This window comes from Kitasatospora sp. NPDC057936 (assembly GCF_042887525.1).
Classification (GTDB): Bacteria; Actinomycetota; Actinomycetes; order Streptomycetales; family Streptomycetaceae; genus Kitasatospora.
This window is the reverse complement of the sequence record NZ_JBHVPD010000067.1, coordinates 1-57,175: the sequence shown is the minus strand read 5'-3', so window position 1 is coordinate 57,175 and position 57,175 is coordinate 1. Positions and strand designations below refer to the sequence as shown.

Sequence of the window (57,175 nt, the reverse complement as noted above, 5' to 3'; positions counted from 1 at the left end):
CGACGTCTTCGGCGTCGACCTGTCCCCCGCGCTCGTCGGGATCGCCCGCGAGACGTACCCGGGCATCCGGTTCGACGTCGGGCCGATGGACGCGCTGGAGGCGGCGGACGGGTCGCTGGCCGGGGCCGTCTCCTGGTACTCGCTGATCCACACACCTCCGGCGGACGTCCCCTCGTACCTGGGCGAGTTCAGGCGGGTGGTGGCCGCCGGCGGGCACGTCCTGCTCGGCTTCTTCGAAGCCGAGGGGGACCCGGTGACGCCGTTCGACCACAAGGTGACGACGGCCTACCGGTGGCCGATCGACGAACTCGCGCGGCTCGCGGGCGAGGCGGGGTTCACGGAGGTCGGCCGGATGCTGCGGGAGCCCGGCGAGAACGAGCGCTTCCGGCGCGGGCACCTGCTGCTGCGGGCCGTGTAGCGACTCACCCCTGCGCGGCCTCGACCTCGACCTCGACCTGGATCGGCGGGAGGGGCTGCGCGGGGCGGGGCTTCGGCTCGGACAGGGCGCCGGCGAGCAGGAGCCCGAACCCGACCAGTTGGAAGGGCAGGGTGAACAGCGGGACCAGGTTGGCCCCCAGGACCGGATCGGTGGCGCGGATCAGCGGTTCCAACCAGAGCGTCAGGGCGACGGTGGAGACGACCGGCGCGAGTGCCATGACCAGGCAACCGGCCATGGCGAGGCGGGCGTTGCGGCCCCTCTTGCGGATGTGGTTCGCGGCGACGACGGCGCCCACGAGGGGCGTCAGGACGTCGACGGCGATGACGCCCAGGCCGATGAGGCCGGCGGTGAGTTGATCGCTCAAGGGGTTCCGATCCGGGTGCGGGACGGGGGCGGCGCGAAGATATCGGGCCTGGGGTGGGGAGTACAGCGGTTATCGGGCCGGAGGGCGGAGCGCCGCCCCGGCAAACCGGTCGCGTGCCCGGTGCGGAACTTCGTAGGATCGCGGACAGCGGGACCGCGCAATCCCGCAGGATGCGGCCCGTGGCAGAGCGGCCCATTGCAATCGATGCACCGGAGGCCCCCCGTGCATCGATCCGCGGAGGAGGAGCGGCCCTGCTCCGAGTCTGCCCGTGGGTTCGAATCCCACCGGTTCCCGCATCCGCCCCGATCTTTCGACGGCGCAGGAAGTCGGCTGGATCGACTTCCTGCGCTTTTCCGTCGGCCTGGCCGGGGCGGGGCCACCGCCAGGCTCCGGACCCTCGTCCTCGGGGCCGAGGCCGGGGAGTTCGACCACCTGACCTGAGGCCCGCCCCTCGGTCCGCACAGCCGGGGGGTATCTTCCCGATCATGAACAGAGTCCGAGCCACCAGGCTCATCGGGTCGAGCTTCGGGCTCGTCTTCGTCCAGGCCAACGCCGGCGCCCTCCCCGAACCCGTCTCCGTCCCCCTCCGGGTCCTCGCGGTCGCGGCCTTCCTCTTCCTCGGTCTCTTCAACCGCCGACCCGCTCCCGAGGCGACCACCGCCCCCGCACCCCGGTTCGGTGGTCGCTACTGGCTCGTCGCCGCCGCCGAAGTGGTGGGCATAGCCGCCGGCCTCGCTGTCATCAACAAGGCCTTCCACACGCCCACCGCCACCGTCGGCTGGATCGCCTTCGTCGTTGGCGTCCACTTCTTCGGCCTCGCGACCGCCTGGAGCCGCCCCCAACTCCGCGTCCTCGGCGGCTCGATGGCAGCCTGCGGCGCCATCGGCATGACCCTGGCCTTCCTCGGCGCCCCCGCAGCCGCCGTCTCCACCGTCGCCGGCATCCTCCCCGGCGTGTTCCTCTTCGCCTCGGTCTGGTGGTCCAGCCGGCCTCAACCGAGCTAGGGACTCGCCCTCTTCTCCAAGAAGTGCCGAAGCCGAAGGCACTGGGTGTGAATCGCTCGGTCGGGGCGCAGGAGTCCCGCAGCTCCGGATGGACGGCGGACCGCTCGCACCGCTCATGCAGCCTGGCGGTCGCGGGTGGTGGCGAGCTCGCGGGCCGCGGCGGCGACGGCGCGGAAGTCCTTGCGGAGGATCTTGGAGTGGTTGCTCGGGACCTTGGCGCTGACCTCGATGTTCGGGTTGCGGGCGAGCACCGGTTCGAGGTTGGCGCGGAACTGCTCGATGTCCTTCTCCTTGGCACCGAGGTTGCCGCCGGTGGCGACCACGTAGCGGGTCGGTGCGGTCAGGCGGTCGAGGACCGGTTCGAGGGCGGTCGGCGCGCAGAGTTCGATGGCCTGGAAGTTGATGTCGGCGTGCTGGGCGGCGTTCATCCGGGCGGCCATGCCGAGCGGGCGGCAGATCGGGAAGAGCGGGCTCAGGCGGCGGAACAGCTTGCGGATCTTGGCCCGCGCCGCGTCGTCGAGCCAGCCGCTCGGGCTGGGCATGGCGCCGTCGACAGAGACCACGCCCGCCACGCGCCCGGGGTTGCGGGCGGCCCAGTTCACCGCGACCAGTGCGCCGTACGACCAGCCCACCAGGATCGGCCGTTCCACGCCCCGCGCCGCCAGCACCGCGTCGACGTCGCGCAGGCACGCCTCGAACGAGTAGTCCGCCGACCGCGCCGACTTGCCGCGGGCCCGCTCGTCGAAGGTGATGTGCCGGTAGCCGGGGCCGAGTTCGGCGATCACGCGCCGCCAGTGCGACTGGTCCGCGTAGGACCCGTTCAGGTAGACCACCGGAGTGCCGGACCCGCCGGTGTCGGTGACGGCCAGGGCGGTGTCCTCGACCTGCACCATGCCGGTCCAAGCAGCGTGGTTGATGCTCATGGTGTGCCTCGTTTCGGAAAGTTCGGACGTGGTCGGGACGGGCGGGGCGGTTCAGATGCTGCGGGCGGTGATGTCGCCGTAGGCGGTGGTCGCCCGGACGCGCAGGTCGGCGGTGCCCTCGGCGTTCCGGAGCGAGTTGTGGATCCGGCCGTAGGAGGTGCCGGCGTCCAGCGAGGCGGACACCCCACGGGCGGCACCGACCGAGATCTCCCCGGACTGCGTCTCCAGCACGACCTCGCCGCGCACCGCCTCGCCGATGCGGATGTCGCCCTGCTGGGCGGTGACCGTGGCCGGACCGTTCAGACGGCCGACGGTGATGTCGCCAGCCTGGACGGTGAGCCGGGCCTCGGCGACCTCGGCGAGCTCCACCGTGGCCCGAGCGCCCTCGAACGCGACCTCGCCGAGCCGTCCCACGCCGCGCAGTTCGGCGTCGGCCGCCTTCGCCTCGACGCGGGATCCGGACGGCAGGTGGACGGTGACCTCGACCGAGCCGGAGTTGCCGAGCATCCGGCTCTCCGCCTCCCGGGCCACGATCCGCAGGACACCGTCGGCGTACCCGACCTCGATCCGCTCGGCCGCCTTCACGTCACGGCCCTTGGCGGCGTCGGCCGGCCGGACCTCGACGGTGGTCTCGGCGCGGTCGGCCGCGATGAGACGGATGCGGCCCGCGGGGACGTCGAGGACGGCGGCGACCGGGGCGGGGGTGGCGAACGTCTGCATCGTCTTCTCCTTCGATCAGCGGCGGGGCCTGGTTACCCTCGCCGTTTCTGACGATGGAAAAGCTACGTTGCTTTCTAGTTAGCGGCAACACATTCGTTGCGAGAAACTGCCATCACAGCAGGTCAGAGCCAATAAATCGTTGCAGAGCCCCTGAAGAGTAATGCAACGAACAGGTCGGATCGTTGCAATGCGACGCAGGTGAACGCTACGCCCCGGGCGTCGGCGGCCGGCCGACAGCCGGGGCGCGGGACCTCACCGCAGGAGGTTCAGGGCGGCCTCCAGGGCATCCTCGGCCGGGACCTTCACGTCGGGCTCCACGCCGACGCCCTCCCAGTTCGTGCCCGTCACCGGGTTGATCGAGCGGGCCGTCGGGACCGTCACCATCACGTGCGGGGCCACCGGGATGCGGGCCGTGGGGTGGGCGCCTCCCCTGGTCGTCTCGCCGACCAGCGTGCCGCGCTTCAGTGTCTTCAGGTTGTAGGCCAGTTCCTCTCCGCCCGAGAACGTGAAGTCACTGGTCAGCACGACCACCCGGCGGTCCAGGTAGCGCGGCGCGGCGAGGTGGCCCAGCGTCCAGTACTGCCGGATGCTGTCCGTCTTCCGCTCGTAGATGTCGTTGAGGTGCACCTCGTCGTTCGCGAAGAGGTAGCTGCACCACAGCTGCACGCCCTCCGGCGCCCCGCCGGCGCACTCGCGCAGGTCGATGATCAACGCCTCGGTCGGCGCCAGCAGTTGCATCGCCGCCGCGAACGCCGGGCCGCCGAGCTCCGCCGGGGCGATCATCCGGAGGTCGAGGTAGCCGATGTTGCCGTCCAGCTGTTCCACGCGCCGCACGCCGTAGTTGTTCGCCCGCGCGTACTGGGCGAACCGCTCCCGGGCGACGCTCTCCGGCTCCTCGTCCATCGACTGCGGCTCCTCGCTCCACAGCAGCCGCAGGTGCTTGTCGGGACACACCGCTTGCAGGTCCCGCGTCACCTGCTCGCACAGCTCCTGCTCGGGCAGGCCCTCGTACGCGCCTTCGGCCAGCCGGCCGCGGATCGCCGCCTCGATCGCCGCCGTCTTCTCGGGGTACACGTAGCCGGCGGTGATGCGGGCGAGGGCGGCGTCGAGTATCGCTTCATGAGTGGTCATTCGCGCGATGGTAGGTCTCCGCCGACCGAACACCCAGCGGTTTTCACGCCCCCGGCGAGACCCCCAGCGACCGCACGGTGAGCGACTGCTGCGCGGAGCCCACCGGGCCGTGGACGTCGTGCAGGACCGTGCTGGTCAGGCCGTGCCCTGTCGGGCCGAAGGTGACGGTCGTGTCCATCCCCGTCCAGCGGCCCCCGGGCTGCCGGTGCAGGTGGATGGTGAGGTCCACGTTCGGGAACATCCACTCCGTGTGGTCCTGCCGCACCGCGATCCCGTTCGCCGTGTCCACCAGGGCGACGAACGACGCGAGCGGGCCGATCTCCTCGCCCGCCACCAGCCCGACCTCACTGCCGATCCAGGCCTGGGCCCGGCCCTGCGCCAGCTCCCGGCGCCGGACGTCGATCGACGCGATGTAGCCGCCGTCCCACAGCTCGCTCATCGGCCACGGCTCGAACTCCCCTGGCCCGGCGAGGGGTTCGACCGGGCTGCCGGCCACGGCCGACGTGTCGGAGGTCGCCAGGTACCAGGCGCGGGCGCGGATCACCGCCCGCTCCCCTATGACCAGGACCGCCTCCACCAGCTCGACCGTCCGCCCCGGCCGGATGGTCTCGACGGTGATCTCGCACTCGTCGACGGCGAGCCGGCCCAGGATGTCGAAGGCGATCCGCGACAGCGCCAGTCCGCCCGCCGCGCCCGTCTGCGCCCGGTGCCGCTCGATCGCGTGGACGACGAGGCCGCCCACCGGGCTGAAGTGCAGTTCGTCGTCGTTCCAGGCGCCGCCCGCGTGGACGGTGGGCTTGAAGCGACGCTCGCCGGTGCGCTCGAAGTAGCTGTCGTTCACGCTCGCGATCGTAGGCGCCCGAACATCCCCCCGGAACGGTGACGATCCCCACACCCCCCGCGCGACCCCCGCAGCTCAGCGCGCCGCGACCACCAGCTCCTCGAACGTGGCGGTGGTGGTGAATCCCAGCTGCTCGTAGAGGTGGATAGCCGGGGCGTTGTCCGTGCGCACGTTGAGGCCGATGTGTGCGGCCGTCCTCGCGAGGCGGCGGCACAGCGCGGTGACGCAGGCGCGGGCGAGGCCCCGCCCCCGGGCGTCCGGGCGGGTGGTCACGTTGCCGAGGACGGCGACGCCGTACGCGGCGGAGTGGACGTGCACGCCGGCCGTGGCCAGCAGCCGGCCGTCCGCACCACGGAGGCCGACGTAGCCGCCGCCGAGCACGAGCCGCTCGTCGAACCAGGACTCGGGGTAGGCCTCGGCGAGGAGCGTGCGGAGGTCGGGGACGTCGTCGCCGGTCAACAACGCGGACTCGAAGGCGGGTTCGGGGAGCGAAGGCCCGTCCGGGAGCATCATGCGAAGCAGCGTCGAACGGTGCTCGACACCGAAGTCCGGCGCCAGGGCGCGGTGAGCCCCCACCGGCAGCATCGCCGTGAAGCGGCGCGGCAGGAACGGGCGCAGCTCGCCCAGGAGCGCTTCGAGCGCCGGGACGTCGGCCGGGCGGGCAAAGGCGAGCAGGACCGGGATGCCGCCGCCCGTGTAGAGCAGGGCCACCGGGCCACCGGTCGTGTACCAGGTGGTGTTGGGCCACAGCGTGTCGTCGAGGTCGCCGAGTTCGAAGAGGTGGAGCGCCGGGTCGGCCAGGAAGCGGGCGGCGAGGGCGGACCGGTCGTGCAGGCTGATGAGGGGCACTCGGTGAGGATACGGACAACCGCCGCGCCCGCTCGGTCGGGTTCGCACGCGTCACGCCGGGAGGAAGCGCGCCCCCGGCCCCGGGGCCCGGTAGACCTCGCCGGACGGCAGGTGGGTGTGGCCGGCGGCGCATTCGAGGACGAGGGCGACCGGCTCGTCGCAGGGCTCCTCGTCGCCCGCGGCCGCGTGCCGGACGACGACGCCCGGGCCCTCCTCGTCGGCGAGGTACTTGTCGCCCCACTCCAGCAGCGCGAGCAGCGTGGGCCGCAGGTCCGTGCCCTTCGGTGTCAGCCGGTACTCGAAGCGCTGCCGGTCGCCGGGCGTCGCCGACGTCACCGAGGCGATCCTCGACGCGGAGGAGGGGGCCTGGCCGCGCGACCCCGGCCGGATCTGGGTGTTCCCCACCGAGGTCCCGGAAGGGCACTGGGGGACCGCCGGGCAGGTCAGGCCCCTCGCGGCGATCCTCGCCCGGCTCACCGGGGGCGACCGCGCGCGGGCCGGCGCACTCGCCGCGCAGCGGCTCGCGGCCAGCCGGGCCGAGCACGCCGCGCTGCCGTAGAGGTCCAACAACGCGGCGGGAGCGGGGTGTTCGGCACCCCGCTCCCCCGCACCGGGCCGTGTCCCGGTATGGTCGCCGGGCTGTCACGGCGTGGTCAAAAGGCCGTCAAAGCCGTGGTGCCCGTGCGCCGGCGTGCGCTATCAACGTTCACCGAGAGGACCGCCGACCGACGGTCCACGAGCACGGGGGAACGACACGTGAACAGCTCCGCCTCCAGTACGGGCATGCGCGCGCTCGCCGGCCTCGCCGTCGTCGGCGTGCTGACGCTCACCGCCTGCAACGACAACTCGTCGTCCGACACGGCGAAGACCGCCGCACCCGCCGCCCCGACGACCGCGGCCCCGGCGACCACCGCGGCCGCGCCGTCCGCCACCCCGAGCGCCGCCGCGCCGACGACCCCGGCCGCCGCGCCCACCGCCTCCGCGCCCGGGGGCGCCCCGGCCGCCGGCACCGGCAAGGACGCCGCAGCCGGGACCACCGCCAAGATCGGCGACACCGTCCAGGTGCCGTTCAGCTCCGGCAGCACCAAGGGCAGCATCGCCATGGCCGTCACCTCGATCGAGCAGGGCACCCAGGCCGACCTGGACAGCCTCAAGCTCGGCGACAAGGCCGCGGGCATGGTGCCGTACTACATCCACTACAAGTTCACCAACGTCGGCACCACCGACCTGTCCAACAGCACCCTGACCCACATCAGGGGACTCCAGCCGGACGGCTCCGGGGCGCAGGGCGTGGCGATCTTCACGTCCTTCCCGAAGTGCACGGCCAGCCCGATGCCCCCGGGCTTCACCAACGGCCAGTCCGCCGTCGGCTGCTTCGTGTCGCTCGCGCCGGCGGCCTCCAAGGTCGCGGGCGCCGAGTACTCGGCCGACCCGTACACCATCGGCAAGGGCGTCGTCTGGAAGTGACGCCCCCGGTCTACGGGGTGCCCGCGGGCACCCCGTAGACCTTCAGGAACGCGTCGACCCCGACGGCGGCGATCCGCCCGACCTCCTGCTCCGGCACCGGCAGCGCGCCCCAGAAGGAGCGGTCGGCCACGCCGTGGAAGGTCAGCAGCGTGAACTGCTCGGCGGCCAGGGCCGGATCGTCGACCGCCAGCAGCCCGCGGGCGGCCAGGGCCGTGAACCTCTCGGCGAGGTCGCGCAGCGAGGCGATCGGGCCCGCCTCCAGCCACGCCTCGAGGACGTCCGCCGGGATGTTGGCCACCTCGGCGCGGATCGCGCGGCCGAGCGCGCCGTGATCGCCCGCGGACAGGACGGCGTGCGCGCGGTCGACGGCGAAGTCGGTGAGGTCCTGCCGCAGGTCGACGATCTTCCCGAGGCGGCGGTCGGCCAACTCGCGGATCGTGCCGGCCAGTTCGGCGGAGCTCGTCAGGGCGACCGACAGGAAGAGCGTCTCCTTGTCGGCGAAGTGGTTGTACACCGTGCGCTTCGAGACGCCGGCCTCCGCCGCGATCGCGTCCATGCTCGCGCGGACGTACCCCTCGCGCCCGAACACCGCCGTCGCGGCCCGCGTGATGGCCACCCGCTTCTCCGGGCGCCCTGCTCCGCTCGTCACCGCCACGGCGACTCCTGTCCTGAGTGGGAAACTAGCCGGTGCAGTGTACAGCAGTGGGGCGAGGGCCGGGACGCGGCCGGCCGGGGAAGCCCTGCCGGGGGCGAGGGCCGGGCGGGGGCGGGGGCCGGACGAGGGCGAGGGCCGCGGCCGGAAGCCGGCCCGACGGGACCGGCCGCGCGGCGCGGCGGGGCCCCGGCCGGGCGGGGTGTGGCCGGGGCCGGCGGTGGGGCCACGGGTGCCGCCGGGCGGCAGGTGCGCCTGCGGCGGCGGGCTTCGGGCCGCTCCTCCCCCGTCATCCGACCGCCCGCGCCGCGTCCGTGCGGGCCGGGAAGCCCGGGGTCCACCGGGTGGCGCCGGTCGGCAGGACGGCGAGCGCCTCTATCCCCGGCTGGGCGGCCGCCCAGGCGAGGCCCCGGTCGGGACCCATCGCGAAGGCCGCCGTCGTCCACGCGTCGACGCGCGCCAGCCGTTCGCCGACCAGGGTCAGCGAGGCGAGGCCCTGCGCCGGTCTCCCCCGGTACGGGTCGACGATGTGGGCGCCGCGCTCGGCGGTGCCCGAGGTCGCCACCGCGACGTCGTTCCCGGTGACCACGGCGACCACCTCCCCCGGCCGCAGCGGGTCCGCGATGCCGACCCGCCAGGGCCCGCCCGCCGTCTGGACGTCGCCGCCGCCGCTCACGCAGTGCCGCCCGTAGCCGGCCTCCCGCAGGGCCCGCGAGGCCTCCTCGACCGCCCAGCCCTTGACCCAGCCGCTCGGGTCGAGCACCCCGCCGGGCCGCATGGTGAAGAAGCCGTCCGTCTGCGCCGCCACCTCGCGGCAGCGGGCCAGCACCTCCGCGACCTCGGGGTCGCACGCGCCGAGGGCGATCTCCCCGCGCTCGAACCGGTTGATGTCGCTGTCCTCCCGATAAGGGGAGAAGACCTCGTCGATCCGGTGCAGCCGCACGACGATCCGGGCGAGCAGGTCCTCCAGTTCCCGGCCGCCGCCGTGAACGGCGAAGGAGAAGACCGTCCCCATCACGTGCTCGGCGTGCCTGCGCACCCCCGCCGTCATGAGCCCGCCTTGTCGAGGGCGCTCTGCAGCGAGCGGGTGTAGCCGTCGCTGGTGTAGGTAGCGCCGGAGACGACGTCGATCGCGGCGCTCTGGGCCGAGATGGCCTCCTGGTTGAGCACCGGCAGGGCGTAGCTGTTGATGGACCGGTCCCGCCCGCTCTCGCTCGGGTACCTGACCACGTCGATCCTGGTGATCTTCTTGCCGGCGAGGGTCACCTTGACCTGGACCGGCCCGTACCGGGTGTCGACGGAGTCCCCGGTGATCGCGCGGGTGCCCGAGGTGTCCGAGGCTTGCGCGGGCGGCGCCGAGGAGGTGCCGGACGTACCACCGGAGCCGCCCGAGCCGCCCGAGCTGCCGGAGCTGCCGGAGCTGATCGGGGCGGCGGCGCTCGCGGCGCCCTGGTGCGGCTTGAGCGACAGCAGCAGGATCACGCCCGCGGCGGTGGCGCTGCCGACGACGACGGCTCTGCGCACGGTGGGTACTCCCCTTGCTCGTCGGGAACGGTCGGGAACGGTCAGGGACTTGGGGCTTCGGGGACTTCGGGGCAGGGACGGTCAGAAGCCGAAGGCCTCGTGGTGGATCCGGCGCACGCCGGCCGCGCGCAGGGCCCGGACGGCGTCCGCGGAGAACTCCTCCGGGCCGCAGAGGAACACCTCGTGCCGGGCGAGGTCCGGGACGAGCCGGCGCAGCACGGCCCCGAGGTCGCCGACCTCGGCGCGGGTGCCGACCACCGGGTGGACGGCGGCGCCGCGGCGGGCGGCGATCGCGGCGAGCTCGTCCTGGAACAGCAAGTCCTCCGAGCGGCGGGCCCGTTGGACCAGCGTCACCTGGCCCGGCAGCGTCTCGAACAGCGCCCGCAGCGGGGTGATGCCGACCCCGGCCGCCAGCAGCAGCACCTTGCGCCGCCGCTGTCGCCGCCCGGTGAACGCGCCGTACGGGCCCTCGGCCCGCACCGGGGTGCCGGGCTCCAGCTTCGCGACGGCGGCGCTGTGCTCGCCGAGGTCCTTGACGGTGAAGCGCAGGAAGGGCGGGCGCACCGGCGCGGACAGCGAGTACGGGTTGGCGGTCCAGCGCAGGCCGGGCGCCTTGAACTCCAGGCGGAAGAACTGCCCGGGTTCGGCCCGCAGCCGCTCCACCTGCTCACCGACGAGGAACACCGACACGACTCCGGGGCCCTCCGGCCGCACCTCGGCCACCCGCAGCCGGTGCCGCCGGTCGCGCAGGTAGGGCAGCGCCAGCCGGTACCAGCCGAGCACGGCGAGGGTGCCCAGGTAGAGGGCGTACCAGGCCGGGCGGGCGGGGCCGTCGCCGAGGTCGGCGCCGGTGGTGAGCTGGTGGCCGAAGGCGAGCGCGACGGCGAGGTAGGTGGCCAGGTGCAGGTAGTACCAGGCGTCGTAGCCGAGGCGGCGGCGGGCGATCCGGGCGGAGAGCGCGCCGGTGGCCAACAGCAGGAGCGTCCCGGCGGTGGCCTTGAGCATGTCGGGGTAGTGGAGGACGATGTCCACGCCCTCCCCCACCACCCCGCGCCCGTCGGTCAGCGCGTAGCCCCACACGATCGTGAGGACGTGCACGGTGACCAGGCCGACCAGGTAGCGGCCGCCGAAGCCGTGCCAGCGGGCGAGCCGGTCGGCGCCGACCTCCCGCTCCAGCAGCGGGATCCGGGCCATGAGGAGCAGCAGGACGGGCGCGGCGTACCCGGCGAGCAGGCCGGAGATCCGGCCGGCCCCGCTCAGCCAGCCCGCGGCGCCGGACACGAAGGCCGTGTCGCGCCACCACAGGGCGAGCACGCCGAGCGCGCCGAGGGCGACGGCGGCGAGCACCGCGCCGGGGACGAGCTCCTCCGGAGCCCGGTGCCAGACCGCCGCGGGCGGCGGTGTGACGGTGGCGGCCATTGCGCGCCCCTCCTCTCGCCTCCGGGTGCCTCTCGGGGAGCGCCATTGTGCTGGCGGGAATTCAACGAGGCCTGAGCCCGCCGTCCGCCGTGCCCGCGAACGCCCCCGAACGACCCGGAAAGCCCGGCATCACCGCAGGTCAGGAGCGTCTTTTCGGGAAGCGCTTTTCTCACCGCCTTCTCATCCGCGACAATCGGCGCCACGGCCGACGGCGCCCGGGCGGGGAAGTCGCCGGGAGACCGCGGAGAGCCCTCGGCCCGAAACCTGCGCCGAACAGGGGTGCTATATGCTGCGCTCGATCTCTACACCCGTGTAGAGGAAACCTGTACGCGAGCCTGCCCCCGACCGACAGCGGGAACCGGCCGGCCGAACGCCGACGTCCAGTCATCGACAGCGACCACGACGCCGTCCCGCCGAGGGACCGGGTGAGGCCGCCGCCGTGGCACACGGGCGCGGCAGACACCGGGGGTGAGTGCGTGGCTGGAAGACGAGGACGGACGTCCTCCGCCCAGGAACCGGAACGGCGGCCGGGACGGCCCGCGGCTCCCGAGCCGTCCGCGGCCCCCGGGCGCGGCGCGGCGGCCGGACGGTCCGCCGCGGCGGGCCGGAGCGCCGCACCGGCGCGGAGCCGCCGCCCCGGCGGCGCCCTGCTGCCCGCGGTGCTGGCCCTCGTCCTGCCCGCGCTCGGCGCGGCCGTCGACGAGCTCTCCGGCCCCGGCATGGGTTTCGCGTTCGCGGCCGGCGCCGTCCTCGGGACGGGCCTGGCGGCGGCGCTGAGCACCCGCAACGGCTGGTGGTGGGTGCTGTGCGCCTCGCCGCTGGTCGTCCTCGGCGTCACGGCCGCCGCCGAACTGGCGGCCGACGGCGACGCGTACAAGGGCAAGGCGCTGGCGACCGGCTCCGCGAAGTGGGTCGTCCACGGCTTTCCCGTGATGGCCGCGGCCGCAGGGGCGGCCGTGCTGGTGATCGTGGTCCGGGTGGTCCTGGACGGGAGGAAGCACCATGGCTGAGAACCCCGCCGGCGGCGAGGGCCGCGGCGCGGCCCGACGCGCCGCGCAGACCCCGAAGACACCGGCCGCGCGCCGGTCGCCGCTGCTCATCGCCGGCCGCACGGCGGCCGTCTCCACGGCGCTCGCGGTCTTCGTGTCCAGCGGCGTGGTCTGGTACGAGTACACGTCACTCACCGACGGCATGACGACGTCCAACGCCATCGCCGAGACGAAGAAGGACGCGCCCAAGCACCTGGACAACTCGGTCAACCTGCTGCTGATCGGCCTCGACAGCCGCAAGAACATGGACGGCACCGACCTGCCCCCGGAGTTCGTCCAGGACGAGCTGCACGCCGGCCACAGTTCCGACATCGGCGGTTACAACACCAACTCCCTGATCCTGCTGCACATACCGGCGGGCGGCGGCAAGGTCCAGGCCGTCTCCATCCCCCGCGACGACTACGTCATGACGTTCAAGGGCGACGGCACCCAGATGGGCATGGCCAAGATCAAGGAGGCCTACGGCAACGCCAAGGACAAGGCCACGCCCGCGCTCCAGGCCAAGGGCCTCAAGGGCGCGGACCTGGAGAAGGCCGGCCGCGACGCCGGGCGCGCGGCGACGATCCGCACCGTCCAGACCTTCCTGGACCAGCCGATCGACCACGTCGCCGAGGTCAACCTGATGGGCTTCTACGACATCGCCAAGGCGGTGCAGCCGATCGACGTGTGCCTCACCCACGACACCAAGGACCCGGCGATCGAGGGCCAGGGCTCCGGCGCCGACTTCCACAAGGGCATCAACCACCTCAACGCCTCCCAGGCGCTGTCCTTCGTCCGCCAGCGGCACAACCTGGACGGCCCGGACGGGAACTCCGGCGACTTCGCCCGCACCCACCGCCAGCAGGCCTTCATCTCGTCCGTCACGCACAAGCTCAAGCAGGACGGCATCATCAGCGACCTGGGCAAGCTCAAGGACCTCTTCGGCGTCGTGCAGAAGGACCTGGTCATCGACAACCAGTGGAACGTCCTCGACTTCGCCCAGCAGGCGCCGGCCCTGACCGGCGGCAACGTCGAGTTCAACACCCTCACCTTCGACGGCTTCGGCAAGAAGAACGGCCAGGACGTCAACCTCGTCACCCCGTCCAAGATCCAGAAGGTGGTCAAGCAGGTGTTCGGCTACGCCGACGCCTCCGCACCCGCGCCCGCACCCGGCGGCGGCCCGGGTGACTCGCCCACCACCGAGGCGGCCCAGCCCGCCCAGGCGCCGACGACGCCCGCCGCGGCCGAGGCCGCCACGGTGAACGTCTACGACGCCTCCCCCGTCAAGGGCGCCGGCGCGTCGGAGTCCAAGGCGCTCGTGGCGATGGGCTTCAAGGAGGGCAAGGTCCTCCAGGCGACGTCCAAGCCGAAGACCACCACCGTGGTCTACGGCAAGGGTGCCAAGGACGCCGCCGACCAGATCGCCGCCCGCTACGGCGTGACCGCCACCGAGTCGGCCTCCTCCTCGCCCGGCCACGTCACCGTCACCCTCGGCACCTCCTTCACGGGCGCGGCCGGCGACAAGCCCGCCGCCCCGGGCGCCGGCGCCTCGCAGGCTCCGGCCGACCCGGCCGCCGCCCTGCCGATGCAGGGCCCCGGCGTCGACGCCCAGTCCGACGGCGGCATCCCCTGCGTCTACTGACGCACCCCACCCACCGCGCCGAAGGCGGGGCTCCCACCCGGGAGTCCCGCCTTCGGGCGTTTGCGGCCGACCCCTCGACACTTTCTCTGTACTATGTATAGTGTACTGCGTACGGGATAACCGTGCGCCCTGTTCCGAGGAGAGGTCCACCGCCGTGCAGATCACCGACTCCGTCGTCTCCCTGACCGTCCCGGACGTCTCCGCGTCCGCCGCCTTCCTCCAGCGGCACTTCGCCTACACCGAGCTGATGTCCGCCGACGGCTTCGTCTCGCTCGGCCACCCGGGCGGGGGCGTCAACGTGGTGTTCCTCCGGCGCGGCATCGAGGTCCTGCCGGAGAGCTACCGCGACGACACCGCGGCCGGCGTGATCCTCGCGTTCACCGTCGCCGACGCCGCCGCCGAGCAGGAGCGCCTTCGCGGCGAGGGCGTGGGGATCACCATGGAACTGCGCCAGGAACCGTGGGGCGAGAAGCTGTTCCAGGTCACCGACCCGAACGGGGTCGTGATCGAGGTCGTGGAGTGGGTCCGGCAGTAACCGGCGGCGGGCACACGCGACGGCGCCCCCTCGACCGGCCGGGTCGAGGGGGCGCCGTCGCACGCGCGGAGGCCGTCAGTCGACCGTCCACGTGTCGTTGCCCGCCAGCAGCGTGGCGAGGTCGCCCGGGCCGCGGTGCGCCACCGCCGTCGCCAGCTGGTTCGCCATCAGCTCGTCGTACACCGGGCGCCGCACGTCCCGCAGCACCCCGATCGGGGTGTGGTGCAGCGTGTCCGCGTCCGCGATCCGCGACAGCGCGAACGCCGCCGTCGCACTCGCCGCGTGCGCGTCGTGCACCACCAGCGAACCCTCGTTGTCCGGCGTCACCGCCGCCGTGAACAGCTCGCCGTCCGGCCCCCGGAACACGCCCTGGCCGCCGTCCGCGCCGAAGCGCACCGGCGCGCCGTGCTCCAGCCGGATCAGCGCCTCGTCCCGGGTGCCCGGCTCCTTCAGCACCTCGAACGCGCCGTCGTTGAAGATGTTGCAGTTCTGGTAGATCTCCACCAGCGCCGTGCCCTCGTGCAGCGCCGCCGCCCGCAGCACCGACTGCAGGTGCTGGCGGTCGGAGTCGATCGTCCGCGCGACGAACGAGGCCTCCGCGCCGATCGCCAGCGACAGCGGGTTGAACGGGGCGTCCAGCGAACCCATCGGCGTCGACTTGGTGATCTTGCCGAGCTCGCTGGTCGGCGAGTACTGGCCCTTGGTCAGGCCGTAGATCCGGTTGTTGAACAGCAGGATCTTCAGATTGACGTTGCGGCGCAGCGCGTGGATCAGGTGGTTGCCGCCGATCGACAGCGCGTCGCCGTCACCCGTCACCACCCACACGCTCAAGTCCTGCCGCGACGAGGCCAGGCCCGTCGCGATCGCCGGCGCCCGACCGTGGATCGAGTGCACGCCGTAGGTGTTCATGTAGTAGGGGAAACGCGATGAACAGCCGATGCCGGAGACGAAGACGGTGTTCTCCCGTCTGATCCCCAGCTCCGGCATGAACGACTGCACGGCCGCCAGGATCGCGTAGTCCCCGCAGCCGGGGCACCAGCGCACCTCCTGGTCCGTCTTGAAGTCCTTCGCGGTCTGCCGCTCCTCGGTCTTCGGCACCAGGCGCAACGAGGGGAACTGCTGCTCGCTCATGCGCCCACCTCGCTGCGCTCGGCGGTCGCTTCGCGAAACACGCACCCCTTGATCGTTCGCTCGCTGCGCTCGCTCATCGGTGGTCCTCCTCGTCCAGGGTGCCGATCGCCGCCCACAGCACGTCCGCCAGCTGCGCCGCCTTGAACGGCAGACCGCGCACCTGGTTGTAGGACTCCGCGTCCACCAGGTACTTGGCGCGCAGCAGCAGCGCCAGCTGGCCGAGGTTCATCTCGGGGACGATGACCTTGTCGTAACTCCGCAGCACCGTGCCCAGGTTGGCCGGGAACGGGTTCAGGTGGCGCAGGTGCGCCTGGGCGATCTCGCCGCCGTCGGCCCGCACCCGGCGCACCGCCGCCGTGATCGGCCCGTACGTCGACCCCCAGCCGAGGACCAGCACCCGGGCCTCGCCGCTCGGATCGTCCACCTCGACCGGCGGCACCGCGATGCCGTCCACCTTGGCCTGCCGGGTGCGGACCATGAAGTCGTGGTTGGCCGGGTCGTAGGAGATGTTGCCGGTGCCGTCCTGCTTCTCGATGCCGCCGATGCGGTGCTCCAGGCCGGGGGTGCCGGGCAGCGCCCACGGGCGGGCGAGCGTCTTCGGATCCCGCTGGTAGGGCCAGAAGGCGCCGTCCTCGCGATTCGGACCGGTCGCGAAGTCCGGCTCGATCACCGGGAGTTCGTCCACCTCGGGGATCCGCCACGGCTCCGAGCCGTTGGCCAGGTAGCCGTCCGAGAGCAGGAACACCGGGGTGCGGTAGGTGACCGCGATCCGGGCCGCCTCCAGCGCCGCCGCGAAGCACTCGGCCGGCGTCGCCGGGGCGACGATCGGCACCGGCGCCTCGCCGTTGCGCCCGAACATCGCCTGGAGGAGGTCCGCCTGCTCGGTCTTGGTCGGCAGGCCGGTGGACGGGCCGCCGCGCTGGATGTCCACGACCAGCAGCGGCAGTTCGAGCGAGACGGCCAGGCCGATCGTCTCGCTCTTGAGCGCGACGCCCGGACCCGAGGTCGTCGTCACGCCGAGCGCGCCGCCGAAGGCCGCGCCCAGCGCCGCCCCGATGCCGGCGATCTCGTCCTCGGCCTGGAACGTCCGCACGCCGAAGTTCTTGTGCTTGCTCAGCTCGTGCAGGATGTCCGAGGCCGGGGTGATCGGGTACGAGCCGAGGTACAGCGGCAGCCCGGAGCGCTGGGCCGCGGCGATCAGGCCGTAGGACAGCGCGAGGTTCCCGGAGATGTTGCGGTAGCGGCCGGCCGGCAGCTTCGCCGGCGCCACCTCGTAGGAGACCGCGAAGGTCTCCGTCGTCTCGCCGAAGTTCCAACCCGCCCGGAACGCGCTGATGTTGGCCTCGGCGATCTGCGGCTTCTTCGCGAACTTGCCGCGCAGGAAGCTCTCGGTGCCGCCGGTGGGCCGGTGGTACATCCAGGACAGCAGGCCGAGGGCGAACATGTTCTTCGCCCGCTCGGCGTCCTTGCGGGCCAGGCCGCTGTCCTTGAGCGCCTCCAGCGTCAGCGTCGTCAGCGGCACCTTGTGCAGGTGGTAGGCCTCCAGCGAGCCGTCGGCGAGCGGGTCCGCGGCGTAGCCGACCTTGGCGAGGGCCCGCTTGGTGAACTCGTCGGTGTTGACGATGATCTCGGCGCCGCGCGGCAGGTCCGCCAGGTTCGCCTTGAGCGCGGCCGGGTTCATCGCGACCAGGACGTTCGGGGCGTCGCCGGGGGTCAGGATGTCGTGGTCGGCGAAGTGCAGCTGGAAGGACGAGACTCCCGGCAGGGTGCCGGCGGGGGCCCGGATCTCGGCGGGGAAGTTCGGCAGGGTGGAGAGGTCGTTGCCGAAGGACGCCGTCTCGGAGGTGAACCGGTCACCGGTCAGCTGCATCCCGTCGCCGGAGTCGCCCGCGAACCGGATGATCACCCGGTCCAGGCGGCGGACCGGCTTGGCGTGTCTGCGCTGCGCACTGGCCGGCACGGCCGCGCCGGGGCGGCCGTCACCGGGACCCGAACGGTTCTCGTCGCCGTCCGAGCCGTCCACTGCCTCTGACTGATCGACCTGACTGGTCACTGCCGCGGACCTCCTCGTGGGCACGCCACCGCGGGCGCGACCCTGTGCCCCGTCCGCCTGGTGCACCTCTGGCATCCTATGCGCGCGCAACCGGCCGGGGCCGGAACTCCCGCGTGCGGCGGGAAATGACCGGTACGCGCCCACAGCACCATCAACGCGCGGCGGCCGGAGATCATTCCGGCCGGCCGGCCCCGGCCCGATCCGCAGGACGGGCCCTACGAGTTGATGTAGGTCAGCACGGCCAGCACCCGGCGGTGGTCCTCCGGGCTCTGGGCCAGGCCGAGCTTGAGGAAGATGTTGCTGACGTGCTTCTCGACCGCGCCGTCGGACACCACGAGCTGGCGCGCGACCGCCGCGTTGGTGCGGCCCTCGGCCATAAGGCCGAGCACCTCGCGCTCGCGCGGGGTCAGATTGGCCAGAACGTCGCCCTTGCGGCTGCGGCTGAGCAGCTGCTGCACGACCTCCGGGTCGAGCGCGGTGCCGCCCTCGGCGACCCGCAGCACCGCGTCGGCGAACTCGCGCACCTCGGCGACGCGGTCCTTCAGCAGGTAGCCGACGCCCCGGGTGGATCCGGCCAGGAGTTCGGAGGCGTAGCGCTCCTCCACGAACTGTGACAGCACCAGCACGCCCAGCTGCGGGTAGCGGCCGCGCAGCTCGACGCACGCGCGCAGGCCCTCGTCGGTGTGCGAGGGCGGCATCCGCACGTCGGAGACGACGACGTCGGGCAGGTCGCCGGCGTCGGCCAGGTCGTGGACGGTCTTGAGCAGGGCGTCGCCGTCCCCGACGCCCGCGACGACCTCCAGGCCGCGGTCGGTAAGCAGCCGGGTCAGGCCCTCCCGCAGCAGTACGGAGTCCTCGGCGATGACGACGCGGCGCATGGCGACCTTCCGGCAGGGGTGAGCTGACGGGCCCAGTCTTCCCTATCGGGGCGGCGGCGCGCCGGGGGTTGCCGGGCCCGGCCCGGGGCTCGCGGCCCCGGACCGACGGTCCCGACGGTCCCGGCGGTCCCGGTGCGTCACATGGTGCGGATGGCCACCGAGTCGCAGAGGGCTTCGAGGGCGGCCTTGGCCGCGCAGTCCGGCAGCGGGGCGAGCAGGGCGCGGGCGTCCTCGGCCTGGCGCAGGGTCTCGCGGCGGGCGAGCTCCAGCGCCGGGTGGCGGCGCAGCAGGCGCAGCGCCTCGGCGTGCAGGTCGTCGTCGGCGAGGTCCTGGTCGAGCAGTTCGCGCAGCCGGGTGTCCTCGGGGTCGGCGGGGTCGGCGGGCATGCCCTGGAGGAGCAGGGTGGGCAGGGTCGGCACGCCCTCGCGCAGGTCGGTGCCGGGGGTCTTGCCGGACTCGTGGCCGTCGCTGGCGATGTCGAGGACGTCGTCGGCGAGCTGGAAGGCGATGCCGATCCGCTCGCCGAACTCGCTGAGGGTCTCCACCACGCGCGCCTCGGCGCCGGCCATCAGCGCTCCTATCTTGCAGGAGGCGGCGATCAGCGATCCGGTCTTGCCGGCGAGGACGGCCAGGTAGTGGGCGAGCTGGTCGCCGTCCGGGCCGGGGCCGCGGGTCTCCAGGATCTGGCCGGTGACGAGGCGCTCGAAGGCGTCGGCCTGCAGCCGGACGGCCTCGGGGCCGAGGTCGGCCAGGACCTGGGAGGCGCGGGAGAAGAGGAAGTCGCCGGTGAGGATGGCCACCGAGTTGTCCCAGCGGGAGTTGGCACTGGGGGCGCCGCGGCGCACGGGGGCCTCGTCCATGACGTCGTCGTGGTAGAGCGTGGCCAGGTGGGTGAGCTCGACGACGACCGCGGCCGGCACGACGCCGGGCGCGCCGGGGTCGCCGAACTGGGCGGACAGCAGGAGCAGCAGCGGGCGGAAGCGCTTGCCGCCGGCCTCGATCAGGTGGCTGGCGGTGACGGTGATGAACGGGACGTCGCTCTTGACGGCCTCGGCGAGCGCCGTCTCCACCGCGTCCAGTCCGGCCTGGACGTCCCGGGTCAGGTCGCGGTCCTGCACGCTGAGCCCGAAGGGTCCCACGACGGTCACGAAGACCACTCCTCTGTCCCTGGTCGATCTAGCGGCCTGGTCCCTGAGTGCCGCCGCTGGCCATACAGGCAGGGTATCCGGTCACGAGTGGATCACTGCACGGGCGTGCGGATCCTGTCGTGATCGGGCCGGAGTTGCAGGTCAGGGCGGCTGCGGGAGCGCTCGGGCGCCGGATGTGAATGCGGCTGGAAATAAAGGCTGCTGCACCTTCCGGGGCGGCGGCGGGACAACCGCGTCCGGGCCGCGCCCCGCGGGGGGCGGCCCGGACGCCGCGGGAGTCTCCCGGCCTCAGCGGACGAAGAGCGCGGCCTTCGAAGCGAGGTCCAGGAAGTACTGCGGCAGCACCCCGAGGACGACGGTGACGAGCACCCCGACGCCGATCGCGGTCGCCGTGAAGGCGCTCGGGATCGCGACCGTCGGGCCGCCGGGCTGCGGGTCGGAGAAGAACATCAGGACGATGACCCGGATGTAGAAGAACGCGGCCACCGCCGAGCTCAGCACACCGACGATGACCAGCGGCGTCGCGCCGCCGGCCGCCGCCGCCTGGAACACCGCGAACTTCCCGGTGAACCCGGAGGTCAGCGGGATGCCGGCGAAGGCCAGCAGGAACAGCGCGAACACCGCCGCGACCAGTGGGGAGCGCCGGCCGAGGCCGGCCCAGCTGGACAGGTGGGTCGCCTCGCCCTTGGAGTCGCGCACGAGAGTGACGACGGCGAACGCGCCGAGCGTCACGAAGGAGTACGCGAGCAGGTAGAACAGCACCGAGCCGAGGCCCTGCTTGTTGGTGGCGATCACGCCGGTGAGGATGAACCCGGCGTGCGCGATCGAGGAGTAGGCGAGCAGGCGCTTGACGTCCTGCTGCGTGACCGCGAGCACCGCGCCGACCACCATCGTCAGGATCGCCACGCCCCACAGCACCGGCCGCCAGTCCAGGCGCAGCCCGGGGAAGGCGACGTAGAACAGGCGCAGGAACGCGCCGAAGGCCGCGACCTTCGTGGCCGCCGCCATGAACCCGGTGACGGGGGTCGGCGCGCCCTGGTACACGTCCGGGGTCCAGGCGTGGAACGGCACGGCGCCGACCTTGAAGAGCAGGCCGACGGCGAGCATCGCGAGGCCGATCAGCAGCAGCGTGTCGGTGCGGGTGCTGCTGAGCAGCGCCGGGTTGGTCATGGCCTTGCCGGAGATGACGTCGGCGATGTCGCCGAGCTTCACGCTGCCCGCGTAGCCGTACAGCAGGGCGGTGCCGAACAGGAAGAACGCCGAGGCGAAGGCGCCGAGCAGGAAGTACTTGACGGCCGCCTCCTGGGAGAGCAGCCGGCGGCGCCGGGCCAGCGCGCACAGCAGGTACAGCGGCAGCGAGAAGACCTCCAGCGCGACGAACATCGTCAGCAGGTCGTTCGCGGCCGGGAAGAGCAGCATGCCGCCGACGGCGAACAGGGTCAGCGGGAACACCTCGCTGGTGGCGAAGCCGGCCCGGACCGCGGCCCGCTCCTGCTCGCCGCCGGGGGTGGCGGCGGCCTGCGCGGCGAACGCGTCGGCCGGCAGTCCGCCGGCCCTGGGCTCCAGGCGCCGCTCGGCGTACGTCAGCACGGCGACGGCGGCGACCAGGACGATGACGCCCTGGAGGAACAGCGCCGGGCCGTCCATCGCCACCGACTCCATGGCGAGCAGGTCCATCCTGGTGGTGCCGTGGCCCTGGGCGGCGAGCACCACGATCGCGGTGAACGCGCCGGCCAGGCCGGTGAGCGCGAGGACGACCTGCGTCCAGTGCCGCAAGCGGCGCGGCACGAAGGCCTCGACCAGGACGCCGGCCACGGCGGCGCCGAACACCACCAGCATCGGGGAGAGTTGGCCGTACTCCAGGTGCGGCGCGGGGATGCTCGGGGTGGAGCCGCCGGCGGCGGCGAGCATGCCGGTGGTGCTCACTTCTGCTCACCTCCTGAGGTGGCGGCGACCGGGTGGGCCGGCGCCGGGTCGGTCTCGTGGACCTGCGAGAGCGTCGCGTTCACCGCCGGGTTGACGATGTCGGTCAGCGGCTTGGGGTAGACGCCGAGCAGGATCGTCAGCGCCACCAGCGGGGCGACGACGGCCACTTCGCGGACCTTGAGGTCCGGCATGCCGGTGACCTCCGCCTTCACCGGGCCGGTCATCGTGCGCTGGTAGAGCAGCAGCGCGTACAGCGCGGCCAGGACGATGCCGAAGGTCGCGACGATCCCGATCGCCGGGTAGCGGGTGAACGTGCCGACCAGGACGAGGAACTCGCTGACGAACGGGGCGAGGCCGGGCAGCGACAGGGTGGCGAGGCCGCCGAGCAGGAACGTCCCGGCGAGCACCGGGGCGACCTTCTGCACGCCGCCGTAGTCGGCGATCAGGCGCGAGCCGCGGCGCGAGATCAGGAAGCCGGCCACCAGCATCCACGCGGCGGTGGAGATGCCGTGGTTCACCATGTACAGGGTGGCGCCGCTCTGGCCCTGGCTGGTCAGCGCGAAGATGCCCATGATGATGAAGCCGAAGTGCGAGATCGAGGCGTAGGCGACCAGGCGCTTGATGTCCTTCTGGCCGATCGCGAGCAGCGCGCCGTAGACGATCCCGATCACCGACAGCACGAGGATCGCCGGGGCGAAGGTCTTCGAGGCGTCGGGGAACAGGCCGAGGCAGAAGCGCAGCATCGCGAAGGTGCCGACCTTGTCGACCACGGCGGTGATCAGCACCGCCGTGCCGGCGGTGGCCTCGCCCATCGCGTTCGGCAGCCAGGTGTGCAGCGGCCACAGCGGGGCCTTCACCGCGAAGGCGAAGAAGAAGCCGAGGAACAGCGCCTTGGAGGCGGTGCCGCTGAACTGCAGCTTGCCGTCGGCCACGGCCGAGGCGAGGGTCGGCAGGTCGAAGGTCGCGAGGCCCTGGTCCTGCGCGATCACGTACAGGCCGATCACGGCGGCGAGCATCACCAGGCCGCCGAGCAGGTTGTACAGCAGGAACTTGACGGCCGCGTAGGAGCGCTGGCGCGCCGCGTCGGGGCCGCCCGCCCGGTCCCCGAAGCCGCCGATCAGGAAGTACATCGGGATCAGCATGGCTTCGAAGAACACGTAGAACACGAACACGTCGGTGGCGTAGAAGGAGACGAGGACCATCGCCTCCACGGCCAGGATCAGGGCGAAGAAGCCCTGGGTGCGGCGCCGCTGCTCAAAGGTGTCGGGGTCGAACGTGCCGTCGGGCGCGGCGGGCGCAGGATCCGCGTCGTGCCAGGAGGCGAGCATCACGATCGGCACGAGCACGGCGGTCAGCAGGGCCAGCACCGCGCCGATGCCGTCCACGCCGAGCGAGAAGGTGATGCCGAAGGAGCGGATCCAGCTGTGGGACTCGGTCAGCTGGTAGCGGTCGCCGTGCGGGTCGAACCGCACGGCCACCAGGGCGGCCAGCGCCAGCGCGACGGCCGAGGTGCCGAGCGCGACGGCCTTGGTCGTGGTGCGCCGCGCCTCGGTGGACCCGGCGGGCATCGCGGCGGTCAGCACCGCGCCGGCCGCCGGGACCGCGCACGTGGCGGTCAGGAGGACACTCATGCCCCGCCTCCCCGAGGGTGTTCTGGACGAGTCATCAGACGGACCTCATCAGGAGAGTCGTGGCGACCAGCACCAGCGTGCCGCCGAACATGGAGAGCGCGTAGGAGCGGACGAAGCCGTTCTGGACCCGCCGCAGCCGCCCGGAGATCCCGCCGATCGTGGCGGCCAGGCCGTTGACGAAGCCGTCCAGGCCGCGGCTGTCGAAGTAGACGAGCGTCGCGGCGAGCGCCGAGCCCGGCCGCACCAGGACGGCGTGGTTGAAGTCGTCCTGGAGCAGGTCGCGGCGGGCGGCCCGGGTGAGCGGGGAGCCGACCGGCGGCACCACGGGGACGGGGCCGCGCCCGTACATCGCGTACGCGAGGCCGACGCCGGCCAGCATGCAGGCGGTGGTCAGCAGCGTGACGGTCAGCGACGTGAGCGGGGAGTTCCCCTCGGCGTGGCCGGTGACCGGCTCCAGCCAGGTGAGGAACGAGTCGTTCAGGACGAACAGCCCGCCCGCGAACACCGAGCCGAAGGCCAGCAGCACCATCGGGATCGTCATCGTCTTCGGCGACTCGTGCGGGTGCGGGGCGTCGCCGTTGGCGTCGGGCTGCCAGCGCTTCTCGCCGAAGAACGTCAGCACCATCACGCGCGTCATGTAGAAGGCGGTGACGGCCGCGCCGGTCAGCGCGCACAGGCCGAGGATCCAGCCCTCGGTGCCGCCCTTGGCGAACGCCGCCTCGATGATCCTGTCCTTGGAGAAGAAGCCGGACAGCCCGGGGAAGCCGATGATCGCGAGGTAGCCCAGGCCGAAGGTCACGAAGGTGACCGGCATGTACGTGCGCAGGCCGCCGTAGTGGCGCATGTTCACCTCGTCGTTCATGCCGTGCATGACCGACCCGGCGCCGAGGAACAGCCCGGCCTTGAAGAAGCCGTGCGTCACCAGGTGCATGATCGCGAAGGCGTAGCCGATCGGACCGAGGCCGGCCGCGAGGATCATGTAGCCGATCTGCGACATCGTCGACCCGGCCAGCGCCTTCTTGATGTCGTCCTTCGCGCACCCGACCACCGCACCGAACAGCAGCGTGACCGCGCCGACCACCACCACGGCGGTCTGGGCGTCCGGCGCCAGGTTGAAGATCGCCGCGGAGCGGGTGATCAGGTAGACGCCGGCCGTCACCATCGTCGCCGCGTGGATCAGCGCCGACACCGGGGTCGGGCCCTCCATCGCGTCGCCGAGCCAGGACTGCAGCGGCACCTGCGCCGACTTGCCGCAGGCCGCCAGCAGCAGCATCAGGCCGATCGCCGTCAGCCGGCCCTCGCTCGCCCGGCCCGCCCCGGCGAAGACCGGGTCGAAGGCGAAGGAGCCGAACTCCACGAACATCAGCATGATCGCGATCGACAGGCCCATGTCGCCGACGCGGTTGACGATGAACGCCTTCTTCGCCGCCGTCGCCGCGCTCGGCTTGTGCTGCCAGAACCCGATCAGCAGGTAGGACGCGAGGCCCACGCCCTCCCAGCCGAAGTACAGCAGCAGGTAGTTGTCCGCGACCACCAGCAGCAGCATGGCGGCGACGAACAGGTTCAGGTACGCGAAGAAGCGGCGGCGGCGCTCGTCGTGCGCCATGTAGCCGACCGAGTAGAGGTGGATGAGCGTGCCGACACCCGTGATCAGCAGCACGAACGTCATCGACAGCTGGTCCAGCCGGAACGAGACGTCCGCCTGGAAGCCGTTCACCGGCACCCAGCTGAACAGGTGCGTCGTCACCGCCCGGTGCTCGGCGTCACGGCCGAGCATGTCCGAGAACAGCGCCAGGCCGAAGCCGAACGAGAGCGCGGCGAGCGCCGTGGCCAGCCAGTGGCCGAACCGGTCCAGCGCCCGCCCGCCGAGCAGCAGCAGGGCGGCGCCGGCCAGCGGGGCTGCCACCAGCAGCGGAATGAGAGAGTTCACCGAGGCCCTCCGCCTACAGCTTCATCAGATTGCTGTCGTCGACCGAAGCGGAGTGCCTGGTCCGGAAGATCGAGACGATGATCGCGAGGCCCACCACGACCTCGGCCGCCGCGACCACCATCGTGAAGAACGCGATGATCTGGCCGTCCAGCGTGCCGTGCAGCCGCGAGAACGTCACCAGCGCCAGGTTCGAGGCGTTCAGCATCAGCTCCACGCACATGAACAGCACGATCGCGTTGCGCCGGATCAGCACCCCGGCCGCGCCGATGGTGAACAACAGCGCCGCCAGATACAGGTAGTTGACCGGATTCACTCCGCGCCCTCCTCGGCCTCGTGGTTCGGCACCGGCTCCAGGGACTTGCGCGGACCGGCCACCGCCGGCCGCTCCGACGACGGACGGCCCAGCCAGTCCGCGGTCGTGTTCTCCAGCTCCGCCATCCGGCGCAGCATGTCCTGGCTCACGTCCCGCACCTGGCCGCGCTCGCGCAGCGTCGCCATCACCGAGTCCTCGGCCACCGAGCCGTCCGGCAGCAGCGCCGGAACGTCCACCGCGTTGTGCCGCGCGTACACGCCCGGCGCCGGCAGCGGCGGCACCTGGATGTTGTCCCGCACCCGCTGCGCCGCCAGCTCGCGCTGCGTCTTCGGCGCCTTCACGTGCTCGCGGTGCGTCAGCACCATCGCACCGATCGCCGCCGTGATCAGCAGCGCGCCGGTGACCTCGAACGCCCACACGTACTTCGTGAAGATCAGCCGCGCCAGACCCGGCACGTTGCCCTCCGCGTTCGCGCCCTGCAGGCCCGTGAAGTGGTCCAGCTTCGCGTTCGCGATGCCCGCGACCAGCAGCACCCCGAAGCCCAGCCCGCACACCACCGCCGCGAACCGCTGGCCCTTCAACTGCTCCTTCAGCGAATCCTCGCTCGTGACGCCGACCAGCATCACCACGAACAGGAACAGCATCATGATCGCGCCGGTGTAGACGACGATCTGCACCACACCCAGGAACACCGCGCCCTGCGCCATGTAACAGACCGCCAGCGCCAGCATCGTGGCCGCCAGGCACAGCGCGCTGTGCACCGCCTTGCGCATCAGCAGCATGCCGAGCGCGCCACCGACCGCCACCACCGCCAGCACCCAGAACTGGACGGCCTCACCCGTCGAGGTCGTCCCGGCCGCATCCGCCAGAACCGTCGTCACGGCCGCACCTCCTTATCCCGGTCGGTGCGCTCCTGCTGGACCGTCCCCGGCGCCGCCGCCGTGATCTCGCCCCGGTAGTACGCGCCCTCGTCGGCGCCCGGGAAGATCGCGTGCGGCGAATCGACCATGCCCTCGGACAGCCCCACCAGCAGCTGCTCCTTGGTGAAGATCAGGTCCTTGCGCGAGGAGTCCGCCAGCTCGTACTCGTTCGTCATCGTCAGCGCCCGCGTCGGACACGCCTCGATGCACAGCCCGCACAGGATGCAGCGCGCGTAGTTGATCTGGTACACCACGCCGTAGCGCTCACCGGGCGAGTACCGCTCGTCGTCCCGGTTGTCCGCGCCCTCGACGTAGATCGCGTCGGCCGGGCACGCCCACGCGCACAACTCGCAGCCCACGCACTTCTCCAGCCCGTCCGGATGACGGTTCAACTGGTGACGGCCGTGGAAGCGCGGCGCCGTCGGCTTCTTCTCCTCCGGATACTGCTCCGTCAGCCGCTTCTTGAACATGGCCCGGAACGTCACGCCGAAACCGGCGGCCGGGCCCAGGACCGACGGCCGGTCGGTCCTCTCCGGACGGTCCGTGTGGTCGGACGACATCGCGGATCAGCTCCCCTCGGAATGGTCGGACCCGTTCAAGGCGTCCTGGAGTTGCTTCGGCGCCCGGCTGCGCCGGCGCGGAACGGGCGGCAGCACCTGGCCCGGCAAAGGCGGCACCGGGTACCCGCCCGCCATCGGGTCGAACTCGCCGGACTGCTCGGGAACCTCGGGCTCCGGCTGCTTGCGCACGAAGTCCCGCAGCAGCGCCAGCAGCAGGACCACGCCCACCGGCGCGCCCACGTACAGCACCACCTCGCCGAAGCCGTACCCCTCGTTGCGCAGCGCCCGCACGCTCGCGATCAGCACCAGCCACACCAGCGAGACCGGGATCAGCACCTTCCAGCCCAGCTTCATGAACTGGTCGTAGCGCAACCGCGGCAGCGTGCCGCGCAGCCAGATGAAGAAGAACAGCAGCAACTGGATCTTCAGCGTGATCCACAGCATCGGCCACCAGCCGTGGTTCGCGCCCGCCCAGAACACCGACACCGGCCACGGCGCCCGCCAGCCGCCCAGGAACAGCGTCGACGCCACCGCCGACACCGTCACCATGTTCACGTACTCGGCCAGCATGAACATCGCGAACTTCAGCGACGAGTACTCGGTGTTGAACCCGCCCACCAGCTCGCCCTCGGCCTCCGGCAGGTCGAACGGCGCCCGGTTCGTCTCACCCACCATCGCGACGATGTACACGATGAACGACACCGGCAGCAGCGCCGCGAACCACGTCGAGTGCTGCTGCGCCACGATCTCCGACGTCGACATCGACCCCGAGTAGATGAACACCGCGGCGAACGACAGGCCCATCGCGATCTCGTAGCTGATCATCTGCGCCGACGAGCGCAGCCCGCCCAGCAACGGGTACGTCGAACCGGAGGACCAGCCCGCCAGCACGATCCCGTAGATGCCCACCGAGGCCGTCGCCAGGATGTACAGCAGCGCCACCGGGAAGTCCGTCAGCTGCATCGCCGTCCGGGTCCCGAAGATCGACACCTCGTTGTCGGCCGGCCCGAACGGGATCACCGCGAACGCCATGAACGCCGGGATCGCGCACACGATCGGAGCAAGGACGTAGACCACCTTGTCCGAGCCCTTGACCACCAGGTCTTCCTTCAGCGCCAGCTTCACGCCGTCCGCCAGCGACTGCAGCAGACCCCACGGCCCGTGCCGGTTCGGCCCGATGCGCAACTGCATCCAGGCCACCACCTTGCGCTCCCACACGATGGCGATCAGCACCGTGAGCACCAGGAACGCGAAGCAGAACACCGCCTTCAGCAGCACCAGCCACCACGGGTCGTGGCCGAAGAACCGGAGCATCTCGTACGGCTGCGGATTGTTCATCGGTCCTCCCCTTCGGCGCCCGAGCCCGCCGCGGCGGGAACGGCGTCGGCGGCGGCGATCGTGACCAGATGGCCGACGGCGGTCCCGAGCGTGCGGTGCGCACCGCCCGGAGTCGAGTTGAGCGGGATCCACACCGTGCGGTCCGGCAGCGACTCGGTGACCTCCAGCGGCAGCGTCAGCGAACCCGCCGGGCCCGTCAGCCGCAGCGCGCCGCCCTGCCGCGCGCCGACCTCCCGCGCCGTCACCGGCGACACCCGGGCCACCGCCCGGTGCCGGGTGCCCGCCAGGTGCGGATCACCCTCCTGCAGCGTCCCGTTGTCCAGCAGCTGGCGCCAACCCGCCAGCACCGCCTGCCCCGTCGCCGGACGCGGCAGCAGGCCCGGGTGCGCGGCCGGATCGGCCGCCCGGTCCCCGGCCCACGGCGCGAACCCGTCCAGCTCCAGGCGCGCGGCCCGCACGTCCGGCAGGCCCAGCCGGTGCCCCAGCGCATCCGCCAGCATGGTCAGCACCCGCACGTCCGAGTGAAGGTGGCGGCCCGTCAACTGATCGGCCTTGAGCGCCGGCTCGAACATCCGCACCCGGCCCTCCCAGTCCAGGAACGTCCCGGCCTTCTCCGCCACCGCCGCCACCGGCAGCACCACGTCCGCACGCGCCGTCACCGCCGACGGGCGCAGCTCCAGCGACACCACGAACGGCACCGCCGCCAACGCCTCGTCCGCCAGCGCCGGATCCGCCAGGTCGTCCGGATCCACCCCGCCGACCAGCAGCGCGTCCAGCTCGCCGCGCGCCGCCGCCGCCAGGATCTGGTCCGTGTCCCGGCCCACCCGCGAGGGCAGCTCCGCCACACCCCACAACGCCGCCGCCTGCGCCCGCGCCGCCGGAGCGGCCACCGGACGCCCACCGGGCAACAGCCCCGGCAGCGCGCCCGCCTCCACCGCTCCCCGCTCCCCGGCCCGGCGCGGCACCCAGGCGATCCGCGCCCCCGTCGCGTGCGACAGCCGCAGCACCGACGTCAGCGCCCCCGGGATCGCGGCCAACCGCTCACCCACCAGCACCACCGCACCCGGCCGGCGCAACAACTCCGCCGCCTGCCCCGCCTCGTCGCTCAACGGCTCGTCCGCCGCCAGCGCCCCGAACCACTCCGGCTCCGTCCCCGGCGCCGCCGGCAGCAGCACACCACGCAGCTTCGCCAGCCCCCGCGACGCGAACGCCGCCACCGAGTACACCTTCAAGCCCTTGGCGCGACTCGCCTTCCGCAACCGCAGGAAGACGATCGGCGACTCCTCCTCCGGCTCCAGACCCGCCAGCAGCACCACCGGCGCCTGCTCCAACTGCTCGTACGTGACGCCCCCGCCGTCCACGTCCACACCACGCCCGGCGACGGCCGCGGCCAGGAAATCCGCCTCCTCACCACTGTGCGGACGCACCCGGAAGTCCACGTCGTTCGTACCCAGCACCACGCGCGCGAACTTCGCGTAGCCGTACGCGTCCTCGACCGTCACCCGGCCACCGGCCAGCACACCCGCCCGCGCACCGCGCAGACCCTCGGCCGCCCGCGCCAGCGCCTCCGGCCACGACGCCGCCACCAACTCGCCGTCCACCCGCACCAGCGGCGTCGACAACCGGTCCCGCAGCTGCGCGTACCGGAACGCGAACCGGCCCTTGTCGCAGTTCCACTCCTCGTTCACCGCCGGGTCCTCACCCGCCAGCCGGCGCAACACCTTGCCCCGACGGTGATCGGTGCGCTGCGCGCACCCCGCCGAACAGTGCTCGCACACACTCGGCGACGACACCAGGTCGAACGGACGCGAGCGGAAACGATAAGCCGCCGACGTCAGCGCCCCCACCGGACAGATCTGGATCGTGTTCCCCGAGAAGTACGACTCGAAGTCGTCCCCCTGGCCCGTCCCCACCTGCTGCAGCGCACCGCGCTCCACCAGATCGATGAACGGATCACCCGCGATCTGCTGCGAGAAACGCGTGCAGCGGGCGCACAGGACGCAGCGCTCCCGGTCCAGCAGCACCTGGCTGCTGATCGGCAGCGGCTTCGCGTACGTCCGCTTCATCCCCTCGAAGCGGGAGTCCGCCGCGCCGCTGCTCATCGCCTGGTTCTGCAAGGGGCACTCGCCACCCTTGTCACACACCGGGCAGTCCAGCGGATGGTTGATCAGCAACAGCTCCATCACGCCGCGCTGCGCCTTCTCCGCCACCGGCGAACTCAGCTGCGTGCGCACCACCATGCCCTCGGCCACCGGGATCGTGCAGGAGGCCACCGGCTTGCGCTGGCCCTCGATCTCCACGATGCACTGCCGGCACGCGCCGGCCGGATCCAGCAGCGGATGGTCGCAGAAGCGCGGGATCTGGGTGCCGATCGCCTCGGCCGCCCGGATCACCAACGTCCCCTTGGGGACCTGCACTTCGACGCCGTCGATGGTGAGCGTGACCAGTTCGACCGCCGTGTCGGAGGCGGTCGGCTCCGTGATCGTCACGCGTGCACCTCCCTCTCGGTGGCGGACTGGTGGCCGGGGCGGGGGCCGTCGGCCCAGACGGTGGACGCGGCCGGGTCGAACGGGCAGCGGCGCTCGGCCAGGTGCCGCTCGTACTCGGCCCGGAAGTGCTGGAGCGAGGACACGATCGGGCTCGCCGCGCCGTCGCCCAGGGCGCAGAACGACTTGCCGTTGATGTTGTCGGCGATGTCGAGGAGCTTCTCCAGGTCCCCCTCGACGCCCTCGCCGGCCTCGATCCGCTTGAGCAACTGGACGAGCCAGTAAGTGCCTTCGCGGCACGGCGTGCACTTGCCGCACGACTCGTGCGCGTAGAACTCGGTCCAGCGGGTGACGGCCCGCACCACGCAGGTCGTCTCGTCGAACACCTGCAGCGCCTTCGTGCCGAGCATCGACCCGGCCGCTCCGACGCCCTCGTAGTCCAGCGGGACGTCCAGGTGCTCGTCGGTGAACATCGGGGTCGACGAGCCGCCCGGCGTCCAGAACTTCAGCCGGTGCCCCGCGCGGATCCCCCCGCTCAGGTCCAGCAGCTGGCGCAGCGTGACGCCCAGCGGCGCCTCGTACTGGCCCGGGTTGGTCACGTGGCCGGACAGCGAGTAGAGCGTGAAGCCCGGGGACTTCTCGGTGCCCAGGCCCTTGAACCACTCCTTGCCCCGGGCCAGGATCGGCGGCACCGAGGCGATCGACTCCACGTTGTTGACCACCGTCGGGCACGCGTACAGGCCCGCGATCGCCGGGAACGGCGGGCGCAGGCGCGGCTGGCCGCGGCGGCCCTCCAGCGAGTCCAGCAGGGCCGTCTCCTCGCCGCAGATGTAGGCGCCGGCGCCCGCGTGCACGGTGATGTCGAGGTTCACACCCGAGCCCATGATGTCGCGGCCCAGCAGACCCGCCCCGTACGCCTCGGCCACCGCCGCGTGCAGGCGCCGCAGCACCGGCACGACCTCGCCGCGCAGGTAGATGAACGCGTGGTCGCAGCGGATCGCGTAGGACGCGATGATCATGCCCTCGATGAGCGAGTGCGGGTTCGCGAACAGCAGCGGGATGTCCTTGCAGGTGCCCGGCTCCGACTCGTCCGCGTTCACCACCAGGTAGTGCGGCTTGCCGTCGTTCTGCGGGATGAACTGCCACTTCATGCCGGTCGGGAAGCCGGCGCCGCCGCGGCCGCGCAGGCCGGAGTCCTTGACCAGGGCGATCACGTCGTCCGGCGGCATCGCGAGGGCGGCCTTCAGGCCCTCGTAGCCGTGGTGGCGGCGGTAGGTGGCGAGCGTCCACGGGCGGCTGTCGTCCCAGGAGGCCGACAGGACGGGGGTGAGCAGCTTCTCGGCCGGCTCGGCGGAGGTCATCACGCTTCGGTCCCTTCCTGGCCGGGGTGGTTGCGGTCGGGGTCGCCGCGGCCCGGGTCGCCGCGGTCGGGGTCGCCGTGGCCGGGGTGGTTGCGGTCGGGGTCCCCGCGGTCGGGGTCGCCGCGGTCGGGGTCGCCGTGGCCGGCCTCCGGGTGGTCGGGGTCGTTGCGCTCGGGCTCCTCGTGGCGCGGGGAGACGACCCTGGTGCCGCCGTTGCCGGGCAGGGCCTCGCCCCTCGCCAGGCGCAGACCCACCAGCGACGGCGCCCCGCCGGCGCCGGACTCGTCGTTGGCGCCCGGGCGCTCGTCGGGGAAGCCCGCCAGGATGCGGGCCGTCTCCTTGAAACCGCACAGCCGGGCGCCGCGGGTGGGCCTGACCTCGCGGCCCGCGCGCAGGTCGTCCACCAGCCGCCGGGCGCTCTCCGGGGTCTGGTCGTCGAAGAACTCCCAGTTGACCATCACCACGGGCGCGTAGTCGCAGGCCGCGTTGCACTCGATGTGCTCGATCGAGACCTCGCCGTCCGCGGTCGTCTCGTTGTTGCGGATGCCCAGGTGCTCCTGGAGCTCGTCGAAGATCTGGTCGCCGCCGAGCACCGCGCACAGCGTGTTGGTGCACACCCCGACGTGGTACTTCCCGGCCGGGCGCCGCCGGTACATCGTGTAGAACGTGGCGACCGCGGTGACCTCGGCGGTCGTCAGGTCCAGCTGCTCGGCGCAGAACCGGATGCCGGTCGGGCTGACGAAGCCCTCCTCGGCCTGCACCAGGTGCAACAGCGGCAGCAGCGCCGAACGGGCCACCGGGTAGCGGCCGATCAGCTCCGCGGCGTCCGCGGCCAGCCGGGCGCGCACCTCCTCGGGGTACGGCTTCGCCGGCAGCGCCGGCAGTCCGAGCTCGACATTGGTCACCGGTCCACGCCTCCCATCACCGGGTCGATCCCGGCCACCGCGACGATCACGTCGGCGACCTGGCCGCCCTCGCACATCGCCGCCATCGACTGCAGATTGGTGAACGACGGGTCCCTGAAGTGGACCCGGTACGGGCGCGTCCCGCCGTCGCTGACCACGTGCACGCCCAGCTCGCCCTTCGGCGACTCGACCGCCGCGTACGCCTGGCCGACCGGGACCCGGAAGCCCTCGGTGACCAGCTTGAAGTGGTGGATCAGGGCCTCCATCGAGGTGCCCATGATCTTGCGGATGTGGTCGAGCGAGTTGCCCATCCCGTCCGGGCCGACCGCCAGTTGGGCCGGCCAGGCGATCTTCTTGTCGGCCACCATGACCGGGCCCGGGCGCAGCCGCTCCAGGCACTGGTCGACGATCCGCAGCGACTGGCGCATCTCCTCCAGGCGGATCAGGAAGCGGCCGTAGGAGTCGGCGGTGTCCGCGACCGCCACCTCGAAGTCGTAGTCCTCGTAGCCGCAGTACGGGTCGGTCTTGCGCAGGTCGTGCGGCAGGCCCGTGGCGCGCAGGATCGGGCCGGTGGCGCCGAGGGCCAGGCAGCCGGGCAGGTCCAGGAAGCCGACGTCCACCAGGCGCGCCTTGAACACCGGGTTGCCGGTCGCCAGTTTGTCGTACTCGTGCATCCGGGAGCGCAGCAGCTTGACCGCCTCGCGGATCTGGTCGACGGCGCCGGGCGGCAGGTCCTGGGCGAGGCCGCCGGGGCGCACGTACGCGTGGTTCATGCGCAGGCCGGTGACCAGCTCGAAGACGTCCAGGATCAGCTCGCGGTCGCGGAAGCCGTAGATCATCAGGGTGGTGGAGCCGATCTCCATGCCACCGGTGGCGAGGCAGACCAGGTGCGAGGCGATCCGGTTCAGCTCCATCATCATCACGCGGATGACGCTCGCCCGGTCCGGGACGTCCGCGGTGATGCCGAGCAGCTTCTCCACCGCGAGGCAGTAGGCGGTCTCGTTGAACAGCGGCGTCAGGTAGTCCATCCGGGTCACGAAGGTGGTGCCCTGGACCCAGCTGCGGAACTCCATGTTCTTCTCGATGCCGGTGTGGAGGTAGCCGATGCCGCAGCGGGCCTCCTTCACCGTCTCGCCGTCGATCTCCAGGATCAGCCGCAGCACACCGTGCGTGGACGGGTGCTGGGGGCCCATGTTGACGATGATGCGCTCGTCGTCGGCCCGGCCGACCGCCTCGACGACCTCGCCCCAGTCGCCGCCGGTGACGGTGAAGACGCGGCCCTCGGTGGTCTCGCGGGCCCCGGCGTGGGCTGTCTCGGGGGTTTCTCCGTGAGCTTCTCCGCGGGCTTCCTTGCGGGCTTCTCCGCGGGCCTCTTCGTGGGCCTCTTCGCGGGCCTCTTCGTGGTGCTGAGTGCTCATCAGCTGTACGACCTCCGCTGGTCGGGCGCCGGGATCTGGGCACCCTTGTACTCGACGGGGATGCCGCCGAGCGGGTAGTCCTTGCGCTGCGGGTGGCCCAGCCAGTCGTCGGGCATCATGATCCGGGTCAGCGCCGGGTGGCCGTCGAAGACCAGGCCGAAGAAGTCGTAGGCCTCGCGCTCGTGCCAGTCGTTCGTCGGGTAGACGCTCACCACCGACGGGACGCGCGGGTCGGCGTCGGGCGCGGTGACCTCCAGCCGGATCAGCCGGCCGTGGGTGATCGAGCGCAGGTGGTAGACCGCGTGCAGCTCGCGGCCCTTGTCGCCGGGGTAGTGCACGCCGCTCACGCCGAGGCACAGCTCGAAGCGCAGCGCCGGGTCGTCGCGCAGGACCCGGACCGTGCGCAGGAGGTGCTCGCGCTCGACGTGGAAGGTCAGCTCGCCGCGGTCGACGACCGTCTTCTCGATCACGTCCACCGGGTCCAGGCCCTGCTCCTCCAGGGCGCCCTCCAGCTCGTCGGCGACCTCGTCGAACCAGCCCCCGTACGGGCGTTCGCTCGGACCGGGCAGCACCACCGGAGCGGCGAGGCCGCCGAAACCGGACGTGTCGCCGCTGCCCTGGGCGCCGAACATGCCCTGGCGGCGGCCGACCACCTCGACCGGGATCTCGCGCACCGGCTGCTCGCGGCGGGTCTCGGGTACCTGGTCGTTCATCGCAGCTGCCCTCCCATCTCGCTGACGGGGGTGGCCTGCAGGGCGAGCGCCTCGCCGAGTTCCTCGGCCCGGCGGCGGTTCACGCCCAGCGGCTCGTGCTGGATCTTGTCGTGCAGCTTCAGGATCGCGTCCAGCAGCATCTCCGGGCGCGGCGGACAACCGGGCAGGTAGATGTCCACCGGGACGATGTGGTCGACGCCCTGCACGATCGCGTAGTTGTTGAACATCCCGCCGGAGGAGGCGCAGACGCCCATCGAGATGACCCACTTCGGGTTGGGCATCTGGTCGTACACCTGGCGCAGCACCGGGGCCATCTTCTGGCTCACCCGGCCCGCGACGATCATCAGATCGGCCTGCCGCGGGGAGCCGCGGAAGACCTCCATGCCGAACCGGGCCAGGTCGTAGCGGCCGGCGCCGGTGGTCATCATCTCGATCGCGCAGCAGGCCAGGCCGAAGGTGGCCGGGAACAGTGACGCCTTGCGCACCCAGCCCGCGGCCGCCTCCACGGTCGTGAGCAGAAAGCCGCTCGGCAGCTTCTCCTCGATTCCCATCAGATCCCTCTCAATGCCTCAAGTCCGGTGGTTCATCGGCCGGTTCTGGCTCGTCCGCTCGGCGGAGGTCGTTCGTCCGACGGAGCTTGTCCGCTCGTTCACAAGGGGTCGCGAGGACGCCCGGCGGACCGCCGACGGGTGGGCAGGCCCGCGCTCAGTCCCACTCCAGGCCGCCGCGCCGCCACACGTAGGCGTAGGCGACGAAGACGGTGGCGATGAACAGGAGCATCTCGACCAGTCCGAAGATCCCGAGGGCGTCGAACGTCACCGCCCACGGGTAGAGGAAGACGATCTCGATGTCGAAGACGATGAAGAGCATCGCCGTCAGGTAGTACTTGATCGGGAACCGACCGCCGCCCACGGGCTGCGGGGTCGGCTCGATGCCGCACTCGTACGCCTCCAACTTGGCCCGGTTGTAGCGCTTGGGGCCGGTGAGTGAGGCCATCACGACGGAGCCGACCGCGAACGCCGCCGCGATGGCACCGAGTACGAGGATCGGCGCGTAGGCATTCATAGCCCCCGCTCCCTCCGTCCAGTCGTCCTTGACTGCAGATCGGAACCGGCGGGTCACGCTGAGGTGAACCCGCGCTCCAGTTCCCGAGATCCACCTCATGTGAGGCAGTTCACAAAGCCTGGAACGAGCGCATCCTATGCCTGTCGGCTTGTGATCTGCGACACGCAGTTCGCCGGGATCTTTGTGATCTACGACACCCCTGGAATGAGGGTGAATGCGAACATGCCCAGTTTTGTCAACGCAAAGCAGTCAAATGGTCACAACCAGTCGCATTTACTTGTGAAGCGGCAGGTCAGAGCCTCGCTCCTATATCAACTATGCTCCGGCAGAGGCAAATTTCCGGGCGCCATGTTGACGTGTTATAGCGGCTCACTCGCAGGGGTGGCCGGGGGGTGAACGCTCGCTTGACCCTTCGTTCACAAGCGCGCGAATGCCTTCTTGGGGCCTCCCCCTCCCCCTCCCCCCACCCCACCCGCCGCCCGCCGCCCGCCGCCCGCCCAACCCTCGCCCGTTTCGCGCTGGGCCGTGCCTGGCCCAGCGCGCGGCACCCCAACCTCCGCGCGCTCCCTCTGCCCCGGGCCCGCGTCCCGCGCTCCCGTGCCCCGCTCGCCCTTGCGCCCTCGGGCCCTCGGGCCCTCGCCTCTGCCTCTGCCTCTGCCTCTGGCCCCGGCCCCGGCTACCGGATGCCGGCTGCCTGTTCCCAGACCCACGCCGCGATGCCCACCCGGTTACGGGCACCGAGCTTGCGCTGGATGTTGGCGAGGTGGTTCTTCACCGTGCCCGGTGAAATGAACAGTCCTGCTCCGATCTCGGCATTCGTCGCGCCGTCCGCCACCAGTTCCGCGATCTCCCTTTCCCTCGTGGTCAGTTCCTCGGCCGGGCCGACCGTCGTCAGTGCCGCCGCGGCGGCCGCGGCGCCCGGGCCCGGCTTCGGCTCCGCGCCCGGAAGCGCCATGTGCTTCAGGAGCCGGACGGTGATCTGTGGGCTGATCAACGCGTCCCCGGCCATCGCGGCCCGCACCGCCTCGATCAGCAGCACCGGCCCCGAGCGCTTCAGCAGGAACCCGGCCGCCCCGTACCGCAGTGCCGTGTGCACGTAGTCGTCCAGGTCGAAGGTGGTCACCACGATCACCTTGCACTCGTCGGCCAGCTGCCGGGTCACCTCCAGCCCGTCGAGCTTCGGCATCCGGATGTCCGCGAGCACCACGTCCGGTCGCAACCTCCGTGCCTCCGCCACCGCTGCGGCGCCGTCCGCGGCCTCCGCCACCACCACCATGTCCGGCTGCACGTCCAGGATCATCCGGAACGCGCTCCGGACATCCGCCTGGTCATCCGCGATCAGGATCCGGACCGGCCCTGCGCTACTGCCCATTCCCGTACCTCCCCGTTGCCGACCCGCGTCGGTCTCCACGATCACGCCGGCCCCGTGCCGGCTTCCTCCAGCGGCAGCACCGCCGTCACCCGCCAGCTCTCCGTCTCGTGCGGGCCCGCTTCCAGCGAGCCGCCGAGGGCCTCGACCCGGGCCACCAGCCCCGGCAGTCCGCTGCCGCCGCCGCGGCGCGGCCGCCCGGCCTGGCCCGGGTTCCGGCCGTCGTTGGTCACCGTCAGCTCCAGCCGTCCACCGGTACGGCGGGCCCGCACCTCGACCGCCCGCGCGGCCGGAGCATGTCGCCGGACATTGGTCAGGGACTCGACCACGATCCGGTGGACGGTGCCCTCCACCTCGCGCGGCACCGGCTCCTCCGGCAGCTCCAGCGTGACCTCGGCGCCGCCCGTCGCGGTGAACCGCTCGGCCACCTCTGCGAGTTCGAGGAGTCCGGGCTGCGGGGCCCGGCCGCCGCCCTCCTCGCTGCGCAGCAGCTGCACCGTCCGATCCAGCGAGGCCAGGGCCCGCTGCCCGGCCTGCTCTATTCGCTGGAACATCTCGGCCGCCCGGGCCGGATCGATCCCGGCCAGGTACGCCCCGGCCTGGGCCTGGGCGACCATGCCGCTGACGTCGTGCGCCACGAAGTCGTGGAGGTCGTGGGCCAGTTCGAGCCGCTGGGCGCGCCTGGCCTCGACCACCGCATTCGCGCGTCCCTCGTCCAGGCCCCGCAGGTAGAGCCCGATCAGGACGGCCGGCAGCGAGAGCATCGAGCCGAAGCCGAAGATCGTGAGCACGTCCCCCGGGCCTTCGAGGAACGCGAAACGGGTCAGCCAGAGGGCGACGGCTCCGCAGGCCGTCCAGGCCGCGACCGCGCAGCGCGGCCCGTCCTCGGTGCGCAGGCCGAGGACCACCGCCAGGAGCAGGACGGCCAGTTCGACCAGGCCCGCCAGCCCGGCCCAGCGATCGCCCTCCGCCCACCGGCCGAGGAGCCAGACGGCGAACGTGACCGCGAGCGACGCCGCCCCGAGTGCCATGGTCACGGCCGCGGCCCCGTACCGCCCCCGCGCCGCCCAGGCCGGCAGTGCCAGGACCAGGACGACCCCGGACAGGATCTGAGTCATCGTCACCACCTCTCCTCGGCTCTTCGACTGCCGTCACATTACGACGCCGCCGAGGCGGTGCGCCTGTGCCGATCGGCATATTTCACAGGCCGGTTGAGCAGGGAGAACCTGCCGATCGGCAGCTGTTGCGGACCCCTGGCAGGCCTCCAGTCTTGAGTCGTCGCACCGGCCACGGGGGTCGGTGCCGAAGGGAGGCACCCTCGTGTCGAAGCTCGTGATCAACGCCCGCAGCACCGCCCACCGGGCTGCGGCCGCCGCCCCGGACGTCCCGCCCGCCCCGCGCTGGGCCCGGTTCGCCGCCAAGGTCGCCGTCCTCTCCACCGTCCCCTCGGGGTTGTGGCGGATCGCCTTCGGTTTCGGCGCCCCGGTCGGCTTCAGCGGTGCGACGGCCGCGGCGTTCGACGCGCACCAGCCGGGTTGGGGCACGGTCTACTGCGTGGTGCTGAGCCTCCTGGCCGAGGCGCTGGCCTTCCTGACCCTGGGCCTGGTCCGGCCCTGGGGGTTGGTGGTGCCCAGGTGGGTTCCGCTGCTGGGCGGCCGCCGGGTCCGGCCGCTCGCCGCCGTCGTGCCGGCCCTGCTCGGTTCGGCGATACTCACCGACCTGGGGGCGACGGCGCTGTTCGGCGGGTGGGCGCGGAACCTGGCCGAGGCGGATTCGCCGCACGGCGTCGCCGCCGTCGTGATGACGCTCGCCTATCTGCCCCTGGTCGCGTGGGGCCCGTTGCTCGGTGCGGTCGCCATCGACTACGCCCGCCGGACGGTGCGGTGGCACCGGTGACGCGGGCCGCGGGCCGCGGGTCAGACCCGGGCCGGTTCCGGGCTCGGCGCCGCCGCGTCGGGCGCTCCCTCCCTCTCCCCCGCGGCCGGGCGCGGCACGAGGGCGGTGCGCCGGCCCCACTCGGTCGCCCCGTGCACCAGGACTCCGCCGAAGGGTGTGAGCGGGCCCATCCGGTTCCCAGCAGTGGTGATACCGAAGACGGCGGCCCAGAGCAGTTGGGTGCCAAGCAGCAGGCTCCCCCAGGACGACGATGTGGCCCGCGCGGCCCACATCTGGACGAAGAAGGAGAACAACGTGCAGAACAAGGACAGATGCAGCAGCCAGGCCCACCGGGCCGACCCGTACGAGGCGGCGACGGTCCACGGCGCGGGGCCGACGGACAGCGCGGCCACTGCGAACACCCCGGTGGCGGTGGCGGGTTGCCCCCAGGTCACGGCCAGCGCGTCGGTGTTCCGGACGGCCCGGGAGCGGACCATCGCCGGCACGTACGCGGAGCCGACGGCGGCTGCGCCGAGCACCGGGACGCCGCTGAGGGCGGGTGGGCGGAGTCCGCCGCCGGTGAGCAAGGGGAGCCGGGCCGCGGGTCAGGCTGCGAGCAGGCCGCGGTCCTCGGCGATCGCGGCGATGTCGGCCGGTGTGCCGGACATGATGGTGCGCACGTGTGCGGTGACGAGGTCGACGGGCCAGTCCCACCAGGCCGCGCGCAGGAGGAGCTCGATGTCGGCGTCGGGGAAGCGGCGGCGGATCGGGCGGGCGGGGTCGCCGCCGACGACGGTGCAGGGGTCGACGTCGGAGGTGACGAGGGCTCCGGCGGCGATGATCGCTCCGTCGCCGATGCGCACGCCAGGCAGGACGGTGGCACCGTAGCCGAACCAGACGTCGTTGCCGACATGGGTGTCACCCCGGCTGGGGAGGGCGGTGACGATGTCGAGGGTCTGCTCGGTCCAGCTGCCGCCGAACATCGTGAACGGGAAGGTGGAGACGCCGATGTCCGGGTGGGCGGCGCCGGCCATGAGGAAGCGGGTGCCGGTGGCGAGGGCGCAGTACTTGCCGATCACCAGGCGTTCGGGTCCGTAGGAGTAGAGGACGTTGCGTTCCTCGAAGCGGGTGGCTTCGTCGGGGTCGTCGAAGTAGGTGTACTCGCCGACCTCGATCCTGGGGTCCTTGACGAGGGGGCGCAGCAGAACGACGCGGTCGTGGCCGGGGAGGGGGTGGAGGGCGGTCGGGTCGGGGGCGGTCACGGCGGGCATGTGAGCTCCTCTCGTAATGCGACTCCTGTCGCATTACGATGAGCATGGCACGGCCACACCGGCCCGGCAAGCATTAACGCGACTGGAGTCGACTTTGAGCGAGATTCCCGAGACCCCAACCCCGGCCTCGGACAGTGCGACCCTGCGCGCGCCGGCCGCCCGCCCCGGCGGCCGGAGCGCCCGGGTGCGGGCCGACGTGGTCGCGGCCCTGCTGGCCGAGGTCACCGAGAAGGGGTACGACGGCCTCACCGTCGAGGCGGTCGCAGCCCGCTCCGGCGTCCACAAGGCGACCCTCTACCGGCGCTGGAGCGGAGTGGACGGACTGGTCGCGGACGCCCTGACCGCCTCCGCCGACCAGCCCTGGCCCCTGCCGGACACCGGGGACCTCGGCGAGGACCTCCGCCGGATCACCCATGAGGTGTTCGCCGTCTTCACCGACCCCGAGCTCGGCCCGACCCCCACGGCGCTGATCGCGGCCGCCCAGCGCTCCGACACCGGGGCAGCCGCCCTCCGCGCCTTCTTCGCGGCCCGCCACGAACAGGCCGCCGAGGTGGCCGAACGAGCCGTCACCAGGGGCGAGTTGCCCGCCGGCACGGACGGTGCCGAGGTGGTCCGGGCCGCGACCGCCCCGCTCTACTACCGCCTGTTCGTCACCGGCGAGCCGCTCGACGCCCTCACCGCCGAGCGGGCCGCGGACGCCGCCGCCCTGGCGGCCCGCGCCGGCTTGTTCGCGGCCGCCCCCGCCCCAGCCCCAGCCCCAGCGAGCCGAACCGCAACGCCCCGCACCACCGCAACCCGAACCGCGACGCCCCACACCACCGCGCCCCGCACCACCGCGCCCCCGACCATCGATCCGCCAGCGACCAACCATCAAACCCAGAATGGAAACTGACGCTGCGCCAGCACCACGCCGGCACAGCAGCCGCCATCGAAACCGGAGCCACACCACCCCCTACCGGAACCCCACCGGCCCGTGGATGATGCCTCCATGACAATCCTGCCGTCCACCACCCCCCGGAAGGCCCGTCACGTGAAGAGCAAGCAGTGGGCGCTGGTCGCCGCCGCCACCGTCCTCCCGCTCGTCGCGAGCACCGGCACCGCCGTGGCGGACACCCCCTCGCCGGCCCCGAGCGCCGCCTGCACCTACACCCCGGCCGTTCCGGCCGACAACTTCAAGGGCATCCCGGCCTTCGACCCCGAGGAGGCCGCCGAGCCCTACAGTGCGACCCTGCGGACCAACCAGGGCCGGATCACCTTCGAGGCGCTGACCGACAAGGCCCCCTGCACCACGTTCTCGTTCCGGTTCCTGGCCGAGAACGACTACTTCGACGGCACCCATTGCCACCGTCTCACCACCCAGCGGATCTACGTCCTCCAGTGCGGCGACCCGACCGGAACGGGCAGCGGCGGCCCCGGCTACTCCTTCCCCGACGAGAACCTGACCGGCGCCACCTACCCGGCCGGCACCGTGGCCATGGCCAACGCCGGGCCGAACACCAACGGCAGCCAGTTCTTCTTCGTCTGGAAGGACACCAAGCTCTCCCCCGCCTACACCCCGTTCGGCCGGGTCACCGCGGGCCTGGACGTCCTGCAGAAGATCGCCGCGGGCGGCGAGGACGACCAGAACGGGCCCGGCGACGGCTACCCCACCCTGCCGGTGGACATCCGCCACGTGAAGATCAGCGACCGCTGACGGCCCGCAGCCCGGGTGGCGCTCCGCCGCTCCCGTACGGTGGCAGCACCAACGACACCGCACGGGAGCGACGGGAGCAGCGCCGCATGGACAGCAGGATCTGGGAGAGCGTCGACCACCTGGTCGCCTGGCTCGACGCGAACGGCACGCAGTCGCCCCAGGAGGAGCGCCTGCTGCGGATCCTCAAGGTCTCCGAGGAGGTCGGCGAGGTCGGGGCCGCGGTGATCGGCGCCACCGGCCAGAACCCGCGCAAGGGGGTCACCCACGGCTGGGAGGACGTCCAGCACGAGCTCTGCGACGTCGTGTTCGCCGCGCTCGTCGCCCTGCGGACGCTCACCCCGGACGCGGCCCGGGTGTTCGCCGACCGGCTCGCCTACGTCGAGCAGCGCTCGGCCGCCAGTCGCGCAACCCCTGAGGCAAGTTGATGCCACGTCATATTTTTCTGCCGCGTTTCCGTCAACCCCGTTGACGACCGGACCACCGGTCCCTAACCTGAGCCAACGGCCCGGCCCCATCGCCTCACCGGCGAGCGGTCGCGGCCCCGTCCGCCGAGAGTGCGCCTAACCTGCGCCGTCGGCGGAGGCGCCGGTTCCACACCGTTCGACCCGTACCGCCCGCGGCCCTTCCGGCGCTCACCGCGCCAAGCGCCGCCGCGCCCTGCCATCCCGCAGGCGAAAACGTACGCACGAGCCGACCCGGACCACCGCACCGGCCGTCGTACGCCGGCCCCACGCGGACCACACCCGCGCCGAGCGCCACTGAAGGCCGCACCGCACGCTGTACGCCGCGCCACCGCACGCCGCACGCCGCACCGCCGCTGCACCCGCCGCCCGTCGACCTCGTACGGGCCGCGTTCACGTTCACGCACCACCGCACACCACGGCACCGCACCGTCGCAGCGCCGCGCCCCACATCTCCCACCGCCGCGCACCGCCAGACACCTCGACGCGCTCGCCGCCGACACGGGCCGCATCCGCGCCAGGCGCCGCCGCACCCGGCGGGCCGCCACCTCGCGCCGACGCGTCCCACGTCCATCGCACTCCATCCTGCACGGCACCGCCGCACACCATTACGGCACCACAGCACCACAGCACCGCGGCACCACAGCACCGTCGCGCACATCGAGCACGGTAGGAGCGAGCACACCCCGCATCGACACCCTCCATCGAGGGGTCAACGATTGCACTCAACTCGCTATTGCGAGTAACTTGCAATAGCGACAGTGCCACAAGGGCGAGGAGGGATGGCGGTGAGCGGGTCTCAGCGACCTCCGGCGTTCGAGCCGACACGCGCCGACACCGACCCCCTTCACCCGGCAGCCCTCACCGCCCCCGCCCTCACGGCCACCGCCCCCGCAGCCGCCACCGCCACCGCCCCGGAGCCTCGCGACCTCTCGCCCACTCCCGCGCGCCACGGCGAACACTCCCCGCTCGCGAGCGGCGACAGGGCAGGCCGGCGAGCAGAGGGCAGCACCCTCCCCGGCACCACCCGCCACCCCAGCACCGCCCCCTGTCGCGCCATCGCCGCCACCATCACCGCCATCGCCCCCGACCCCGGCGTCGCCATCGCCCCCGCCATCGCCATCGCCGCCACCATCACCGCCATCGCCCCCGGCATCGCCATCGCCCCCGCCCCCGCCATCGCCCCCGCCATCGCCGCCACCCCAGCACCCTCCACCCGACTGCGTTTCAAAACTGTTGCGCCAGACCAACATTGGGTGAATCCCTCCCCTCCGGGGCAGGATCAAGCATGTACATGCTCAACATCTGACCGGCAGTCAATCCGGCCCACCGGATAGCCCGCCGACAGCCCGCCGGCACTTGCCTCCACGGCAATCGGCATGGCGAAATCATCACGGCCATCAAGAAACCGCCAAGGCAATGCGGGGTCACCCGGATGGATCGGCCACCATTCAACGAATGTGGTGACGATCACACATGGGCTTTTGAGCCGGTGAAATCCTGACGGAAAGTCATCGAATCACGACTGCGCGTAAGAGGATTCCGCAGCGCGGAAGGCGCGTCGCGACCACCCCGAAGGGGCCCCTGACCATCCCCGGCGGCCGACGGCCATCCCCCATGACCATGGCAAACGGCTCCGGACGGTCACACTGCGGACACCCACCGCAGGGGCGTCCCGGGCGCGGCATCCGCGCAGCTCGCCGGGCTTGAGCTGCACACGGGCGATCCGCCAAGGCCGACCACGGAGCGTCTCCGGGGATTTACAACACGAGTCTTCCGGTTTTATAGTCACGGCCGACGGGGGACGTTTGACCGGCCCGGATAGCGGATGCAACCACCACGGATCCGACTATTCACTTGCCGGCCATCAACTGTCGAGGGGGAGGCGTAGTGTTGTGTCTTGAAGTGGGCGCGGGGGAGCGTCCGAACCTCTGTTGTACGCGATCCGTTTCAGCCTGAGCAGCAGCTGGACGCCGCGCGGTCACGGGAACTGCCTTAGAGACCGCGACTGTTCGAGCTAGTGTCATGCCCACGTAATTCTTTTTTTGGCATCCTGTTGGCGCGCTTTCGCATGCCCTCTTCGCCGGGTCCGTGCGTCGCGACAACAGGCGGTCGGCCGCGCCCGCATTTTATGACGTCGGCCTTATTTGGCATGCACCCTTGTCGGCTATGTGCTCGAAGAATGACGAATTCGAGGAATGATGGCGATATTCACGGGGTCCGAGGAATTGACTCTTTCGAACATGCTGCGCGCGGCCGCGCTCGTCCAGCCCGACCGGACCGCCGTTTCCTGCGGCACCGATCGACTGACCTTCCAGCAGCTCAGCGACCGTAGCGAGCACATCGCCGACCACCTGCGGCAACTCGGCGTACGGCCGGACGAGCCGGTCGGCATCTACATGGAACCGTCGGTCGATCTGATGGCCAGTGTGTGGGGCGTGCTGCACGCCGGCGCCGCATATCTGCCGTTGTCACCCGAGTATCCGGACGAACGCGTTCGGTACATGGTGGTGGACTCGCGCACGAAGGTCATCCTGGCCGACGCGGCGCTGACATCCAGACTGGCCGCGATGGCACCGCCGGAAACGAGGATCATCACCCTCGCCGAGGCGGCCGCCGGCGCTTTCGGCAGCCCGGACAAGACCGGCGCGGACAAGACCGGCACGGACGAGACCGGCACGGACACGGCCATCCCCGCCGCAGAAGCCCGCCGCCCCACCCGGGGCGACGACCTCGCGTACGTCATCTACACCTCCGGGAGCACGGGCAACCCGAAGGGCATCGGCGTCGAGCAGCACAGCATCGTCGCCCAGATGCGCTGGATGGCCGACGAGCAGGGCCTCGGCCGGACCCGGACGGTGCTGCAGAAGACGCCGCTGAGCTTCGACGCGGCCCAGTGGGAGATCCTCGCGCCCGCCTGCGGCGCGAGCGTGGTGATGAGCGAGCGCGGGGTCTACGCGGACCCCAACGGCCTGCTCGACCTGATCACCGCCCACGAGGTGACGACCATTCAGGGCGTCCCGACGCTCATTCAGGCCCTGGTGGACAGTGGCCGGTTGCCGGGCTGCACGTCCCTGACGCAGATCTTCAGCGGCGGCGAGGCACTCACCAAGAGCCTCGCGGTCGAGGTCTTCGACGCGCTGCCGGACTGCGACCTGATCAACCTGTACGGACCGAGCGAGTGCACCATCAACTCCTCGGCGCTCAAGGTCGACCGGGACGCGGTGCGCCAGGGTCCGGACCACATCTCGATCGGCCACCCGGTGCGGGGCCTCGACTTCCACATCCTCGACCACGACCGGAAGCCGGTGGCGCCCGGCGAGTCGGGCGAGCTGTACATCTCCGGCGTCCAGGTGGCCCGCGGCTACCTGAACCGCGACGACCTGACGGCCGAACGGTTCCTCCCGAACCCGTTCTCCGACGACCCCGCCCACGACCGCCTGTACCGCACCGGCGACCTCACCCGCTGGAACGACGACGGCACCGTGCAGTTCCTCGGCCGCACCGACAGCCAGGTCAAGCTGCGCGGCTTCCGGGTCGAGCTGGACGAGATCAAGGTGTCCATCGAGTCCCACGACTGGGTGAAGCGGGCCGCCGTCCTGGTCCGCAACGATCAGCGCACCGGCGCCAACCTCATCGCGTTCATCGAACTCGATCCCAACCAGGCCTCGCTGATGGACCAGGGCAACCACGGCGCCCACCACCAGTCGAAGAAGAGCAAGGTGCAGCTCAAGGCGCAGCTCGCCGGCCTCGGCGTGCGCGAGGAGCCCGGCCTGCCGGCCGTGGCGCTGGAGGGTCGCCAGGAGACGCCCGAGCAGCGACGCACCGCGTTCGCCCGCAAGACGTACCGCTTCTACGAGGGCGGCGAGGTCACCAGGGACGACGTCCTGGACCTGCTCGCCCGCCCGGTCGGCGCGGCGGCGTCCGCGCCCCGCACGCCGGACACCCTCACGCCGGCCGAACTCGGCGCGCTGCTGCGCAACTTCGGCCGGTTCACCAGCGCCGAGCGGCTGCTGCCCAAGTACGGCTACGCCTCGCCGGGTTCGCTGTACGCCACCCAGCTCTACCTGGAGCTGTCGGGCGTCGCGGGCCTCGAACCGGGCTACTACTACTTCCACCCGGTCGACCACAGCCTCGTGCTCATCGCCCCGGCCCCCGCCGGGCAGCCGCGGCTGAAGGCCCACTTCGTCGGGAGCCGGTCGGCCATCGAGGCGGTCTACCTCAACAACGTCCAGGAGGTCCTGCAGTTCGAGGCCGGTCACATGGTCGGCCTGTTCGACCACGTGCTGCCCGGCTACGGCCTGCGGATCACCGCCCGGGCCGGCGAGCCCGCCGTCAAGGACCTCCTGGGCTGCCCCGGCGAGGACTACTACCTGGCCACCTACGAGGTGGAGAGCGCCGCGGCCCCGGCCGTCGCCGACCCGGTCGAGCTCTACGTGCAGGCCCACCCCGGCCGGATCGCCGACCTGCCCGCGGGCCAGTACCGCTACGCGGACGGCGAGCTGGTCAAGGTGTCCGACGAGCTGGTGCGCAAGCAGCACGTCATCGCGATCAACCAGGAGGTGTACCAGCGCGCCGCCTTCGGGGTCAGCATCCTCGGCCGCGCGGACGAGCCCTGGCAGCGCTACACCGACCTCGGCCGCGAGCTGCAGCGCCTGCAGATGAACGACGTCGGCCTCGGCCTCATGTCCTCCGGCTACAGCTCGGAGACCGGCAACCCGCTGTCGGCCGCCCGCCGCATCGCGGAGATCGTCGGGCTCGACGCGGAGACCGCCTCCTACTTCGCCGTCGGCGGCCGCATCAGCGAGGAGCAGCGGCTCGGCGAGGGCATGAAGGAGGACTCGGTCCACATGCGCGGGCCGGCCGAGATCGTCAAGGACAACCTCGCCGACGCGATGCCGCCGTACATGGTGCCGAACCGGGTCACCGTGCTGAACGCCTTCCCGCTCACCCCGAACGGCAAGGTCGATCACCAGGCGCTGCGCGAGCTGGACAAGGCGGCGGTGGACGACACCGATGCGCCGGTGGTGCTGCCGCGCACGCCCACCGAGGAGGCGATCGCGGCGCTGTGGCGGACGGTGCTGAAGCAGGAGCGGGTCTCGATCCGCGACGACTTCTTCGGCTCCGGCGGGCACTCGCTGACCGCGGTCAACCTGATCAGCCGGATCAACAAGGAGCTCGGCGCGGGGCTGCCGCTGCAGGTGCTGTTCGAGGCGCCGACCATCGCCGAGCTGGCCCGGCGGGTGGACCGCGAGCCGTCGACGGCGTCGTCGCGCCTGGTGCGGCTGCGTGCCGGGGAGGAGGGCCGCCGGCCGGTGTTCTGCTGGCCCGGGCTCGGCGGCTACCCGATGAGCCTGCGCCTGCTGGCGAGCCGGCTCGGCCTGACGTCGCCGTTCCTCGGCGTGCAGGCCCACGGCATCAACGCCGGCGAGACCGCCTACCCGACGTTCGACGAGATGGTCGCCCGGGACATCGAGCTGATCCGCGAGGTCCAGCCGCAGGGCCCGTACACGCTGTGGGGCTACTCCTTCGGTGCCCGGGTCGCCTTCGAGGTGGCCTACCAGCTGGAGCGCGCCGGCGAGCAGGTCGACGAGGTGATCCTCCTGGCGCCTGGCAAGCCCCCGGTGGAGGCGCACCTGGAGGCGCCCGCCGACGCGGCGGCCAGCTTCACCGACCCGACGTTCGTCGCGATCCTCTACTCCGTCTTCTCCGGGAACCTGGAGCAGTCGGCGGTGGAGGAGTGCATCGCGGCGACGCGCGACGGGGCGAGCTTCGTCGACTTCGTCTGCGGCCGCTTCGAGCACCTGGAGCGCGACCTGGTGCGCCGGATCACCGACGTGGTGTGGCGGACCTTCCTGTTCGAGTACGCCCCCGAGGAGCTGGCCGAGCGCACCGTCTCGGCGCCGGTCACGGTGTTCCGGGCGGACGCGGACCAGCCCTCGTTCATCGACTCGGGCTACGCGCTGACCGCGCAGGCCCCCACGATCACCCAGCTGAAGGCCGACCACTACGGCCTGATCCGCTCCGGCGGAATCGACGAACTCACCTCCGCGATCAAGTCCGCACGGCTCATGAGGAAGGTCACCGGCGTGCCCCACGTCAACATCAAGCACTTCCCGAACGATCTCGACCCGCAGCAGATCTCCGACCTGGTCGAGGCGATCACCAGCGCCGTGAAGACCGCGTTCTCGGTCGACGAGGGCGCCGTGTCGATCGCCCTGGAGCCGGTCGAGCAGGAGGCCTGGAACGAGCGGGTCTACCTGCCGGAGATCGTCGAGGGCACCGGAACGCTGGTCAAGGTCCCGAACTACTGAGCCCGTCGACCACACCGGACGCCGGGCCCGGACACCACACCGGTCACACCGGACACCGGGCCCGGCCACCACACCGGACACCACCTCGGACACCGAGCCCGTCCACCACACCGGGCGTCACACCGGACACCGGGCCGGGCCACCACATCCGACGGAGCAGCGGGGAGCAGGCCATGACAGACGGAGGACGGCATGCGTAGGACGATCGCCAGGGCGAAGGAGGACCTCGCCGTGATCGTCGAGCGGGACCCTTCGATCCGCACCCGGAAGGAAGCGCTCCTGCACCCGGCCCTGCCGGCGCTGTGGGCCCACCGGGCGGCGCACGTCCTCCACACCGGGGGGCACCGGCAGACGGCGCGCGTGCTGGCGTACGTGGCACGCGCCGTGACCGGCGGCATCGAGATCCACCCGGGGGCCCGGCTGGGCCGGCGGGTGTTCATCGACCACGGTGCGGCGGTCGTGATCGGTGAGACCGCCGTGATCGGCGACGACGTGACGATCTTCCACCAGGTGACGCTCGGCGCGGTCGGGTTCTGGCGGGACTCCTGGCGCAAGCCCGGTGCCCGCCGCCACCCGGTGGTCGGCGACCGGGTGGTGATCGGCACGAACGCGATCGTGCTCGGCCCGGTCACGGTCGGGGACGACGCGCTGATCGGTGCCGGCGCCCTCGTGCTGGCCGACGTGCCGGCCGGTGCGCGGGTGATGGCCCCGGCGGCGAAGGTCTCGCAGCGGCCGCCCACCGAGGAGACCTCCCAGCTGCTGCGCACCCTGGCGACGTCCGGGTACTGGTAGCCCGCCCGAGCGCCCGGCCCGCTCCCCATCGGCCGCCCGGCCCTCCCCCTCCCCTCCCCCCATTCATCGCAAGTCAGCCCGACCGCAAGTCAGCCCGACCGCCGGTCCCCGGACCGCAGGTCGGCATGCCAACGGAGGCATACGTGATCCATGTAGGTGTCCTGGAGAGCAACCTCTCCGGTTCCGGCTTCGAGGGTCTGCAGATCCTCAAGGAACTCGACTGCCGCGTGACCTTCTTCACCCGCGACCTGGACCGGTACCTCGAAGTGCCGGGCGGCCCGGCCTACTTCGACAAGTACGTCGACGAGATCGTGCACTGCGAGACGAACGTCCTCGACGAGCTGATGCCCCACGTGCGCGCGGCCTCGGCGCAGTACCCGTTCAACGCGTTCCTGACGCTGGCCGAGTACGACGTGGTCGTGGCCGCCGAGGTGGCGATCCTGCTCGGGCTGCCGACGGTGAGCGTGGACGGCGTCGCGACGGCCCGCAACAAGGCGCTGATGCGCCGCCGCTGTGCCGAACTCGGTGTGGCGATGCCCGCGTTCCGCACCGTGCGGACCCCGGAGGAGGCCGCCGCGGCCGCCGCCGAGATCGGCCTGCCGTGCGTGGTGAAGCCGGCCGACGAGACCAGCAGCGCCGACGTGAGGCTGGTGGAGACGGCGGAGCAGGCGGCCGAGCACGTGGCGCTGATCCGGTCGCGGGTCGAGAACACCCGCGGTCAGAGCCGCTACCACGAGCTGATGGTCGAGGAGTTCATCACCGGCCCCGAGGTCAGCGTCGAGGTGCTGGCCGAGGGCGACCGCTTCGTGGTGCTCGGCGTGACCGACAAGTCCGTGACCGGCCAGGGCTACTTCGTCGAGCTGGGCCACAGCTTCCCGTCGAGCCTGCCGGAGGCGACGGTCGCCGCGATCGGCGACCTCGCGGTGGAGTCCCTGCGCGCGGTCGGCTTCGACCTCGGCATGGCGCACGTCGAGATCAAGGTGACCCCGTCCGGGCCGAAGCTCGTGGAGATCAACCCGCGGCCCGCCGGCGGGAAGATCACCTACCTGGTCGACCGCGCCCTCGGCATCCGTTCGCTGGAGCTGGTGTCGCGCCAGTACCTGGGCGAGCCGCTGCCGGCCGAGGTCGTGCCGGCGAAGCCGGTCGGCGGCGCCGCGATCCGCTACCTGACCGCCCCGGCCGGCCGGGTCGTGTCCGTCGGCGGCCAGGACCGTGCCGCCGCGCAGCCCGGCGTGGAGGAGGTCGTCGTCAAGCCGAAGCCCGGCGACGTCCTGCACGAGGTGCGCCGCAACGGCGACCGCGCCGGTCACGTCCTGGTGATCGCCGAGAGCGCGCAGCTCGCGGCGCGCACCGCCGAGGCCGCCGCCCGCGAGATCATCATCCGCACCGAGCCGGTCGCGGCGCGCCCGGTCGCGCGGTCGCTGGTGGACCTGATCGGCGGCACGCCGCTGCTGGAGCTGCCGCTGGACCGGATCGTGGACGGCGCCCCGGCCGGGGCGGCGGTGCTCGCGAAGCTGGAGCTGTTCAACCCGTGGTCCAGCAGCAAGGACCGCGCCGCGCTGTCGATGCTCAAGGCCGCCGAGGAGCGCGGGGAGCTGACCCCGGGCGACGGCACCGTGATCGAGGCGACGTCGGGCAACACCGGCATCTCGCTGGCGGCGCTGGCGGCGGCCCGCGGCTACCGCTGCGTCATCGTGCTGCCGGACAACGCCACGCAGGAGCGGGTGACGATGCTGCGGTCGCTGGGCGCCGAGGTGGTGCGCACCCCGCACACCGGCGGCTACCAGGCGGCGGTGGACAAGGCCCAGGAGCTGCACGAGCAGACGCCGGGCTCGTGGTTCTGCTGCCAGCACGACAACGCGGACAACGTCCGGGCGCACTACGAGTCGACCGGTCCGGAGATCTGGGCCGACACCGAGGGCCGGGTCGACGTGTTCGTGTGCGGCGTAGGCACCGGCGGCACGCTGAGCGGGACCGGCAAGTACCTGCGGGAGAAGAACCCCGCGGTGCGGATCGTGGCGGTGGAGCCGGCGGGTTCGCCGCTGCTGTCGGGCGGCGAGCCGGGCACGCACTGCATCCCCGGCTTCAACGGCGGGTTCATCGCGCCGACGACGGACCGCGAGCTCATCGACGAGGTGATCCCGGTCGCGGACGCGGACGCGCTGCGCACCACCCGTGAACTCGCCCTGCGGGCCGGTCTCATGGTCGGTGTCTCGGCCGGTGCGGTCGTGCACGCGAGCAGCGTCGTCGCGAGCCGTCCGGAGTTCCGGGGCAAGCGGATCGTCACCCTGCTGCCCGACACAGGCGAGCGCTACCTGAGCCTGCTCAACCGCGAGGCCGCGTCGACGCCCGCCGCGCCCGCCGCCACCGCTGCCGGGGACGGTGCCCGTTGAGCAGCGGGACCGACGCCAGGCCGCGCCTGCTGATGGTGATGCCGTACCGCCAGTTCGTCCAGAAGGCGCAGGCCGAGGGCTACTGGGTCGGTGCGATCTGGGACGCCCGCCTGGAGTCCCCCGAGTACCTGGACGACGTGCGCGGGCTCGCGGACTTCTTCGTCCTCGCCGACTTCGAGGACCACGAGCAACTCGGCCGCTCCATCCGCGAGGTGGCGAAGGAGCAGGGCGCCTCAGTGGTGTACCACATCGGCCGCGAGGAGACGATGGTCACCGCGTACGAGGTGGCCGAGGAGCTGGGGGCGGAGCTCAACCCGGCGTCGGCGGTGCGCTACCTGGCCGACAAGCACGCGATGCGCGACCTGCTGGCCGGGCGCGGCCTCTCCCCCGTGGCCTTCGAGGCCGCGCCGACCCGCCGGGAGGTGCCGGGCGCGGTCGAGCGGATCGGCCACCCGGTGGTGGTCAAGCCCTCCGCGCTCGCCGGCAGCCGCGGCGTGTTCCTGTGGCAGGGCCCGGAGGACCTGGCGGCGTGGACCGCGCTGGTCGACGAGTACGGCTACGACGGCCCGTTCCTGGTCGAGGAGTACCTGCGCGGCCCCGAGTTCAGCGTCGAGACGCTGAGCGAGGACGGCCGCCACCAGGTGGTCGGCATCACCGAGAAGCTGCTCGGCCCGCCGCCGCTGTTCGTGGAGGCCGGGCACGTCCACCCGGCGCCGCTGTCCGACGGCGACCGCGCGGCGATCGAGCGGCTGACCACGGACTTCCTCACGGCCTGCGGCTACCGGTTCGGCCCGGCGCACACCGAGGTGATCCTGACCGCGCGCGGCCCGCGCATCGTCGAGTCGCAGGCCCGCCTGGGCGGCGACCGCATCCCGCGGCTCGTCCAGCTGGCCACCGGCCTGGACGTCGAGCGGGCGGTCTTCGCGAGCATGGCGGGCACGCCGACCGAGGTGCCCGCCCCGACAGCGACGGCCCTGGTCCACTTCTTCACCTTCCCGTCCGGCCGGGTCGACGAGGTCCGCGGCGTGGAGGAGGCGAAGCGGCTCGGTTTCGTCGACGAGCTGAACATCCGCCTGCGGCCCGGGGACACCGCCCCCGAGGTCCGCGACTCCAAGAGCCGGCACGGGCACGTGGTGGTGTCCGGCGCCTCCCCCGAGGAGGCGCGGGCCCGGCTCGCCGAGGTGCTCGCCACCGTCGAGGTCGTCGTGGACGGCGTGCCGTCGCGCGCGGCCGGCCACACCGGCGCGGTCGGGGCCCCCGCGTGAGCCGCGGCCCCGGCGCGGATCGCCGCGCAGTGCCCGGTCGGTGCTCCGCCCCGGCAGCCGAGCCGCCGACCATCCCGGCAACCCACCCAGCGACCGCTCCAGCAACCGCTCCAGCAACCAGGAGGTTGGCATGACCGCCCCCGACCCGAACGCACAGGTGGTGTTCGTCGGCTACAACGCGGCGTACCTGCGCGCCATCGACGGGAAGGTCCCGAGCGGGTCCGTCGTGGTGATCGAGGAACCCGACATCATCCGCAAGCGGGAGCTGCAGGACGCGGCCTCGCGCTTCGACTGCCTGGACCGCATCGTCGCGGCCGGCTACCAGCAGTCGACCGAGGCCCTGGACCTGGCGGTCGAGCTGGCCGCCGAGCGTCCGGTCGCCGCCGTCGTGCCCGGCCTGGAGTACGCCGTCCCGGCGACGGCCGCCCTGGCCGAGAAGCTCGGGCTGCCCGGCGCCACCGAGGAGGCCGCGCAGGCGCTGCGCGACAAGGCCCGGCTGCGCGAGGTGTCCGGCGCCGGCGGCGTGCGCAACCCGCGCTGGCGGGAGGTGTTCGGGCCCGAGGACATCCTCGACTTCGCCGGGGACGGCCCGGTGGTCGTCAAGCCGGCGAACCGGCAGGCGAGCGTCGGCGTGCAGCTGCTGGACTCGGTGGACGCCGCCAGTGCGGCGGTGGCCTGGGAGCGGACCTCGTCCGCCTCGGAGTACGAGCAGGTGCCCGACCGCGAGCTGCGCTGGCGCTTCCTCGCCGAAGAGCGCCTGGAGGGGCCGGAGTTCAGCGTCGAGGCGCTGGTGCGCGACGGCGAGGTCATCTTCGAGAACGTCACCGCCAAGTCGGTGATCGAGGGGCCGCACCCGGTCGAGCTCGGCCACCTGCTGCCCGCCCCGCTCGACGACGACACGCAGGCCGCGTTCGCCACGGCGATCCGTCAGCTCGTCGCGTCCACCGGATTCCGGACCGGGATCCTGCACGCCGAGTGGATCCTCACCGAGGACGGCCCGACGCTGGTCGAGTGCGCGGGCCGCTGCCCGGGCGACTACCTGATCGACCTGGTCGACCTGGCCTACGACACGAAGATCCGGCTGACCCTGATCGACCTGCTCGCCGGCCGGCCGGTCAGCCTGCCCGACACGTCCCGGCGGACGTCGGCGATCAGGTTCCTGGCGGCCGAGCCGGGCACCGTCACGGAGATCTCGGGTCTGGAGACGGCCAGGGCGCTGCCCGGCGTGCACGACGCCGAGGTGGACGTCGTGGTCGGCCAGGAGGTCCGCCCGTGGGCGTCGTCCTGGGACCGCGCCGGGCACGTCATCGTGACCGGGCCGGACGCGGACGGCACGCTCCGGCGCGTGCTGGACGCGGACGCCGCCATTCGCATCGCAACCGACTGAGGAACGACATGTCTGTTCTGTGGCAGCGCATCCGCGGTCTGCGCGGGTCCATGCCGGGCGGCTCGGTCGGCTGGCGCCTCGCCGTCATGGCGACGATCAACGCGGTCGGCACGGGCGCCTTCCTGTCCGTGTCGGTGCCCTTCATCACCAGGTCGGTGGGCCTGTCCGAGGGCGACCTCGGCCTCGGCCTGACCCTGTCCGCGACCATCGCCCTCGGCACGGCGATCCCGATCGGCATCCTCGCCGACCGGATCGGCCCCAAGAAGGTGCTGGTCGGGGTCAGCCTGTGGCGCAGCGCCTGCTTCGTGGTGTACCCGTTCGTGCAGAACCTCTGGGAATTCCTGGCCGTGGTCTGCGTCCTGGGGCTGGTGGACAAGGCCGCCGCGCCGATGGAGCAGGCCCTGGTGGGGCAGGTGGTGTCGAGCGACGAGCGGATCAAGATGATCGCGATCCTGCGGTCGATCCGCAACGTCGGCTTCACCGTCGGCGCCCTCGCGGGTGGGATCGGACTGTTGATCGATACCCGGGCGGGGTATACTGGGATCCTGCTGCTGAACGCCACGACGCTCGCGGTGCTCGCCCTGCTGGCCTCCCGGCTCCCGGTGCTGAACGCGCCGGCGTCGAGCCTGCGGCGGCGGTTCTCGATGAGCGTGCTGCGGGACGGGTCGTTCCTGTCGTTCACCGGGATCAACGCGGTGCTGACGATGCACATGACCCTGCTGAGCATCGGCATCCCGATGTGGATCACCGGCCACACCGGCGTGTCGTCCGCGCTGATCTCCCCGCTGGTGGCGGTCAACACCGTCCTCGCGGTCGCCCTCCAGGTGCGGGCCAGCCGCGGGACCGACACCATCGGCGGCGCGGCCAAGGCCCTGGTCCGTGCCGGGTTCTCACTCGCCATCTGCTGCCTGCTGCTGACCGCGGCGCCCGAGCTCCCGGCCATCCTGGCGATCGGCGTGCTGCTCCTGGCCATGGTCGCCCTGACCGGCGGCGAGCTGTGGCAGTCCGCCGGCGGCTGGGGCGCCTCCTACCTGCTGGCGGTGCCCGGCCAGGAGGGCGTCTACCTCTCGGTCTTCTGGCTCGGCCTGGCCGTTCAGCAGATCGCCGCACCGGTCCTGGTCAGCCTGGTCGTCACGACCGGGGCCGTCGGGTGGGTCGTGCTCGCCGCCCTGTTCGCCGCCTGCGGCCTCGCCGCGCCGGCGATCGGCCGGTGGGCGCAGGCTCAGGCGGACGCCCGGGCCCCGAAGGAAGAAGAGGCCGCCCTGGCCGAGGCCGGCTAGCCCCGCGGCGACCGACCACCGCGGCACCCGACCGACCCACCGCGGCCACCGACCACCGCGGCACCGCGACCACCGCGGCACCTGACCGCCGCGGCACCTGACCACCGAAGCAACCGACCACCGAAAGACCCGGCCCTTCCGACGGGCCGGCCCTTGTGAAACACACTGAGGAGAGACATGTCCATCCCCCTGTATGTTCCGGCCGGTGGCGGCGAGTTCGCGAGCATCCGCGACGGCCGCAAGAAGACCTACTTCAAGCTGACCACCGAGCAGTCCAACGGGGAGTTCGGCTTCTTCGAGCACCACATGGCCCCGGAGGCCAACGGCGCCGCGCCGCACATCCACGACCAGTCCACCGAGATGTTCTACGTCGTCAAGGGTGAGATCGAGTTCACCATCGGCGACGAGAAGGTCGTCGGCGAGCCCGGTGCCTTCGCCTACGTCCCCAAGGGTGCGCCGCACGGCTTCACCAACCGGGGCAAGGAGGACGCCACCCTGCTGATCATGTTCTACCCGATCTTCAGCCGGGAGGACTACTTCCGCGGCCTGGAGCGCCTCACGGCCAACGGCCGCAACCCCAGCCTTGAGGAGCTGCAGGAGCACATGGCGAAGTACGACCAGCGGATGGTCTGATCCCCGGCAGCCGGCCGGATGACGGAACCGGGCCCGACAGCGATCCGCTGTCGGGCCCCGTTCCGTTTAGCCCCCCCCCCGCGGGCTCCGAACAGACCACCGCCAGTCTCATATACACAACAGACGCA

The 57,175-nt window shown here is 72.1% G+C and carries 52 protein-coding genes and 1 pseudogene (1 of these 53 cut by a window edge); 19 read left to right on the top strand and 34 right to left on the bottom strand.

Annotated elements, in window-relative coordinates:
• Positions 1-418: the 3' portion of a class I SAM-dependent methyltransferase gene (locus ACFVU9_RS29775; RefSeq protein WP_387598607.1), read on the top strand. The gene continues 224 nt to the left of window position 1, outside the view; 418 of the gene's 642 nt are visible here — the last part of the coding sequence; the start codon falls outside the window, past its left edge; its stop codon occupies positions 416-418.
• 4 nt (positions 419-422) lie between these two features.
• On the opposite strand, the gene ACFVU9_RS29770 is transcribed toward ACFVU9_RS29775, so the two are convergent.
• Entirely contained in the window at positions 423-803 is a 381-nt protein-coding gene (locus ACFVU9_RS29770) for a hypothetical protein (RefSeq protein WP_387598604.1), read from the bottom strand.
• A 485-nt stretch (positions 804-1,288) separates the two neighbouring features.
• On the opposite strand from ACFVU9_RS29770, the gene ACFVU9_RS29765 reads away from it, so the two are divergent.
• Positions 1,289-1,807 (top strand): hypothetical protein, encoded by a 519-nt coding sequence (locus ACFVU9_RS29765; RefSeq protein WP_387598601.1) that lies wholly within the window; start codon positions 1,289-1,291, stop codon positions 1,805-1,807.
• A 113-nt stretch (positions 1,808-1,920) separates the two neighbouring features.
• Here the strand turns inward: ACFVU9_RS29765 and ACFVU9_RS29760 are convergent, their stop codons facing one another.
• From ACFVU9_RS29760 to ACFVU9_RS29735, 6 genes are all read right to left on the bottom strand, one after another.
• Positions 1,921-2,730, bottom strand: a complete 810-nt coding sequence (locus tag ACFVU9_RS29760; RefSeq protein ID WP_380498000.1) for an alpha/beta fold hydrolase — start codon at positions 2,728-2,730, stop codon at positions 1,921-1,923.
• Between the two features lie 51 nt (positions 2,731-2,781).
• Positions 2,782-3,450, bottom strand: a complete 669-nt coding sequence (locus ACFVU9_RS29755) for a DUF4097 family beta strand repeat-containing protein (protein WP_387598597.1) — start codon at positions 3,448-3,450, stop codon at positions 2,782-2,784.
• A gap of 252 nt (positions 3,451-3,702) precedes the next feature.
• Entirely contained in the window at positions 3,703-4,581 is an 879-nt protein-coding gene (locus ACFVU9_RS29750) for a S41 family peptidase (RefSeq protein WP_387598594.1), read from the bottom strand.
• 43 nt (positions 4,582-4,624) lie between these two features.
• A complete protein-coding gene (locus ACFVU9_RS29745; RefSeq protein ID WP_387598591.1) occupies positions 4,625-5,422 on the bottom strand; it encodes a thioesterase family protein in 798 nt (265 codons plus the stop codon).
• Between the two features lie 75 nt (positions 5,423-5,497).
• Positions 5,498-6,271: a GNAT family N-acetyltransferase gene (locus ACFVU9_RS29740; RefSeq protein WP_380443760.1), complete on the bottom strand. Its 774-nt coding sequence runs from the start codon at positions 6,269-6,271 to the stop codon at positions 5,498-5,500.
• A gap of 51 nt (positions 6,272-6,322) precedes the next feature.
• Positions 6,323-6,607, bottom strand: a complete 285-nt coding sequence (locus tag ACFVU9_RS29735) for a winged helix-turn-helix transcriptional regulator (RefSeq protein ID WP_387598588.1) — start codon at positions 6,605-6,607, stop codon at positions 6,323-6,325.
• Between the two features lie 58 nt (positions 6,608-6,665).
• On the opposite strand from ACFVU9_RS29735, the gene ACFVU9_RS29730 reads away from it, so the two are divergent.
• Positions 6,666-6,830: a hypothetical protein gene (locus tag ACFVU9_RS29730; protein ID WP_380443756.1), complete on the top strand. Its 165-nt coding sequence runs from the start codon at positions 6,666-6,668 to the stop codon at positions 6,828-6,830.
• 197 nt (positions 6,831-7,027) lie between these two features.
• Complete coding sequence (locus ACFVU9_RS29725) at positions 7,028-7,738, top strand: hypothetical protein (protein WP_380498007.1); 711 nt, start codon at positions 7,028-7,030, stop codon at positions 7,736-7,738.
• A 10-nt stretch (positions 7,739-7,748) separates the two neighbouring features.
• Here ACFVU9_RS29725 and ACFVU9_RS29720 read toward each other — a convergent pair whose 3' ends face one another.
• The 4 genes from ACFVU9_RS29720 to ACFVU9_RS29705 form a co-directional block, all read right to left on the bottom strand.
• Positions 7,749-8,393, bottom strand: a complete 645-nt coding sequence (locus ACFVU9_RS29720) for a TetR/AcrR family transcriptional regulator (RefSeq protein WP_387598585.1) — start codon at positions 8,391-8,393, stop codon at positions 7,749-7,751.
• A 286-nt stretch (positions 8,394-8,679) separates the two neighbouring features.
• Positions 8,680-9,441 (bottom strand): FAD:protein FMN transferase, encoded by a 762-nt coding sequence (locus tag ACFVU9_RS29715; protein ID WP_380443750.1) that lies wholly within the window; start codon positions 9,439-9,441, stop codon positions 8,680-8,682.
• Entirely contained in the window at positions 9,438-9,914 is a 477-nt protein-coding gene (locus ACFVU9_RS29710; protein WP_387598583.1) for an FMN-binding protein, read from the bottom strand. Before ACFVU9_RS29710 ends, ACFVU9_RS29715 begins: the two co-directional genes overlap by 4 nt.
• Before the next feature lie 81 nt (positions 9,915-9,995).
• Entirely contained in the window at positions 9,996-11,333 is a 1,338-nt protein-coding gene (locus ACFVU9_RS29705; RefSeq protein WP_387598581.1) for a ferric reductase-like transmembrane domain-containing protein, read from the bottom strand.
• A gap of 476 nt (positions 11,334-11,809) precedes the next feature.
• Here ACFVU9_RS29705 and ACFVU9_RS29700 point away from each other — a divergent pair, with 476 nt between their 5' ends.
• From ACFVU9_RS29700 to ACFVU9_RS29690, 3 genes are all read left to right on the top strand, one after another.
• The gene (locus ACFVU9_RS29700; protein ID WP_387598578.1) at positions 11,810-12,343 is read left to right on the top strand and encodes a DUF6542 domain-containing protein; all 534 of its coding nucleotides are present in this window, start codon (positions 11,810-11,812) and stop codon (positions 12,341-12,343) included.
• Positions 12,336-14,003, top strand: a complete 1,668-nt coding sequence (locus ACFVU9_RS29695; RefSeq protein ID WP_387598575.1) for an LCP family protein — start codon at positions 12,336-12,338, stop codon at positions 14,001-14,003. Before ACFVU9_RS29700 ends, ACFVU9_RS29695 begins: the two co-directional genes overlap by 8 nt.
• 154 nt (positions 14,004-14,157) lie before the next feature.
• Positions 14,158-14,538, top strand: a complete 381-nt coding sequence (locus tag ACFVU9_RS29690; RefSeq protein ID WP_380440050.1) for a VOC family protein — start codon at positions 14,158-14,160, stop codon at positions 14,536-14,538.
• Between the two features lie 75 nt (positions 14,539-14,613).
• Here the strand turns inward: ACFVU9_RS29690 and ACFVU9_RS29685 are convergent, their stop codons facing one another.
• The 20 genes from ACFVU9_RS29685 to ACFVU9_RS29590 form a co-directional block, all read right to left on the bottom strand.
• Positions 14,614-15,669, bottom strand: a complete 1,056-nt coding sequence (locus ACFVU9_RS29685) for a 2-oxoacid:ferredoxin oxidoreductase subunit beta (protein WP_380498577.1) — start codon at positions 15,667-15,669, stop codon at positions 14,614-14,616.
• Between the two features lie 73 nt (positions 15,670-15,742).
• Complete coding sequence (locus ACFVU9_RS29680) at positions 15,743-17,722, bottom strand: 2-oxoacid:acceptor oxidoreductase subunit alpha (protein ID WP_380440046.1); 1,980 nt, start codon at positions 17,720-17,722, stop codon at positions 15,743-15,745.
• Between the two features lie 215 nt (positions 17,723-17,937).
• Positions 17,938-18,600: a response regulator gene (locus tag ACFVU9_RS29675; RefSeq protein WP_380440044.1), complete on the bottom strand. Its 663-nt coding sequence runs from the start codon at positions 18,598-18,600 to the stop codon at positions 17,938-17,940.
• A gap of 137 nt (positions 18,601-18,737) precedes the next feature.
• The gene (locus tag ACFVU9_RS29670) at positions 18,738-19,748 is read right to left on the bottom strand and encodes a polyprenyl synthetase family protein (RefSeq protein ID WP_380440042.1); all 1,011 of its coding nucleotides are present in this window, start codon (positions 19,746-19,748) and stop codon (positions 18,738-18,740) included.
• Positions 19,749-20,036: 288 nt separating this feature from the next.
• Positions 20,037-21,659 carry an NADH-quinone oxidoreductase subunit NuoN gene (gene nuoN / locus ACFVU9_RS29665; RefSeq protein WP_380440066.1) on the bottom strand — a complete coding sequence of 541 codons (1,623 nt, stop codon included), beginning with the start codon at positions 21,657-21,659 and terminating at the stop codon, positions 20,037-20,039.
• A gap of 11 nt (positions 21,660-21,670) precedes the next feature.
• Positions 21,671-23,305 carry an NADH-quinone oxidoreductase subunit M gene (locus tag ACFVU9_RS29660; RefSeq protein WP_380498574.1) on the bottom strand — a complete coding sequence of 545 codons (1,635 nt, stop codon included), beginning with the start codon at positions 23,303-23,305 and terminating at the stop codon, positions 21,671-21,673.
• A 34-nt stretch (positions 23,306-23,339) separates the two neighbouring features.
• Positions 23,340-25,235 carry an NADH-quinone oxidoreductase subunit L gene (gene nuoL, locus ACFVU9_RS29655; RefSeq protein ID WP_387598569.1) on the bottom strand — a complete coding sequence of 632 codons (1,896 nt, stop codon included), beginning with the start codon at positions 25,233-25,235 and terminating at the stop codon, positions 23,340-23,342.
• Positions 25,236-25,248: 13 nt separating this feature from the next.
• Positions 25,249-25,548: an NADH-quinone oxidoreductase subunit NuoK gene (gene nuoK / locus ACFVU9_RS29650; protein ID WP_030060110.1), complete on the bottom strand. Its 300-nt coding sequence runs from the start codon at positions 25,546-25,548 to the stop codon at positions 25,249-25,251.
• Positions 25,545-26,429: an NADH-quinone oxidoreductase subunit J gene (locus ACFVU9_RS29645; protein ID WP_380440037.1), complete on the bottom strand. Its 885-nt coding sequence runs from the start codon at positions 26,427-26,429 to the stop codon at positions 25,545-25,547. Before ACFVU9_RS29645 ends, nuoK begins: the two co-directional genes overlap by 4 nt.
• The gene (gene nuoI / locus ACFVU9_RS29640; RefSeq protein WP_387598565.1) at positions 26,426-27,028 is read right to left on the bottom strand and encodes an NADH-quinone oxidoreductase subunit NuoI; all 603 of its coding nucleotides are present in this window, start codon (positions 27,026-27,028) and stop codon (positions 26,426-26,428) included. Before nuoI ends, ACFVU9_RS29645 begins: the two co-directional genes overlap by 4 nt.
• 6 nt (positions 27,029-27,034) lie before the next feature.
• Positions 27,035-28,366 carry an NADH-quinone oxidoreductase subunit NuoH gene (nuoH, locus tag ACFVU9_RS29635; protein WP_380440033.1) on the bottom strand — a complete coding sequence of 444 codons (1,332 nt, stop codon included), beginning with the start codon at positions 28,364-28,366 and terminating at the stop codon, positions 27,035-27,037.
• The gene (locus ACFVU9_RS29630) at positions 28,363-30,855 is read right to left on the bottom strand and encodes an NADH-quinone oxidoreductase subunit G (protein WP_387598561.1); all 2,493 of its coding nucleotides are present in this window, start codon (positions 30,853-30,855) and stop codon (positions 28,363-28,365) included. Before ACFVU9_RS29630 ends, nuoH begins: the two co-directional genes overlap by 4 nt.
• Entirely contained in the window at positions 30,852-32,213 is a 1,362-nt protein-coding gene (gene nuoF / locus ACFVU9_RS29625; protein WP_380440029.1) for an NADH-quinone oxidoreductase subunit NuoF, read from the bottom strand. Before nuoF ends, ACFVU9_RS29630 begins: the two co-directional genes overlap by 4 nt.
• On the bottom strand, positions 32,213-33,118 hold the full coding sequence (nuoE, locus tag ACFVU9_RS29620; protein ID WP_387598558.1) for an NADH-quinone oxidoreductase subunit NuoE: 906 nt from the start codon (positions 33,116-33,118) through the stop codon (positions 32,213-32,215). The genes nuoF and nuoE overlap by 1 nt, the downstream gene beginning before the upstream one ends.
• Positions 33,115-34,536, bottom strand: coding sequence for an NADH-quinone oxidoreductase subunit D (locus tag ACFVU9_RS29615; RefSeq protein ID WP_387598555.1), 1,422 nt, complete (start codon positions 34,534-34,536; stop codon positions 33,115-33,117). The genes nuoE and ACFVU9_RS29615 overlap by 4 nt, the downstream gene beginning before the upstream one ends.
• Entirely contained in the window at positions 34,536-35,249 is a 714-nt protein-coding gene (locus tag ACFVU9_RS29610) for an NADH-quinone oxidoreductase subunit C (protein ID WP_380498568.1), read from the bottom strand. The genes ACFVU9_RS29615 and ACFVU9_RS29610 overlap by 1 nt, the downstream gene beginning before the upstream one ends.
• Positions 35,246-35,800, bottom strand: a complete 555-nt coding sequence (locus tag ACFVU9_RS29605) for a NuoB/complex I 20 kDa subunit family protein (protein WP_380440023.1) — start codon at positions 35,798-35,800, stop codon at positions 35,246-35,248. The genes ACFVU9_RS29610 and ACFVU9_RS29605 overlap by 4 nt, the downstream gene beginning before the upstream one ends.
• 154 nt (positions 35,801-35,954) lie before the next feature.
• Positions 35,955-36,314: an NADH-quinone oxidoreductase subunit A gene (locus ACFVU9_RS29600; RefSeq protein ID WP_030060100.1), complete on the bottom strand. Its 360-nt coding sequence runs from the start codon at positions 36,312-36,314 to the stop codon at positions 35,955-35,957.
• Positions 36,315-36,990: 676 nt separating this feature from the next.
• Positions 36,991-37,686, bottom strand: a complete 696-nt coding sequence (locus ACFVU9_RS29595; RefSeq protein WP_387598550.1) for a response regulator — start codon at positions 37,684-37,686, stop codon at positions 36,991-36,993.
• Between the two features lie 41 nt (positions 37,687-37,727).
• Complete coding sequence (locus ACFVU9_RS29590; RefSeq protein ID WP_387598616.1) at positions 37,728-38,801, bottom strand: sensor histidine kinase; 1,074 nt, start codon at positions 38,799-38,801, stop codon at positions 37,728-37,730.
• A 202-nt stretch (positions 38,802-39,003) separates the two neighbouring features.
• Between ACFVU9_RS29590 and ACFVU9_RS29585 the strand changes: the two genes are divergently transcribed.
• Complete coding sequence (locus ACFVU9_RS29585) at positions 39,004-39,579, top strand: hypothetical protein (protein WP_387598547.1); 576 nt, start codon at positions 39,004-39,006, stop codon at positions 39,577-39,579.
• Positions 39,580-39,599: 20 nt separating this feature from the next.
• Here ACFVU9_RS29585 and ACFVU9_RS29580 read toward each other — a convergent pair whose 3' ends face one another.
• Positions 39,600-40,097, bottom strand: coding sequence for an EamA family transporter (locus ACFVU9_RS29580; protein ID WP_387598544.1), 498 nt, complete (start codon positions 40,095-40,097; stop codon positions 39,600-39,602).
• Between the two features lie 66 nt (positions 40,098-40,163).
• Complete coding sequence (locus tag ACFVU9_RS29575; protein WP_387598541.1) at positions 40,164-40,829, bottom strand: CatB-related O-acetyltransferase; 666 nt, start codon at positions 40,827-40,829, stop codon at positions 40,164-40,166.
• 94 nt (positions 40,830-40,923) lie between these two features.
• On the opposite strand from ACFVU9_RS29575, the gene ACFVU9_RS29570 reads away from it, so the two are divergent.
• From ACFVU9_RS29570 to ACFVU9_RS29560, 3 genes are all read left to right on the top strand, one after another.
• Positions 40,924-41,721, top strand: a complete 798-nt coding sequence (locus ACFVU9_RS29570) for a TetR/AcrR family transcriptional regulator (RefSeq protein WP_387598538.1) — start codon at positions 40,924-40,926, stop codon at positions 41,719-41,721.
• Positions 41,722-41,817: 96 nt separating this feature from the next.
• The gene (locus ACFVU9_RS29565) at positions 41,818-42,522 is read left to right on the top strand and encodes a peptidylprolyl isomerase (protein WP_380440013.1); all 705 of its coding nucleotides are present in this window, start codon (positions 41,818-41,820) and stop codon (positions 42,520-42,522) included.
• A gap of 86 nt (positions 42,523-42,608) precedes the next feature.
• Positions 42,609-42,947, top strand: a complete 339-nt coding sequence (locus tag ACFVU9_RS29560; RefSeq protein WP_380440011.1) for a MazG-like family protein — start codon at positions 42,609-42,611, stop codon at positions 42,945-42,947.
• A gap of 1,318 nt (positions 42,948-44,265) precedes the next feature.
• Here the strand turns inward: ACFVU9_RS29560 and ACFVU9_RS29555 are convergent.
• The gene (locus tag ACFVU9_RS29555; protein ID WP_387598534.1) at positions 44,266-44,457 is read right to left on the bottom strand and encodes a hypothetical protein; all 192 of its coding nucleotides are present in this window, start codon (positions 44,455-44,457) and stop codon (positions 44,266-44,268) included.
• Between the two features lie 769 nt (positions 44,458-45,226).
• Here ACFVU9_RS29555 and ACFVU9_RS29550 point away from each other — a divergent pair.
• The 8 genes and pseudogenes from ACFVU9_RS29550 (at position 45,227) to ACFVU9_RS29515 (ending at position 57,047) form a co-directional block, all read left to right on the top strand.
• Positions 45,227-49,297, top strand: coding sequence for an amino acid adenylation domain-containing protein (locus tag ACFVU9_RS29550; RefSeq protein WP_387598531.1), 4,071 nt, complete (start codon positions 45,227-45,229; stop codon positions 49,295-49,297).
• A gap of 192 nt (positions 49,298-49,489) precedes the next feature.
• Complete coding sequence (gene epsC, locus ACFVU9_RS29545; RefSeq protein ID WP_380440007.1) at positions 49,490-50,089, top strand: serine O-acetyltransferase EpsC; 600 nt, start codon at positions 49,490-49,492, stop codon at positions 50,087-50,089.
• 125 nt (positions 50,090-50,214) lie between these two features.
• Positions 50,215-51,468, top strand: a pseudogene (locus ACFVU9_RS29540) (ATP-grasp domain-containing protein); the annotation flags it as partial.
• Positions 51,469-51,513: 45 nt separating this feature from the next.
• Complete coding sequence (locus tag ACFVU9_RS29535) at positions 51,514-52,482, top strand: PLP-dependent cysteine synthase family protein (protein WP_387598613.1); 969 nt, start codon at positions 51,514-51,516, stop codon at positions 52,480-52,482.
• Positions 52,479-53,747 carry an ATP-grasp domain-containing protein gene (locus ACFVU9_RS29530; protein WP_387598528.1) on the top strand — a complete coding sequence of 423 codons (1,269 nt, stop codon included), beginning with the start codon at positions 52,479-52,481 and terminating at the stop codon, positions 53,745-53,747. The genes ACFVU9_RS29535 and ACFVU9_RS29530 overlap by 4 nt, the downstream gene beginning before the upstream one ends.
• Positions 53,748-53,877: 130 nt before the next feature.
• Positions 53,878-55,134, top strand: coding sequence for an ATP-grasp domain-containing protein (locus ACFVU9_RS29525; protein ID WP_387598525.1), 1,257 nt, complete (start codon positions 53,878-53,880; stop codon positions 55,132-55,134).
• 8 nt (positions 55,135-55,142) lie between these two features.
• On the top strand, positions 55,143-56,414 hold the full coding sequence (locus ACFVU9_RS29520) for an MFS transporter (RefSeq protein WP_380440001.1): 1,272 nt from the start codon (positions 55,143-55,145) through the stop codon (positions 56,412-56,414).
• 177 nt (positions 56,415-56,591) lie between these two features.
• Entirely contained in the window at positions 56,592-57,047 is a 456-nt protein-coding gene (locus ACFVU9_RS29515) for a cupin domain-containing protein (protein ID WP_380439999.1), read from the top strand.
• The last annotated feature ends 128 nt before the right edge of the window (positions 57,048-57,175 follow it).

Excerpts from the sequence above, each read along its gene's own strand:
- ACFVU9_RS29765 (WP_387598601.1), top strand. The coding sequence starts at position 1,289 with ATGAACAGAGTCCGAGCCACCAGGCTCATCGGGTCGAGCTTCGGGCTC.
- ACFVU9_RS29760 (WP_380498000.1), bottom strand. The coding sequence starts at position 2,730 with ATGAGCATCAACCACGCTGCTTGGACCGGCATGGTGCAGGTCGAGGAC.
- ACFVU9_RS29755 (WP_387598597.1), bottom strand. The coding sequence starts at position 3,450 with ATGCAGACGTTCGCCACCCCCGCCCCGGTCGCCGCCGTCCTCGACGTC.
- ACFVU9_RS29750 (WP_387598594.1), bottom strand. The coding sequence starts at position 4,581 with ATGACCACTCATGAAGCGATACTCGACGCCGCCCTCGCCCGCATCACC.
- ACFVU9_RS29715 (WP_380443750.1), bottom strand. The coding sequence starts at position 9,441 with ATGACGGCGGGGGTGCGCAGGCACGCCGAGCACGTGATGGGGACGGTC.
- ACFVU9_RS29705 (WP_387598581.1), bottom strand. The coding sequence starts at position 11,333 with ATGGCCGCCACCGTCACACCGCCGCCCGCGGCGGTCTGGCACCGGGCT.
- ACFVU9_RS29695 (WP_387598575.1), top strand. The coding sequence starts at position 12,336 with ATGGCTGAGAACCCCGCCGGCGGCGAGGGCCGCGGCGCGGCCCGACGC.
- ACFVU9_RS29685 (WP_380498577.1), bottom strand. The coding sequence starts at position 15,669 with ATGAGCGAGCAGCAGTTCCCCTCGTTGCGCCTGGTGCCGAAGACCGAG.
- ACFVU9_RS29675 (WP_380440044.1), bottom strand. The coding sequence starts at position 18,600 with ATGCGCCGCGTCGTCATCGCCGAGGACTCCGTACTGCTGCGGGAGGGC.
- nuoN (WP_380440066.1), bottom strand. The coding sequence starts at position 21,659 with ATGCTCGCCGCCGCCGGCGGCTCCACCCCGAGCATCCCCGCGCCGCAC.
- ACFVU9_RS29660 (WP_380498574.1), bottom strand. The coding sequence starts at position 23,305 with ATGAGTGTCCTCCTGACCGCCACGTGCGCGGTCCCGGCGGCCGGCGCG.
- nuoI (WP_387598565.1), bottom strand. The coding sequence starts at position 27,028 with ATGTCGTCCGACCACACGGACCGTCCGGAGAGGACCGACCGGCCGTCG.
- nuoH (WP_380440033.1), bottom strand. The coding sequence starts at position 28,366 with ATGAACAATCCGCAGCCGTACGAGATGCTCCGGTTCTTCGGCCACGAC.
- nuoF (WP_380440029.1), bottom strand. The coding sequence starts at position 32,213 with ATGACCTCCGCCGAGCCGGCCGAGAAGCTGCTCACCCCCGTCCTGTCG.
- ACFVU9_RS29615 (WP_387598555.1), bottom strand. The coding sequence starts at position 34,536 with ATGAGCACTCAGCACCACGAAGAGGCCCGCGAAGAGGCCCACGAAGAG.
- ACFVU9_RS29610 (WP_380498568.1), bottom strand. The coding sequence starts at position 35,249 with ATGAACGACCAGGTACCCGAGACCCGCCGCGAGCAGCCGGTGCGCGAG.
- ACFVU9_RS29605 (WP_380440023.1), bottom strand. The coding sequence starts at position 35,800 with ATGGGAATCGAGGAGAAGCTGCCGAGCGGCTTTCTGCTCACGACCGTG.
- ACFVU9_RS29600 (WP_030060100.1), bottom strand. The coding sequence starts at position 36,314 with ATGAATGCCTACGCGCCGATCCTCGTACTCGGTGCCATCGCGGCGGCG.
- ACFVU9_RS29595 (WP_387598550.1), bottom strand. The coding sequence starts at position 37,686 with ATGGGCAGTAGCGCAGGGCCGGTCCGGATCCTGATCGCGGATGACCAG.
- ACFVU9_RS29590 (WP_387598616.1), bottom strand. The coding sequence starts at position 38,801 with ATGACTCAGATCCTGTCCGGGGTCGTCCTGGTCCTGGCACTGCCGGCC.
- ACFVU9_RS29575 (WP_387598541.1), bottom strand. The coding sequence starts at position 40,829 with ATGCCCGCCGTGACCGCCCCCGACCCGACCGCCCTCCACCCCCTCCCC.
- ACFVU9_RS29565 (WP_380440013.1), top strand. The coding sequence starts at position 41,818 with ATGACAATCCTGCCGTCCACCACCCCCCGGAAGGCCCGTCACGTGAAG.
- ACFVU9_RS29560 (WP_380440011.1), top strand. The coding sequence starts at position 42,609 with ATGGACAGCAGGATCTGGGAGAGCGTCGACCACCTGGTCGCCTGGCTC.
- ACFVU9_RS29550 (WP_387598531.1), top strand. The coding sequence starts at position 45,227 with ATGCTGCGCGCGGCCGCGCTCGTCCAGCCCGACCGGACCGCCGTTTCC.
- epsC (WP_380440007.1), top strand. The coding sequence starts at position 49,490 with ATGCGTAGGACGATCGCCAGGGCGAAGGAGGACCTCGCCGTGATCGTC.
- ACFVU9_RS29525 (WP_387598525.1), top strand. The coding sequence starts at position 53,878 with ATGACCGCCCCCGACCCGAACGCACAGGTGGTGTTCGTCGGCTACAAC.
- ACFVU9_RS29520 (WP_380440001.1), top strand. The coding sequence starts at position 55,143 with ATGTCTGTTCTGTGGCAGCGCATCCGCGGTCTGCGCGGGTCCATGCCG.
- ACFVU9_RS29515 (WP_380439999.1), top strand. The coding sequence starts at position 56,592 with ATGTCCATCCCCCTGTATGTTCCGGCCGGTGGCGGCGAGTTCGCGAGC.